59 protein-coding genes, 1 tRNA gene and 1 other annotated feature (1 of these 61 only partly in view) are annotated in these 54,792 nt (G+C 65.0%); of the genes, 22 read left to right on the forward strand and 38 right to left on the reverse strand.

Annotated elements, in window-relative coordinates; genetic code table 11:
- From GEU84_RS20980 to GEU84_RS19310, 3 genes are all read right to left on the reverse strand, one after another.
- The coding region (locus tag GEU84_RS20980) for a hypothetical protein (protein WP_217438612.1) at positions 1–215 on the reverse strand (215 nt) is incomplete at its 3' end.
- 112 nt (positions 216–327) lie between these two features.
- Positions 328–2,007: an amidohydrolase gene (locus GEU84_RS19305; RefSeq protein ID WP_241427780.1), complete on the reverse strand. Its 1,680-nt coding sequence runs from the start codon at positions 2,005–2,007 to the stop codon at positions 328–330.
- Positions 2,008–2,069: 62 nt separating this feature from the next.
- Positions 2,070–3,047, reverse strand: a complete 978-nt coding sequence (locus tag GEU84_RS19310) for an agmatinase (RefSeq protein WP_152828667.1) — start codon at positions 3,045–3,047, stop codon at positions 2,070–2,072.
- 191 nt (positions 3,048–3,238) lie between these two features.
- On the opposite strand from GEU84_RS19310, the gene GEU84_RS19315 reads away from it, so the two are divergent.
- Positions 3,239–3,604: a bactofilin family protein gene (locus GEU84_RS19315; protein ID WP_152828666.1), complete on the forward strand. Its 366-nt coding sequence runs from the start codon at positions 3,239–3,241 to the stop codon at positions 3,602–3,604.
- A gap of 135 nt (positions 3,605–3,739) precedes the next feature.
- On the opposite strand, the gene GEU84_RS19320 is transcribed toward GEU84_RS19315, so the two are convergent.
- Positions 3,740–4,030, reverse strand: a complete 291-nt coding sequence (locus tag GEU84_RS19320) for a cupin domain-containing protein (RefSeq protein WP_152828665.1) — start codon at positions 4,028–4,030, stop codon at positions 3,740–3,742.
- A 31-nt stretch (positions 4,031–4,061) separates the two neighbouring features.
- Complete coding sequence (aptA, locus tag GEU84_RS19325) at positions 4,062–5,390, reverse strand: omega-aminotransferase AptA (RefSeq protein ID WP_152828664.1); 1,329 nt, start codon at positions 5,388–5,390, stop codon at positions 4,062–4,064.
- A 210-nt stretch (positions 5,391–5,600) separates the two neighbouring features.
- Here aptA and GEU84_RS19330 point away from each other — a divergent pair, with 210 nt between their 5' ends.
- Positions 5,601–6,218: a TetR family transcriptional regulator C-terminal domain-containing protein gene (locus GEU84_RS19330; protein ID WP_152828663.1), complete on the forward strand. Its 618-nt coding sequence runs from the start codon at positions 5,601–5,603 to the stop codon at positions 6,216–6,218.
- Here the strand turns inward: GEU84_RS19330 and GEU84_RS19335 are convergent.
- The 4 genes from GEU84_RS19335 to GEU84_RS19350 all read right to left on the reverse strand — a co-directional run bounded on the left by GEU84_RS19335 (position 6,215) and on the right by GEU84_RS19350 (position 10,657).
- Positions 6,215–7,222, reverse strand: a complete 1,008-nt coding sequence (locus GEU84_RS19335) for an LLM class flavin-dependent oxidoreductase (protein ID WP_152828662.1) — start codon at positions 7,220–7,222, stop codon at positions 6,215–6,217. The genes GEU84_RS19330 and GEU84_RS19335 overlap by 4 nt on opposite strands.
- Positions 7,223–7,300: 78 nt before the next feature.
- Positions 7,301–8,599 carry an NAD-dependent dihydropyrimidine dehydrogenase subunit PreA gene (gene preA, locus GEU84_RS19340; RefSeq protein ID WP_152828661.1) on the reverse strand — a complete coding sequence of 433 codons (1,299 nt, stop codon included), beginning with the start codon at positions 8,597–8,599 and terminating at the stop codon, positions 7,301–7,303.
- Between the two features lie 81 nt (positions 8,600–8,680).
- Complete coding sequence (locus tag GEU84_RS19345; RefSeq protein WP_338144843.1) at positions 8,681–9,268, reverse strand: DedA family protein; 588 nt, start codon at positions 9,266–9,268, stop codon at positions 8,681–8,683.
- Positions 9,269–9,307: 39 nt separating this feature from the next.
- Positions 9,308–10,657 (reverse strand): NAD(P)-dependent oxidoreductase, encoded by a 1,350-nt coding sequence (locus GEU84_RS19350; RefSeq protein WP_174540007.1) that lies wholly within the window; start codon positions 10,655–10,657, stop codon positions 9,308–9,310.
- 250 nt (positions 10,658–10,907) lie between these two features.
- Between GEU84_RS19350 and accB the strand changes: the two genes are divergently transcribed.
- The 3 genes from accB (at position 10,908) to aat (ending at position 13,470) form a co-directional block, all read left to right on the forward strand.
- Entirely contained in the window at positions 10,908–11,393 is a 486-nt protein-coding gene (accB, locus tag GEU84_RS19355) for an acetyl-CoA carboxylase biotin carboxyl carrier protein (RefSeq protein ID WP_152828660.1), read from the forward strand.
- Between the two features lie 6 nt (positions 11,394–11,399).
- Entirely contained in the window at positions 11,400–12,746 is a 1,347-nt protein-coding gene (gene accC / locus GEU84_RS19360; RefSeq protein ID WP_152828659.1) for an acetyl-CoA carboxylase biotin carboxylase subunit, read from the forward strand.
- A 79-nt stretch (positions 12,747–12,825) separates the two neighbouring features.
- Positions 12,826–13,470 carry a leucyl/phenylalanyl-tRNA--protein transferase gene (gene aat / locus GEU84_RS19365; protein WP_152828658.1) on the forward strand — a complete coding sequence of 215 codons (645 nt, stop codon included), beginning with the start codon at positions 12,826–12,828 and terminating at the stop codon, positions 13,468–13,470.
- Here the strand turns inward: aat and GEU84_RS19370 are convergent.
- The 5 genes from GEU84_RS19370 to GEU84_RS19390 form a co-directional block, all read right to left on the reverse strand.
- On the reverse strand, positions 13,434–13,784 hold the full coding sequence (locus GEU84_RS19370; protein ID WP_152828673.1) for a DUF2155 domain-containing protein: 351 nt from the start codon (positions 13,782–13,784) through the stop codon (positions 13,434–13,436). The genes aat and GEU84_RS19370 overlap by 37 nt on opposite strands.
- Positions 13,784–14,254 (reverse strand): outer membrane lipid asymmetry maintenance protein MlaD, encoded by a 471-nt coding sequence (gene mlaD, locus GEU84_RS19375; RefSeq protein ID WP_152828672.1) that lies wholly within the window; start codon positions 14,252–14,254, stop codon positions 13,784–13,786. Before mlaD ends, GEU84_RS19370 begins: the two co-directional genes overlap by 1 nt.
- A complete protein-coding gene (locus GEU84_RS19380) occupies positions 14,254–14,628 on the reverse strand; it encodes an NADH:ubiquinone oxidoreductase subunit NDUFA12 (RefSeq protein WP_152828657.1) in 375 nt (124 codons plus the stop codon). The genes mlaD and GEU84_RS19380 overlap by 1 nt, the downstream gene beginning before the upstream one ends.
- A 126-nt stretch (positions 14,629–14,754) precedes the next feature.
- Entirely contained in the window at positions 14,755–16,047 is a 1,293-nt protein-coding gene (clpX, locus tag GEU84_RS19385; RefSeq protein WP_152828656.1) for an ATP-dependent Clp protease ATP-binding subunit ClpX, read from the reverse strand.
- Between the two features lie 115 nt (positions 16,048–16,162).
- Positions 16,163–16,795, reverse strand: coding sequence for an ATP-dependent Clp protease proteolytic subunit (locus GEU84_RS19390; RefSeq protein WP_152828655.1), 633 nt, complete (start codon positions 16,793–16,795; stop codon positions 16,163–16,165).
- A gap of 138 nt (positions 16,796–16,933) precedes the next feature.
- Between GEU84_RS19390 and GEU84_RS19395 the strand changes: the two genes are divergently transcribed.
- Positions 16,934–18,124, forward strand: coding sequence for an FAD-binding domain-containing protein (locus GEU84_RS19395; RefSeq protein WP_152828654.1), 1,191 nt, complete (start codon positions 16,934–16,936; stop codon positions 18,122–18,124).
- A 6-nt stretch (positions 18,125–18,130) separates the two neighbouring features.
- Here GEU84_RS19395 and GEU84_RS19400 read toward each other — a convergent pair whose 3' ends face one another.
- Positions 18,131–18,739 (reverse strand): CDP-alcohol phosphatidyltransferase family protein, encoded by a 609-nt coding sequence (locus GEU84_RS19400; protein ID WP_152828653.1) that lies wholly within the window; start codon positions 18,737–18,739, stop codon positions 18,131–18,133.
- A 204-nt stretch (positions 18,740–18,943) separates the two neighbouring features.
- On the opposite strand from GEU84_RS19400, the gene GEU84_RS19405 reads away from it, so the two are divergent.
- From GEU84_RS19405 to GEU84_RS19420, 4 genes are all read left to right on the forward strand, one after another.
- The gene (locus GEU84_RS19405; RefSeq protein ID WP_152828652.1) at positions 18,944–20,164 is read left to right on the forward strand and encodes an ABC transporter substrate-binding protein; all 1,221 of its coding nucleotides are present in this window, start codon (positions 18,944–18,946) and stop codon (positions 20,162–20,164) included.
- Between the two features lie 19 nt (positions 20,165–20,183).
- Complete coding sequence (locus tag GEU84_RS19410) at positions 20,184–21,887, forward strand: ABC transporter permease (RefSeq protein WP_152828651.1); 1,704 nt, start codon at positions 20,184–20,186, stop codon at positions 21,885–21,887.
- Entirely contained in the window at positions 21,884–22,573 is a 690-nt protein-coding gene (locus GEU84_RS19415; protein WP_152828650.1) for an ATP-binding cassette domain-containing protein, read from the forward strand. Before GEU84_RS19410 ends, GEU84_RS19415 begins: the two co-directional genes overlap by 4 nt.
- Before the next feature lie 134 nt (positions 22,574–22,707).
- A complete protein-coding gene (locus GEU84_RS19420) occupies positions 22,708–23,190 on the forward strand; it encodes a CAP domain-containing protein (RefSeq protein WP_152828649.1) in 483 nt (160 codons plus the stop codon).
- Between the two features lie 18 nt (positions 23,191–23,208).
- Here the strand turns inward: GEU84_RS19420 and GEU84_RS19425 are convergent, their stop codons facing one another.
- Together GEU84_RS19425 and ctaA are read right to left on the reverse strand one after the other, a co-directional pair.
- Complete coding sequence (locus GEU84_RS19425; protein WP_152828648.1) at positions 23,209–24,690, reverse strand: carboxypeptidase M32; 1,482 nt, start codon at positions 24,688–24,690, stop codon at positions 23,209–23,211.
- Entirely contained in the window at positions 24,687–25,853 is a 1,167-nt protein-coding gene (ctaA, locus tag GEU84_RS19430) for a heme A synthase (protein WP_152828647.1), read from the reverse strand. The genes GEU84_RS19425 and ctaA overlap by 4 nt, the downstream gene beginning before the upstream one ends.
- A gap of 197 nt (positions 25,854–26,050) precedes the next feature.
- Positions 26,051–26,106 (forward strand) — a sequence feature (sul1 is cis-regulatory element that is thought to sense ions involved in sulfur or methionine metabolism; They are found in Alphaproteobacteria).
- Between the two features lie 45 nt (positions 26,107–26,151).
- Here ctaA and GEU84_RS19435 point away from each other — a divergent pair.
- Complete coding sequence (locus GEU84_RS19435) at positions 26,152–27,630, forward strand: SulP family inorganic anion transporter (RefSeq protein ID WP_152828646.1); 1,479 nt, start codon at positions 26,152–26,154, stop codon at positions 27,628–27,630.
- Between the two features lie 155 nt (positions 27,631–27,785).
- Here the strand turns inward: GEU84_RS19435 and GEU84_RS19440 are convergent, their stop codons facing one another.
- The gene (locus GEU84_RS19440) at positions 27,786–28,544 is read right to left on the reverse strand and encodes an RNA methyltransferase (RefSeq protein ID WP_152828645.1); all 759 of its coding nucleotides are present in this window, start codon (positions 28,542–28,544) and stop codon (positions 27,786–27,788) included.
- Positions 28,545–28,670: 126 nt separating this feature from the next.
- On the opposite strand from GEU84_RS19440, the gene GEU84_RS19445 reads away from it, so the two are divergent.
- Positions 28,671–29,291 (forward strand): thiamine phosphate synthase, encoded by a 621-nt coding sequence (locus GEU84_RS19445; protein WP_152828644.1) that lies wholly within the window; start codon positions 28,671–28,673, stop codon positions 29,289–29,291.
- Between the two features lie 2 nt (positions 29,292–29,293).
- On the opposite strand, the gene olsA is transcribed toward GEU84_RS19445, so the two are convergent.
- The 3 genes from olsA to GEU84_RS19460 all read right to left on the reverse strand — a co-directional run bounded on the left by olsA (position 29,294) and on the right by GEU84_RS19460 (position 31,233).
- Positions 29,294–30,118, reverse strand: coding sequence for a lyso-ornithine lipid O-acyltransferase (gene olsA, locus GEU84_RS19450; protein ID WP_152828643.1), 825 nt, complete (start codon positions 30,116–30,118; stop codon positions 29,294–29,296).
- Positions 30,115–30,897 carry an L-ornithine N(alpha)-acyltransferase gene (gene olsB / locus GEU84_RS19455; RefSeq protein WP_152828642.1) on the reverse strand — a complete coding sequence of 261 codons (783 nt, stop codon included), beginning with the start codon at positions 30,895–30,897 and terminating at the stop codon, positions 30,115–30,117. Before olsB ends, olsA begins: the two co-directional genes overlap by 4 nt.
- 150 nt (positions 30,898–31,047) lie before the next feature.
- A complete protein-coding gene (locus tag GEU84_RS19460) occupies positions 31,048–31,233 on the reverse strand; it encodes a DUF3553 domain-containing protein (RefSeq protein ID WP_152828641.1) in 186 nt (61 codons plus the stop codon).
- Between the two features lie 36 nt (positions 31,234–31,269).
- On the opposite strand from GEU84_RS19460, the gene GEU84_RS19465 reads away from it, so the two are divergent.
- Positions 31,270–31,866 (forward strand): histidine phosphotransferase family protein, encoded by a 597-nt coding sequence (locus tag GEU84_RS19465; RefSeq protein ID WP_152828640.1) that lies wholly within the window; start codon positions 31,270–31,272, stop codon positions 31,864–31,866.
- Positions 31,867–31,915: 49 nt separating this feature from the next.
- Here the strand turns inward: GEU84_RS19465 and GEU84_RS19470 are convergent, their stop codons facing one another.
- The 11 genes from GEU84_RS19470 to gpJ form a co-directional block, all read right to left on the reverse strand.
- Positions 31,916–33,184, reverse strand: coding sequence for a glutamate-5-semialdehyde dehydrogenase (locus tag GEU84_RS19470; RefSeq protein WP_241427781.1), 1,269 nt, complete (start codon positions 33,182–33,184; stop codon positions 31,916–31,918).
- A gap of 150 nt (positions 33,185–33,334) precedes the next feature.
- Positions 33,335–34,462, reverse strand: a complete 1,128-nt coding sequence (gene proB, locus GEU84_RS19475; protein ID WP_174540008.1) for a glutamate 5-kinase — start codon at positions 34,460–34,462, stop codon at positions 33,335–33,337.
- Positions 34,450–35,475 carry a GTPase ObgE gene (obgE, locus tag GEU84_RS19480; RefSeq protein WP_152828639.1) on the reverse strand — a complete coding sequence of 342 codons (1,026 nt, stop codon included), beginning with the start codon at positions 35,473–35,475 and terminating at the stop codon, positions 34,450–34,452. The genes proB and obgE overlap by 13 nt, the downstream gene beginning before the upstream one ends.
- Before the next feature lie 84 nt (positions 35,476–35,559).
- Positions 35,560–36,084: a GNAT family N-acetyltransferase gene (locus GEU84_RS19485; RefSeq protein ID WP_174540009.1), complete on the reverse strand. Its 525-nt coding sequence runs from the start codon at positions 36,082–36,084 to the stop codon at positions 35,560–35,562.
- Positions 36,081–36,638 (reverse strand): GNAT family N-acetyltransferase, encoded by a 558-nt coding sequence (locus GEU84_RS19490; protein WP_152828668.1) that lies wholly within the window; start codon positions 36,636–36,638, stop codon positions 36,081–36,083. The genes GEU84_RS19485 and GEU84_RS19490 overlap by 4 nt, the downstream gene beginning before the upstream one ends.
- A 252-nt stretch (positions 36,639–36,890) precedes the next feature.
- The gene (gene rpmA / locus GEU84_RS19495) at positions 36,891–37,160 is read right to left on the reverse strand and encodes a 50S ribosomal protein L27 (protein WP_152828638.1); all 270 of its coding nucleotides are present in this window, start codon (positions 37,158–37,160) and stop codon (positions 36,891–36,893) included.
- 6 nt (positions 37,161–37,166) lie between these two features.
- The gene (gene rplU, locus GEU84_RS19500) at positions 37,167–37,619 is read right to left on the reverse strand and encodes a 50S ribosomal protein L21 (RefSeq protein WP_152828637.1); all 453 of its coding nucleotides are present in this window, start codon (positions 37,617–37,619) and stop codon (positions 37,167–37,169) included.
- Between the two features lie 230 nt (positions 37,620–37,849).
- On the reverse strand, positions 37,850–38,731 hold the full coding sequence (locus tag GEU84_RS19505; RefSeq protein ID WP_152828636.1) for a DUF2059 domain-containing protein: 882 nt from the start codon (positions 38,729–38,731) through the stop codon (positions 37,850–37,852).
- Positions 38,732–39,087: 356 nt separating this feature from the next.
- Entirely contained in the window at positions 39,088–39,771 is a 684-nt protein-coding gene (locus tag GEU84_RS19510; RefSeq protein ID WP_152828635.1) for a hypothetical protein, read from the reverse strand.
- Positions 39,768–40,247: a hypothetical protein gene (locus tag GEU84_RS19515; RefSeq protein ID WP_152828634.1), complete on the reverse strand. Its 480-nt coding sequence runs from the start codon at positions 40,245–40,247 to the stop codon at positions 39,768–39,770. Before GEU84_RS19515 ends, GEU84_RS19510 begins: the two co-directional genes overlap by 4 nt.
- Positions 40,232–41,143, reverse strand: a complete 912-nt coding sequence (gene gpJ, locus GEU84_RS19520; protein WP_152828633.1) for a TipJ family phage tail tip protein — start codon at positions 41,141–41,143, stop codon at positions 40,232–40,234. The genes GEU84_RS19515 and gpJ overlap by 16 nt, the downstream gene beginning before the upstream one ends.
- A 191-nt stretch (positions 41,144–41,334) precedes the next feature.
- On the opposite strand from gpJ, the gene GEU84_RS19525 reads away from it, so the two are divergent.
- Both GEU84_RS19525 and GEU84_RS19530 read left to right on the forward strand, forming a co-directional pair.
- Positions 41,335–41,424 (forward strand) — tRNA-Ser (locus tag GEU84_RS19525).
- A 355-nt stretch (positions 41,425–41,779) separates the two neighbouring features.
- Positions 41,780–41,989, forward strand: coding sequence for a hypothetical protein (locus GEU84_RS19530; RefSeq protein WP_152828632.1), 210 nt, complete (start codon positions 41,780–41,782; stop codon positions 41,987–41,989).
- Between the two features lie 49 nt (positions 41,990–42,038).
- Here GEU84_RS19530 and GEU84_RS19535 read toward each other — a convergent pair whose 3' ends face one another.
- Positions 42,039–42,932: a LysR family transcriptional regulator gene (locus GEU84_RS19535; protein ID WP_152828631.1), complete on the reverse strand. Its 894-nt coding sequence runs from the start codon at positions 42,930–42,932 to the stop codon at positions 42,039–42,041.
- A 219-nt stretch (positions 42,933–43,151) separates the two neighbouring features.
- Here GEU84_RS19535 and GEU84_RS19540 point away from each other — a divergent pair, with 219 nt between their 5' ends.
- From GEU84_RS19540 to GEU84_RS21395, 5 genes are all read left to right on the forward strand, one after another.
- Positions 43,152–43,502, forward strand: coding sequence for an MFS transporter (locus tag GEU84_RS19540; protein ID WP_152828630.1), 351 nt, complete (start codon positions 43,152–43,154; stop codon positions 43,500–43,502).
- Positions 43,503–43,585: 83 nt separating this feature from the next.
- Complete coding sequence (locus GEU84_RS19545; protein WP_152828629.1) at positions 43,586–43,936, forward strand: cyclophilin-like fold protein; 351 nt, start codon at positions 43,586–43,588, stop codon at positions 43,934–43,936.
- 10 nt (positions 43,937–43,946) lie between these two features.
- On the forward strand, positions 43,947–44,180 hold the full coding sequence (locus GEU84_RS21505) for a cupin domain-containing protein (RefSeq protein ID WP_338144844.1): 234 nt from the start codon (positions 43,947–43,949) through the stop codon (positions 44,178–44,180).
- 254 nt (positions 44,181–44,434) lie between these two features.
- Positions 44,435–45,535: an alpha/beta hydrolase gene (locus GEU84_RS19555; RefSeq protein ID WP_152828628.1), complete on the forward strand. Its 1,101-nt coding sequence runs from the start codon at positions 44,435–44,437 to the stop codon at positions 45,533–45,535.
- Between the two features lie 100 nt (positions 45,536–45,635).
- Positions 45,636–46,244: an alcohol dehydrogenase catalytic domain-containing protein gene (locus GEU84_RS21395; RefSeq protein ID WP_152828627.1), complete on the forward strand. Its 609-nt coding sequence runs from the start codon at positions 45,636–45,638 to the stop codon at positions 46,242–46,244.
- Between the two features lie 268 nt (positions 46,245–46,512).
- On the opposite strand, the gene GEU84_RS19565 is transcribed toward GEU84_RS21395, so the two are convergent.
- From GEU84_RS19565 to GEU84_RS19580, 4 genes are all read right to left on the reverse strand, one after another.
- On the reverse strand, positions 46,513–48,285 hold the full coding sequence (locus tag GEU84_RS19565) for a patatin-like phospholipase domain-containing protein (RefSeq protein ID WP_174540010.1): 1,773 nt from the start codon (positions 48,283–48,285) through the stop codon (positions 46,513–46,515).
- Between the two features lie 29 nt (positions 48,286–48,314).
- Complete coding sequence (locus tag GEU84_RS19570; RefSeq protein ID WP_152828625.1) at positions 48,315–49,340, reverse strand: HNH endonuclease family protein; 1,026 nt, start codon at positions 49,338–49,340, stop codon at positions 48,315–48,317.
- Positions 49,327–51,507 carry an AAA family ATPase gene (locus GEU84_RS19575; RefSeq protein ID WP_174540011.1) on the reverse strand — a complete coding sequence of 727 codons (2,181 nt, stop codon included), beginning with the start codon at positions 51,505–51,507 and terminating at the stop codon, positions 49,327–49,329. The genes GEU84_RS19570 and GEU84_RS19575 overlap by 14 nt, the downstream gene beginning before the upstream one ends.
- Before the next feature lie 563 nt (positions 51,508–52,070).
- Positions 52,071–52,958 (reverse strand): LysR family transcriptional regulator, encoded by an 888-nt coding sequence (locus GEU84_RS19580; protein ID WP_152828623.1) that lies wholly within the window; start codon positions 52,956–52,958, stop codon positions 52,071–52,073.
- 88 nt (positions 52,959–53,046) lie between these two features.
- Here GEU84_RS19580 and GEU84_RS19585 point away from each other — a divergent pair, with 88 nt between their 5' ends.
- Positions 53,047–53,613 carry an NAD(P)H-dependent oxidoreductase gene (locus GEU84_RS19585; protein WP_152828622.1) on the forward strand — a complete coding sequence of 189 codons (567 nt, stop codon included), beginning with the start codon at positions 53,047–53,049 and terminating at the stop codon, positions 53,611–53,613.
- A 3-nt stretch (positions 53,614–53,616) separates the two neighbouring features.
- Positions 53,617–54,033 carry a DUF6220 domain-containing protein gene (locus tag GEU84_RS19590; RefSeq protein WP_152828621.1) on the forward strand — a complete coding sequence of 139 codons (417 nt, stop codon included), beginning with the start codon at positions 53,617–53,619 and terminating at the stop codon, positions 54,031–54,033.
- A gap of 153 nt (positions 54,034–54,186) precedes the next feature.
- Here GEU84_RS19590 and GEU84_RS19595 read toward each other — a convergent pair whose 3' ends face one another.
- On the reverse strand, positions 54,187–54,792 hold the 3' portion of the coding sequence (locus GEU84_RS19595) for an acyltransferase (protein WP_152828620.1). 138 nt of this gene lie beyond the right edge of the window; only the last 606 of its 744 coding nucleotides appear in the window; its start codon lies beyond the right edge, outside the window; the stop codon is at positions 54,187–54,189.

Genomic DNA, 54,792 nt, shown 5'->3' on the forward strand with positions numbered 1-54,792 from the left:
CAATACCTCAGCGCAACCAACCGCCTCATCTCCAGATTTCCAAACTTCCCGACTTCCGCAGCACTTCCGCGCCGCCCCGCCGTTCCGTCCACCGTCACTTCCGCTTCGGTGAGGCGGTGTTTAGGCCTGCTCGCCGAAAGCCGCAAGCAGAAAAATCGGTCTTCATGACGTTTTTTTGTCAGCGCCAACATTTGTTGGGTTTTTTCGCAGCCCATGCCGCGCAAACAGGCGGAGGTTCGCGCAGTTTTCGCTCCCGATCGAGCGAAACCGTGCGAAATCGACCCGTGATTCCCCGCGCTTGGGTGAATCGCCGACTCGATTCCGTCCCTATGGGGCGAATCCCGGTCCTGCATGGGTGATCCGTCCACCGCAAATCGTCAGCGCGATGCCAAGTTCGGGCAGGCCGGCCAGCGCTGCAACCTCGATATCACCGCCCAGCAGCACCAGATCCGCCGCAAGCCCTGGCACCAGCCGCCCGGTCAGCCCGTCACGATGCGCGGCCCAGGCCCCGCCAGCCGTATAGCCATGCAGGCTGGCCATCAGGTCCAGCCGCTCATCGCCGCATCCGGGGTAAGGCACGCGCGCCAGCGCCGCATGCAGGCCGCGCAGCACCGACACATCCGTCACCGGCCAGTCAGAAGCAAAGGCAATGGGCGCCCCCGCCTCGGCCAGCGTGCGCCACAGATAGGCATCGCGCCAGCGCCCCTGCCCGATCAGCGTCAGTGTCGGCTCCAGCGGAAAATCCATGGCACCCGGCGGATGTGGCGGCTGCACGCTGGCCACGATGCCCAAGGTGCCCAGCCGGGCAATGTCCGCCCGGTCTATCAGCTCGATATGTTCAATCCGGTGACGGCTGTCGCGCCAGCCATTGGCGAGCCGCGCCGCCTCATAGCCGTCGATGGTGTTGCGCACCGCCCCGTCGCCAATGGCATGCACCGCCATCTGCATGCCGCGCCGGTCCACCTCTGTCGCGATCTCGGCAAAGCGCGGAGCTGAAAACAGCGGCTCTGCCCGGTGCCCCGGCACACCGGGATAATCTTGCAACATGAAGGCGGTGCGGCTGTCCATCACCCCATCCATGAACATCTTCACGAAATTGCAGGTCAGCCAGTCATCGTTGAAATCACGGGTCATCTGGGCCGCGCGGTCCAGCGCCGCCAGATCCATATGCGGCTTGAAATGGAACGGCACCTTGACCCGCGCGGTCAGCGTGCCCGCATCCCGCATGCCTGCCAACAGTTCCAGCGTGTAGCGGTTGCCATCCATGTTCACCATCGAGGTGATGCCATGCGCCGCGCAATGTGCCAGCCCGCGCGCGATCTTGGCCCGGTCGATGGCCATGTCTGCATCCGATGGCCAGGGTGAAGGCTCCTCGCCCGTGGCGATGCCCAGGTTCAGCCGTGCTTCGCCGCCCAGGGCCACCACCGGGGCAAAGGCCTCGAATTCGCGCAATTCTCCGCTGGCGGTGCCGTCTGGTGCCATCACCACCTCATGCCCATGCGGCATCGCCGCCCCTTGCAACAGCCCCGCCGCACGCAGCGCCGCCGTATTGGCCCAGACGGTGTGATGGTCGGGCGCGGTCATGGCGATGGGCCGGTCGGCGATGATCGCGTCCAGATCATGCCGGGTCACGGGCTTGTCCAGTATCGTGTAGTCTGCCCCCTGTGCCATCAGCAAAGGCTTGTCGGGGTTGGCCGCCGCATAGGCGCGGAACGCCGCCGTCAATGGCCCCGCGCCATGCACACCGCCCAGTTGCAGATGCGCCAGCTCTGCCCCGCCCAGCACCAGATGCAGGTGGCTTTCCACGAAACCCGGCAGCAGCGTGCGCCCGCCTGCGTCGATCACGCGCGTCTGCGGCCCGGCCAGCGCCTCTAAATCGCGCCCGCCCACGGCGATGATCCGGCCCCCGGCGCAGGCCACCGCCTCCGCCCTCGGATGCGCCGCATCCATCGTCAGCACGCGCGCATTGGTGATGATCAGTTCCGCCTGCATCTCATCCGCTTTCATCTTGGTTGAAATATCATGGGGGTAGGGCCTTGATGGCCGAGGGGGCAAAGCCCCCCCGTCCTCTAATCCTGCGCGGCCAGCCGCTCGGCCATCACGCACAGCAGTTCGAACATTACCGTCACGCCCAGAAAGGCCGTGCCACCAGTCGGGTCAAAGGGTGGCGACACCTCTACCATATCCGCCCCCACGATGTTGACGCCGCGCAGCAGCCGCACCACCTGCAAGGCCTGCCACGCATTCGGCCCGCCGATTTCGGGCGTGCCGGTGCCCGGGGCAAAGGCCGGGTCGATAAAGTCGATGTCGTAACTCACATAGGTCTCGCCATCCCCGGCAATGGCGCGCGCCTCGGCCATCACGTCCACCGGGCCACGGTCATGAAACTCCTCGATAGGGATCACGCGGATGCCCACGGCATCGGCAAAATCCCGATCCTCGAAATCATAGGCCGGGCCCCGGATGCCGATCATGCAGACACGTTTCGGGTCCAGCAGCCCTTCCTCCACCGCGCGCCGGAAAGGCGTGCCATGGGTATACATGGTGCCACCGAAGTAGCTGTGGAACAGGTCTGTATGGCTGTCGAAATGGATCATCCCCAGGGGGCGGTCCTTGGCCAGCGCGCGCAGGATCGGCAGCGAACACAGATGGTCGCCCCCCGCCGTCAACGGCACGATGCCCGCCGCGCGCACCCGCGCATAAAACGCTTCCATCCGGGCCAGACTGTCCATCAGGTCGGCGGGGTTCGGCCCGACATCGCCCAGATCGGCGCAGTTCACTAGATCGAAGGGCCGCACCCGGGTGACGCCGTTCGCCGCGCGGATCATGGTCGAAAGGTCGCGCAACTGGCGTGGCGCGTGGCGCGGGCCGGGGCGGTTGGTGGTGCCGCCGTCCCAGGGCGCGCCGATCAGACCCACCTGCACCTCGGCAAAGCGGGGATGATCGAACGGCACCAGCGGCAGCCGCATGAAGGTGGGAACACCGGCATAGCGTGGCAAGTCGAACCCCGACACCGGTCGAAAGAACCCGTCATCCGTCTTGTCCATAGGTGTCTCCCTTGGCCGATTCCCGCCTGCATCAGACCATCCGGCCCCTGACTTGTCACCCTCTGCCGCAAAAGCCACCCGGGGCCTCTTGACCGCCGCGCGCCGTTCAGCCTCTATCGGGGGAAGCATGCGGGGCCAACCCGCCCCCCTCCGACATTGGCGGCGGGGACAGCGCCACAAGGGAAGAGACCATGCAGACCAAAGCCGATACCGCCCCCCCGCCCGCCGCGCGCAGCGGGGCCGCTCCGGGCAAATCCACCCTTGCCGCCGATCTGCGCGTCACCGGCGACATCAGCTGCGATGGCAGCATCGAGGTGATGGGGTCGGTTGACGGCACGCTGACAGCGCGCGGTCTGCTGGTGGGCAACGAGGGCCGGGTGAACGGCACCGTCAGCGCCGAGATCATCGAGGTGCGGGGTCGGATGGATGGCCGCATCTCCTGCTCCAGCCTCACGCTGCGCGGCTCGGCGCAGGTGACGGCCGATGTCACCTACCGCACGCTGATCATCGAAAGCGGCGCGCAGATCGACGGGCGGTTCAAACACACCAAGGACTGATCGCGAAGCCCGGCACACAGCGGCGGTCACACCCGTGGCCGCCGCTGTGTGCTGTCTGGCCGCGATGTTTCATCCATTGCAGCGGGAAACAGTGCCTCGCGCGGGCCTGCGCCCGGCAAGACCTGCAATTGCCCCTCACGCACGCTGCTTCAACTCCACCTCGACGAAACTCATCCCCGGGCCGTCGCAGATGACATTGTGCTCCACCCCCTCGGCCCGGCGATAGGCGCTGCCTGCGGGCACCAGCACCCGCCGCGTGCCGCCGCCCGGCTCCTCCAGCAGCATCGGGCAATCGGTGATCGCGGTGATCACATAATCATGCCCGTGCCGATGCCATCCGGTTTCCGCGCCAGAGGTGAAATCAAACCGCGTCACGCGCACCCGGTCATCATCCACAAGCACAGTGGCGGTGCATTGCTGCCGCATCACTGGCATTTCCGCACCGCCATGCGCATCGTCAGTCCAGCGCGCTCAACACATCGCGAAGCGTATCCAACAACTGATCGACCTGCGGCTTTTCGATGATCAGCGGTGGCGACATGGCGATGATGTCGCCCGTGGTGCGGATCAGGATGCCCTTTTCATAGGCTTTCAGGAACGCCGCAAAGGCCCGCTTGGTCGGCTGGCCCGGAATGCCCTCCAACTCGATCCCCGCGATCAGGCCCATGTTGCGCACGTCGATCACATGGCGCGCATCGCGCAAGCTATGCACCGCCGCCTCCCAATAGGGCGCAATCGCGGCACAACGTTCAAACAGTGCCTCCTCGCGGTAGACCTCCAGCGTGGCGATCCCCGCGGCCGAGGCTATCGGGTTGCCGGAATAGGTATAGCCATGGAACAGCTCGATCATCCCCTCGGGTCCGTCCATGAAGGCGTCATGCACCGCGGCGGTCGTCAGCACCGCGCCCATCGGGATCACGCCGTTGGTCAGGCCCTTGGCCGTGGTCATCATGTCGGGCAGAACATCGAAATGCTGCGCGGCAAAGGCCGAGCCCAGACGGCCAAACCCCGTAATCACCTCGTCAAAGATCAGCAGGATACCGTGTTTTTTCGTGATCGCCCGCAGCTTTTCCAGATAGCCCACGGGCGGGATCAGCACGCCGGTCGATCCGGCCACAGGCTCCACAATCACCGCCGCGATGGTTTCAGCCCCGTGCAGCGCCACGATGCGTTCCAGATCATCGGCCAGATTGGCCCCATGCTCTGGCTGCCCCTTGGCAAAGGCGTTCTGCCCCGGCAAATGCGTGTGCGGCAGATGATCCACCCCACCCAGCAACGTGCCAAACATCTTGCGGTTATTCACGATGCCGCCCACCGAAATGCCGCCAAAGTTCACGCCGTGATAGCCGCGTTCCCGCCCGATCAGCCGGGTGCGCGCGCCTTCACCCCGCGCGCGGTGATAGGCGATAGCCAGCTTCAGCGCCGTTTCCACCGATTCAGACCCGGAATTGGTGTAGAACACATGCTCGATGCCCTTGGGCGCCATGTCGATGATGCGGTTCGCCAATTCAAACGCAATAGGGTGGCCCATCTGGAACGCCGGGGCATAGTCCAGCTCTGCCGCCTGGCGGGCAATCGCCTCGGTGATCTTGGGGCGGCAATGGCCCGCGTTGCAGCACCACAGCCCCGCCGTGCCATCCAGCACCTGCCGTCCCTCGGCGGTGGTGTAATGCATGTCCTTCGCACCGACCAGCATGCGCGGGTTGCTTTTGAACTGCCGGTTCGCGGTGAAGGGCATCCAGAAGGCGTTCAGGTCGTTCGGGGTTGGCTTGCGGTCAAGCGCCATGGCGGGCTCCGGTTCGGGCGGGCCATGCTGCGGCACCGCTGGCTTAGGGTTTGACCACTTGGTCAATATCACGCTAGCATCGGGTCAGGCACCGTCAAGGGGCCACGATCCGCGATGATGAGGTGCCCGCAGCATGACCGCTTTCCCGCCTGCCGTCACGACAATCTGCGCCACGCGCCGGTGGCCCTGCGACATCGGCGGGGCCATGGCATGACAAAAGCGCGCCCACGCACGCGAATTCAGCAGAAAAATTCGGAAACCATCCTTGAGGCCGCGCTGGAGGTGTTTTCGCAGCACGGCTTTCGCGGTGCCACGCTGGATCAGATCGCCGATGTGGCGGGCCTGTCGAAACCCAACCTGCTGTATTACTTCCCCTCGAAAGAGGCGATCCACCAGACATTGCTGACCGAACTCTTGGCCACCTGGCTGGACCCGTTGCGCGCCATGAAACCCGACGGCGACCCGGTGACGGAAATCATGGGCTATGTGCGCCGCAAACTGGATCTGGCGCGCGACTATCCGCGCGAAAGCCGGCTGTTTGCCAATGAGATCCTGCAAGGCGCACCCCGGATGATGGAGGCGATCACCGGCGATCTGAAATCGCTGGTCGATGAAAAGACCATCATCCTGCGCCGCTGGATGGACGAGGGCCGCATCGCCCGCGTCCATCCGGTGCATCTGATCTTTTCGATCTGGGCGCTGACCCAGCATTACGCGGATTTCGACGTGCAGGTGCATGCCGTGCTGGGGCCGGGCGAACCCGATCCCTACCCCGAGGCAGCGCGCTATCTGGAGGTGCTGTTCACCAAACTGCTGGCCCCGGCCTAGGCGGCTTGCCGTTCCGCCACGATGCCCGCCAGCACTTCGGCAGCAATTCGGAAGGAATTCTTGCGCGCCACCGGGTCATGGATCATTGCCGTCACCAGCAGTTCATCGGGCTGATACTCGGCAATCAATGCACGCAACTCCCGCTCTACCGTCGCCCGCGACCCCGTGGCCGAACAGGACAGCGCCTGTTCCGCCGCCGCCAGATAAGGCGCGGGCACCACTGCTGTTATGTCATCAACCGGGCGGGGCAGCTTGCCCGGCGTGCCCAGCCGCAGCCGGGCAAAGGCCTGCTGCTGCGAGGTTTTCAGATACCGCGCCTCGGCATCCGTTTCAGCGGCAAACACCCCCGCCGCCATCATGAAATAGGGCCGCGCCAGATAGGCCGAAGGCCGAAACGTCTGCCGGTAGGTCGCCGCCGCATCAGACAGCATCGCTGGCGCGAAATGCGAGGCAAAGGCATAGGGCAGCCCCAGATAGGCCGCCAGTTGCGCGCCATATAGGCTGGAACCCAATATCCACACCGGCACATGGGTGCCCGCGCCGGGAATGGCGCGGATCGGTGCATTCTCGGGCATGTCGCCGAAATACTCCATCAGTTCCACCACATCCTGCGGAAAGCTGTCATTCGCCTCCATATGCCGGCGCAGCGCGCGGGCCGTGCCCTGATCGGTGCCGGGCGCGCGGCCAAGGCCAAGGTCAATACGGCCCGGAAACAGCGTGGCCAGTGTGCCGAACTGTTCCGCAATCACCAAGGGCGCGTGGTTGGGCAGCATGATGCCCCCTGCCCCCACGCGGATGCTGCGGGTGCCCGCCGCCACATGGCCGATGACGATGCTGGTCGCCGCCGAGGCGATGCCCAGCATGTTGTGGTGCTCGGCCAGCCAGAAGCGGTGATAGCCCAGCCCTTCGGCATGCCGCGCCAGATCCAGCGTGTTGGCCAGCGCATCGGCGGCGGTCGACCCTTCGGGGATCGGTGACAGGTCGAGAACGGAATAGTGCTGCATCGCGGTATCTCCTTGTCCCCCGATATGGCCCCGCCACACGGGCAGGCCAAGGGGGCGGGTGGGAAAACCTGCTGCCCGCTATTCTGCGGCCACGGATGGATTGTTCGGATGCTGCGTCCAGTTCGCATAATCCGTCACCTTGGCCCCGGTGCGCGGGTCAACCGCACCCTTTGGCAATTCCACCATGGTGATGCAGTTTTCCACCGGGCAGACATTGACGCACAGGTTGCAGGCCACGCATTCGTCATCCATCACCTCGAAGACCCGGCCCGGCTTCATGGCGATGGCCTGATGGCTGGTATCCTCGCAGGCCGCAAAGCAGCGCCCGCATTTGATGCAGGCGTCGGGGTCGATGCGGGCCTTGGTGACATAGTTCAGGTTCAGGAACTGCCAGTCGGTCACATTCGGCACAGCGCGGCCCACCAGTTCGACGGTGCTGGTCATGCCTTTTCGGTCCATGTAATCGCTTAGGCCGGATATCATCTCCTGCACGATCTTGAACCCATAGGTCATGGCGGCGGTGCAGACCTGCACATTGCCCGCGCCCAGCGTCATGAATTCGGCGGCGTCGCGCCATGTGGTCACACCGCCGATACCCGAGATCGGCAGGCCGTAGGTTTCAGGGCTGCGGGCAATCTCGGCCACCATGTTCAGCGCAATCGGCTTCACCGCCGGGCCGCAATAGCCGCCATGCGTGCCCTTGCCGTCGATCATCGGCTCGGGGCTGAAGTCATCAAGGTTGACCGAGGTGATGGAATTGATCGTGTTGATCAGGCTCACCGCATCGGCCCCGCCCCGCTTTGCCGCCTCGGCGGGCTTGCGGATGTCGCTGATGTTGGGGGTCAGCTTCACGATGCAGGGCATCCGGCTGTGTTTCTTCACCCAGCGCGTGACCATCTCGATATATTCCGGCACCTGCCCCACGGCGCTGCCCATGCCGCGTTCGGCCATGCCGTGCGGGCAGCCAAAGTTCAATTCCACCCCGTCGGCCTCTGTATCCTCGATGCGCGCGAGGATGTCTTTCCACGAATCCTCGTCGCAGGGCACCATCAGGCTGATGATCAGCGCGCGGTCCTTCCAGTCGCGCTTTACCGCCTTGATCTCGCGCAGGTTCACCTCCAGCGGGCGGTCGGTGATCAGTTCGATGTTGTTCAGCCCCAGCAGCCGCCGGTCCGCCCCCCAGATCGCGCCATAGCGGGGGCCGTTGACGTTCACCACCGGCGGCCCTTCGGAGCCAAGCGTTTTCCACACCACCCCGCCCCATCCGGCCTCGAACGCGCGGCGCACGTTGTATTCCTTGTCGGTGGGCGGGGCCGAGGCCAGCCAGAACGGATTGGGGGATGTGATGCCGATGAATGTTGTGGTCAGGTCAGCCATGATATTCCTCCTGCAACGGGCGGGCTGGCAGCACAAGGCTGCCGCTGGCGCGGGGGATGGACGGGGAAAGAAGGGGAATGGTCAGCCGGTGATCAGCCGCCACAGCCAGCCGAACACCTGACCGGCGACCTCGCCGAATTTCGGCGTGACATAGGCCCAGGCCAGGCAACCGACGATGTTCACCGGCACAAAGAGCAGTGGCGAGATGCGCGATATGCCGGCCATCACGAACACCACCGCGCGCAGCGGGCCAAAGAAATGCCCGATCAGCACGGCCACCACGCCCCATTTCTGGAACGCCGCATTGCCGCGCGCCACAAGGTCGGGGTGATCGCGCAGCGGCCACAACCGCAAGATCGCGTCGCCATAGCGCCAGCCGATCCAGTAGGAAAACAGCGACCCGATCACCGCCCCCACCGACGCCCCGGCCCAGATCGGCAACAAGGACAACTCGCCCGTCGCCACCAGCGCCCCCACCCCCAGCAGAACGGCGGTGGACGGGATTATGATTGACAGGAAGGCGGTCGTCTCGCCCATGGCGAAGACCAGCGCGATCCAGAACGCCCAATCGCGGTTGTCGCGCACAAAGGCCAGCGTCGCCTCGATCACTGTGTCGATGAATGCGAACATCGCCGCCCCTGTCTGCCCCGCCCCATGGTCCGGGGCCACGCCGACCTAGTGCTTTGGCAATGGATGCGCAACCCCGGGTCATCCCTGCAGGCTTTCGTGCATGTCCATCGCGGCATCGCGGCCTTCGGCCACCGCCGTCACCGTCAGGTCTGCCCCGCCCGCCGCGCAGTCGCCCCCGGCCCAGACGCCGGGCAGGCTGGTGCGCCCCGTCGCATCGACGGCGATCTTGCCGCCGGTCAGCGCCAGCCCATCGGGTGCGCCCGCAAGGGTCTGGCCGATGGCCTTGAACACCTGATCCGCCTTCAGGCGAAAGGTTTCGCCGGTCTGCACCAGCCCCTGCGGCGTCTCTTCGGTATAGGCAAACTCCACCTCGCGCACCGTGCCGTTGCCATGCACTGCCAGCGGGGCCGCGTGGCAGATGATGCGCACACCGACAGAGGTGGCGTGTTCCTGCTCATGGCCGCTGGCGCTCATCCGGTCCTGGCTGCGGCGGTAGACGATGGTCACGTTTTCCGCGCCCAACAGTTTTGACTGAACGGCGGCATCCACCGCCGTCATGCCGCCACCGATCACCACCACGTCACGGCCCACCGGCAGCGCCGATTTGTCCCCCGCCTGCCGCAGTTCCGCGATGAAATCCACCGCGTCGCGCACATGGCCCATATCCTCGCCCACCGCGCGCAGGGCGTTCACCCCGGCCAGACCGATGGCCAGAAACACCGCGTCATGCGTGGCGCGCAGGTCATCCAGCGTCATGTCGCGGCCAAGGGCCATGCCGTTCCTTATGGCGATACCGCCGATTTTCAGCAGCCAGTCCACCTCGCGCTGGGCAAAATCATCGGGGGCCTTGTAGGTGGCGATGCCGAATTCGTTCAGCCCGCCGGGTTTCGGGCGCGCGTCATAGATCGTCACCTCATGCCCCAGCATGGCCAGCCGGTGCGCCGCCGAAAGCCCCGCAGGCCCGGCCCCCACCACCGCCACATGCTTGCCCGTGCCATCGGCCCGCACAAAGGGATGCAGCCCCTTGGCCATCACCACATCGGTGGCAAAGCGTTGCAGCCGCCCGATTTCCACCGGCTTGCCCTCGGCGGCCTCACGCACGCAGGCCTCTTCGCACAATTGCTCGGTCGGGCAGACGCGGGCGCACATGCCGCCAAGGATGTTCTGTGACAGGATGGTTTTCGCCGCCGCATCCGGCGTGCCCGTGGCGATCTGGCGGATGAACAGCGGGATGTCGATGCTTGTGGGGCAGGCGGTGATGCAGGGCGCGTCATGACAGAAATAGCAACGGTCAGCGGCCACATGCGCCTCGTGCCGGTCCAGCGGGGCCGCGACATCGGTGAAATTGTCATGATAGGCGGCGGCGGGCAGACGGTGCGGCACGACACCGGGCGTCAGCTGGCTGTTGGACAAGGCGGAACCCCCCATTGGCTTATTTCTTTGATAAAAAGCTGCCACGGGTCTGATTTTTTATCAAACGGTAAATTTTGCTTTTCTGCCAAAATCCACCGCGGCGCACCGCTCCTGCCCGAAAAACCGGCAACAGCATCCGGCTGCCGGGCCATGCAACTGACGCTTTTCACCCAAAGCGGGCTGGCGTATAAGGCTGGCGCAGCCCGCGCGCCCTGAGGCGTGCCCGACAGCCACAAATCAGGCCAAGACGCCAATCGAGGACCGTATGAGCAAACATTCCACCGAATCCGATGTCGCTTTCATCCAGGCCCTTGCGGAGCTGTTGAACACAAATGCGCTGACCGAACTTTCCGTCAAACGTGAATACGGCGAGGATGACAGCCTTGAGGTGCGCGTGGTCAAGCAGGCCAACATCGTGACCACCTCGGTCGCAGCCTCTGCCCCGGTCACGGTCGCCGCCCCGGCTGCCGCGCATGCCGCCGCCGCACCTGTGGCGATGGAAGACCCCGCGCAGCACCCCGGTGCAGTGACCTCGCCCATGGTCGGCACGGCCTATCTTTCCGCCGAACCCGGCGCTGCGGCCTTTGTCACCGTGGGGGCCACGGTGTCGGAAGGCCAGACGCTGATGATCATCGAGGCGATGAAGACGATGAACCACATTCCCGCGCCGCGCGCCGGCGTGGTCAAACGCATTCTGGTGGCCGATGGCAATCCGGTCGAATACGGCGCCCCCCTGATGATCGTGGAGTGATCCGCGATGTTCACCAAAATCCTTATCGCCAACCGGGGCGAGATTGCCCTGCGCGTGATCCGCGCCTGCCAGGAAATGGGCATCACCTCGGTCGCGGTGCATTCCACCGCTGATTCCGACGCGATGCATGTGCGGATGGCCGACGAATCCGTCTGCATCGGCCCGGCATCCTCGACCGAAAGCTACCTCAGCAAGGCCGCGATCATTTCTGCCTGTGAAATCACCGGGGCCGAGGCTGTGCATCCGGGCTATGGCTTCCTGTCCGAAAACGCCGCTTTTGCGCAGGCGTTGCAGGATCACGACATCACCTTCATCGGCCCTACCGCGGAACATATCCGCATCATGGGCGACAAGATCACCGCAAAGGAAACCGCCAAGGCGCTGGGGATTCCCGTGGTGCCGGGGTCTGACGGCGGCGTGGCCGATTACGAATCCGCCATCGGCGTGGCGGCGGCCATCGGCTTTCCGGTGATCATCAAGGCCACGGCAGGCGGCGGCGGGCGCGGCATGAAAGTGGCCCGCAACCCCGAAGAGCTGGAGATCGCCTTCCGCACCGCACGGTCGGAATCCAAAGCCGCCTTTGGCAATGACGAAGTCTATATCGAGAAATACCTGCAAACCCCGCGCCATATCGAGATTCAGGTGTTTGGCGACGGCAAGGGCAATGCCGTGCATCTTGGCGAGCGTGATTGCAGCCTGCAACGCCGCCACCAGAAAGTATTCGAAGAGGCACCGGGCCCCGTCATCACCCCCGCCCTGCGCGCGAAAATCGGCAAGATCTGCGCCGATGCCGTGGCCAAGATCAACTATATCGGCGCGGGCACCATCGAGTTCCTGTATGAAAACGGCGAGTTCTTCTTCATCGAGATGAACACCCGGTTGCAGGTAGAGCATCCGGTGACGGAAACCATCTTTGGCGTCGATCTGGTGCGCGAACAGATCCGTGTGGCGGCGGGCATGGGCCTGTCCTTCACCCAGGACGAGCTGGAGATCAACGGCCACGCCATCGAAGTGCGGATCAACGCGGAAAAGCTGCCGAATTTCAGCCCCTGCCCCGGCAAGGTGCGGATGTTCCACGCGCCCGGCGGTCTGGGTGTGCGGATGGATTCGGCGCTGTATTCCGGCTACTCGATCCCGCCCTATTACGATTCACTCATCGGCAAGCTCATCGTGCATGGCCGCGACCGGCCCGAGGCGCTGGCACGCCTGCGCCGGGCCTTGGGCGAATTGATCGTGGACGGGGTGGATACCACGGTGCCGCTGTTCCATGCCCTGCTGGCCGAACCCGACATCCAGCATGGCGAATACAACATTCACTGGCTGGAAAAATGGCTGGCCGCACAGTTCGGCTGACCCTTGAGGCGCGCGGCCCCGGGTCGCGCGCACATGAAATTCCTGCAAGGGAATTTGCAAAATTCTTCGAAGAATTTTGATGGCAGACGCCCCCTTGACCCCCGACCTGCTGCTGCGCGCCTATGCCCTGGGCGTCTTTCCCATGGCCGAAAGCCGAGATGCGCCCGATGTGCATTGGGTTGACCCGCGCAGGCGTGGTGTCTTTCCTTTGCACAGCTTCCACATTTCAAGCAGTCTTTCTGCGGCTATCTTGCGCAAGGATTATCAAATTCGAACAGACACGGCATTTTCCGCAGTCGTCGCCGCCTGCGCCGACCGGCCCGAGACCTGGATCAACGCCCCCCTGTTCGCCCTTTATGACGCGCTGCACCAACGCGGCCACGCCCATGCGCTTGAAGTCTGGGATGGGCCTGCCCTGATCGGCGGCGTTTACGGCGTGACGCTGGGGGCTGCGTTTTTCGGCGAAAGCATGTTCTCGCGCCGCAGCAATGCGTCAAAGATCGCGCTGGCCTGGCTGGTTCACCGGCTGCGCGCCGGCGGGTTTACCCTGTTCGACACACAATTCCTGACGCCGCATCTGGCCAGCCTTGGCGCGGTGGAAATCACCCGGGCGGATTATCATGCAAAGCTGGGGCACGCTTTGCAGGGCGCTGCCAGTTTTGCGCCATCAAACTACCAGCCCGACGCCTATTCCGTGGCGCAGCGCAGCACCCACACATCGTAACGTGCATGGTCCAGCGCCGACAGCGCTGGGCTTGAGGCGATCATCCAGCCGGAAAACACAGGTTCGGCCGCCCGGCTGTCACGGATCGTCAGATGCGCATAGGCATCCGCCGCCGGATCGGCGCTGGGATAGCGGCATTCATCCAGTTGCATCGTCAGAAATCCGCTGGTCGCGGCCTGCCCGCGCGCGAGTTCGATATCCGCCGTCTCGCCCGACACCTTGTCAAGCCAACGCAGGATACCGCCCGGCGCACTGGTCACATCCTGCGCCAGCGCAGGCGGTGCCAGCATCACCAGCAGGGCCAGCGCGCGCATCATCCGCCGCTCCCCGTCTCGGCATCATCACCCCCGCCGCCTACGAATTTCATCAGCAGCGAGATCAGGCTGACCGAGCCCTGGGTATCCTCGATCTCGGCGCCCGGGGCCAGATTGTCCAGCGACCCGCCCGGCACCAGTTCCACGAAATTCCCGCCCAGCAGCCCTTCGGACGAGATCAGCAGCGCCGAATCGTCGGGCAGGGCTATCCCCTCAAGCACCGAAATCGTGGCATCGGCAAAGAAGGTTTCGGGGTTCAGCGTCAGCGATGTCACGCTGCCCACCCTTACCCCCGCCAGCCGCACATCGGTGCCGACCGAAATCCCCTCGACCGAGCGGAAACTGGCGGTCAGCGGGTAGCTGCCCCCGCCGCCGGAAAAGCCCGCCGTCTGACCCGCATAGACCAGAAAGCCGATGGCCGCCGCCAGAACGGCCGCCCCTGCGATCACTTCTGAGGTATTTTCCGCCATTATTCGGGCTGCCATGCCTCGTAATCCTGACGTGCGGCCGGTTCCGAGCGGCGGATCGACCCGGGCGGCGCATAGGCCGCCGCCGTGCCCGACAGGTTTTCCTGATGCGGCTTTTCCCAGGCCTTGTGCACCAGCGGCACCTTGTTCGGCGGCTGATCCCAGGTGTGGTGCAGCCAGCCGTGCCAGTCAGGTTCCACCCGGCTGGCCTCGGCCTCGCCGTTGAAAATCACCCAGCGGCGCTTGCCGTCGGCGGTCTGGTAAAACAGATTGCCCTGCGCATCTTCGCCAACCTTCTGGCCCTTGCGCCAGGTATAGATCTGGGTGCCAACCGTCTGGCTGTTCCACCAGGTAAGCAGGCGCAGCAGGAAATTCATGCGGAAACCTCCGAAAGGGTGTTGGCTTTGGTATGCCGCAACCGCGAAGCAAGGTCCAGCGCGAAGCGGCGGCAAAGCAAAAGGCGGGCCGAAGCCCGCCTGTCTTTCACCATCGCCGCAGGGGCCTTAGCCCGCCGTCGCCGATTCCTTTTTCTTCTCGGTATAGATCAGCAGCGGTTTTGCGGCATTGGCAGCCATGTTGCTGTTGGTGGCACCGTTGTTCACGGCCTCTTCGTTCACCACCACCTCTTCGACGCCTGAAAGCCCCGGCAGTTCGAACATCGTGTCCAACAGGATGTCTTCCATGATCGACCGAAGGCCGCGCGCGCCGGTCTTGCGCTTGATGGCGCGTTTGGCGATGGCCACCAGCGCATCCGCCGTGAAGGTCAGCTTGACGCCCTCGATGTCGAACAGGCGCTGATACTGTTTCACCAGCGCATTCTTCGGCTCGGTCAGGATCGTGACAAGTGCCGCCTCATCCAGATCGGTCAGCGTGGCCAGCACCGGCAAACGGCCGACAAATTCGGGGATCAGCCCGAATTTCAGCAGATCCTCGGGCTCCAGTTCACTGAACAGCTCACCCACGCCGCGCGAATCCGGGTCTTTCACCTCGGCACCAAACCCGATGCCCGATCCCTTGCCACGCTGCGCGATGATCTTTTCCAGCCCCGCAAAGGCCCCGCCACAGATGAACAGGATGTTCGTCGTGTCCACCTGCAGGAATTCCTGCTGCGGATGCTTGCGCCCGCCCTGCGGCGGCACCGAGGCCACGGTGCCCTCCATGATCTTCAGAAGCGCCTGCTGCACGCCCTCGCCCGACACATCGCGGGTGATCGACGGGTTGTCCGACTTGCGGGTGATCTTGTCGACCTCGTCGATATAGACGATGCCGCGCTGCGCCCGTTCCACATTGTATTCCGAAGCTTGCAGCAGTTTCAGGATGATGTTTTCCACATCCTCGCCCACGTAACCGGCCTCGGTCAGCGTGGTTGCATCGGCCATGGTGAAGGGCACGTCCAGAATCCGCGCCAGCGTCTGCGCCAGCAGCGTCTTGCCACAACCGGTCGGGCCGATCAGCAGGATGTTCGACTTCGACAGTTCGATATCGGTTTTCGACGAATGGTTCAGCCGCTTGTAATGGTTGTGAACCGCCACCGACAGCACGCGCTTGGCATGAATCTGCCCGATGACATAATCATCCAGCACCTTGCAGATCTCGCGCGGCGTCGGCACGCCGTCGCTGCTTTTCAGCCCGGTGGTCTTGGTTTCCTCGCGGATGATGTCCATGCACAGCTCGACGCATTCGTCGCAGATGAACACGGTCGGCCCCGCAATCAGCTTGCGCACCTCATGCTGGCTCTTGCCGCAGAACGAGCAATAGAGGGTGTTCTTGCTGTCGCTGCCAGAATTGTTCGCCATCGTCGTCCTCTGCCCGTTTGCCGTTTATGGCATTCGCATGAAAGTCTAGGCCAAGGCCCGCGCCTTCACAATGTCAAATCGCCCCCCGGCGGTCTGCCGCCGGGGGGCGCATGTTTCACTTCGACGTGTCGTCCATCTTGCCCCGGTCGGCCACGATCTCGTCGATCAGGCCCCAGGCCTTGGCATCTTCGGCGGACATGAAGTTGTCACGCTCCAGCGCCGCCTCGACCGTTTCATAGGCATTTCCGGTGTGTTTGACATAAATCTCGTTCAACCGGCGCTTCAGCTTTTCCGTCTCGCGCGCGTGGATCATGATGTCGGTGGCCTGACCCTGATACCCGCCAGACGGCTGGTGGACCATGACGCGGCTGTTGGGCAGGCTGAACCGCATGCCCTTGTGCCCCGCCGTCAGCAGAAGGCTGCCCATCGAGGCCGCCTGCCCGATGACCAGCGTGCTGACCTTCGGCTTGATGTATTGCATCGTGTCATAGATCGACAGGCCCGATGTCACCACGCCGCCCGGGCTGTTGATATACATCGAGATTTCCTTTGACGGGTTCTCCGCCTCAAGGAACAGCAACTGCGCGCAGATCAGGCTGGACATGCCGTCATGCACGGGGCCGGACAGGAAGATGATCCGCTCCTTCAGCATGCGGCTGAAGATGTCATAGGCGCGTTCGCCACGGCTGGTCTGTTCGACCACCATCGGCACGAGGGTGTTCATGTAGTGATCAATCGGGTCTTTCATCTGCGCCTGCCTCTGTCTTGGAAGAAATACCGCTTGGGGATTACCCGAGTCTTAGTTGCGCGCACCGGGGGCTGCAAGGGCAGGCGGCGAAAACAGCCCCGGCTTGAAGCGGCGCAAGCCTGCCCTAGCTGCCCCACCATGACGCAGTCAGACGATTTTCCCCCACACCGAAGCGCCGCCCTAGCGCGTCTTGCGGCCTTTGTGCCGCAGGCCGGGCGCGACTATGCTGCCCTGCGCAACCACGATCTGCCGGGGCACCCGCATGTTTCGGGCCTTTCGCCCTACATCCGCCACCGCCTGCTGCTGGAGGACGAGGTGATCGCCGCTGTCGGCGCAGCGCACGCCCGCCCTTCGGCCGACAAGTTTCTGGCCGAGGTCTATTGGCGCAGCTACTGGAAGGGCTGGCTGGAGCTGCGCCCCGGCATCTGGCGCGGCTACCGCGCGGGGCTGGCGGCCGCGCTGAACCGGGTGCAGACCGAATCCGGCCTGCGCGCGGCGGTGCATGCGGCCTGCCGGGGCGACACCGGGATAGACGGCTTTGACCATTGGGCGCGTGAACTGTTGGCCACAGGCTATCTGCACAACCATGCGCGGATGTGGTTCGCCTCGATCTGGATATTCACCCTGCGGCTGCCGTGGGAACTGGGGGCCGATTTCTTCCTGCGGCATCTGCTGGATGGCGATGCGGCGTCGAACACCCTGTCATGGCGCTGGGTGGGCGGGCTGCACACGCCGGGCAAGACCTATCTGGCCACGCCCGACAACATCGCGCGCAACACAGGCGGGCGGTTCAACCCGACCGGGCTGGCGACACATGCCGATCCGCTGCCTATGGCCCCGCTGCCCAGCCCCCGCCCCGCGCCGCAGCCGGTGGTTTGGAACCCGAACCTGCCCACCGCGCTGATCCTGCATGACGATGACCTGCACCCCGACCATCTGGCGCAGGCGGGGCTGGCACCGCTGGCGACGGCCCTGCTCGACAGCGCCGCGGTGCGGTCGCCCTTGGCCGTGGGGCCGCTGCCACAGGCGTTTGTCGCAGGCGCGCTTGCCGATGTGGCAGCGCGCCATGCCGGTTGGCTGGGTCCGGTGCAGAGCTTCGGCCCTGAAGCCTCCGCCGACACGCTGGCGGCTTGGGCCCTTGCGACTGGCGCGCAGCAGGTTGTCACCCCCCATGCGCCCATCGGGCCGGTGGCCGACCGGCTGACTTCACTGGCCCCCGCCCTCACAGCCCTTGGTCTGCCGCTGGTGCAGGTGCTGCGCCCGTTTGATGCCGCGCTTTGGCCCCATGCCACCCATGGCTTTTTCCGGTTCCGCGAGGCGGTGCTGTAGCGCCCGTCAGCGGGCAAATTCCCGCCGCGCCAGCAGCACACGGGCCAGCGCCGTGACAAAGCACAAGGCGCCAAACCCCCATGCCAGCGGCACAAAACCCGCAGGCCAAACGCACAGCAGCACGAAAAACGCAATCGTCTCGCTGCCCTCCAGCAGCCCCGCCGTGAAATACAGTGATTTTTCGCCCCGGTTGCTGGTCGTCATGCCGCGCTTTTCGGCCAGCACCGCATAGCCCAGAAAGCTGGTGCCATTGACGTAGAATGAGGTCAGCAGGAAGGACGCAGCGGGTGCATTGGCCGGGTCGCGCAGCGCAAAGGCCAAGGGCACCGCACCGTAAAACAGGAAATCGCAGACAATATCCAGATAGCCGCCGAAATCGGTCTTTTGCGTGGCCCGCGCCACCGCCCCGTCCAGCCCGTCGGCAATGCGGCTGGCCAACAGCGGCACCAGCGCCACAAATCCCGACAGCCCAAGTGCCAGACACCCCGCCGCCAGCAACCCCAATGCCAGACCCGCCAGTGTCACCCCATCCGCGGTCACCCCACGCGCCGCAAGCCAGCGCCCCACCCGGTTCAACGGCGGGTCGATCAAGCGGCGCATCTGCCCGTCCAGCATTCTGTCCTCCCGGTTTTCGCTGTGGTGCCGCAGCAGGGGGTGCAACGCAACCGCGTGACAGATGTTTCACGCAAGCGTGGGGCCATGGCGCCGCCCGATTTCTCACATTCCGGTGGGAGGCGACATTTTCTTTTGCCGCCGCCCCTGCCGGGGCCGTAAGTCTGATGCGACCACGGCCCGCCGGGCCGCAACAGGGGATGAAGCATGACCAAACGCATTCTGGCGGCGCTGGCCGCCACCGGCCTTTTGCTGGGGGCGGTGCCCGCCACCGCCCAGACCGCACCCGCACCCGATTGGCAGGCGGTTCTGGATCAGGCCGAAGGCCAGACAGTCTATTGGCATGCCTGGGGTGGCGACCCCAAGATCAATGATTTCATCGCCTTTGTCGGGGCCGAGGCGATGGCCCGCCATGGCGTGACGCTGGAGCATGTGAAACTCGCCTCCACCGCCGATGCGGTGGCCCGCGTGCAGGGCGAACAGCAGGCTGGGCGCAACACAGGTGGCGCGGTGGATCTGATCTGGATCAACGGCGAGAATTTTGCCGCGATGAAGGCAAACGGCCTGCTGGGCGCACCCTTTGCGGAAAGCCTGCCCAATTGGGCGCTTGTCGATGTGGCGGGCAAACCCGCCGTGGCAAACGACTTCACCGAACCGACGGAAGGGCTGGAAAGCCCATGGGCCATGGCGCAACTGGTCTTTGAACATGATAGCGCCATCTTGCCGGAACCGCCCCGCAGCACCCAGGGCCTGCTGGACTGGATCATCGCCAACCCCGGGCGGTTCACCTATCCGCAGCCGCCGGATTATCTGGGCACCACCTTTCTGAAGCAGGTGCTTTACGGCGTTATGGACAACCCTGCGATCCTGCAACAGCCGCTGGATCCCGCCACCTATGACGCGGCGACGGCACCCCTTTGGGCCTGGCTGGATGCCGCAACCCCGCATCTGTGGCGCGAAGGGCGGGCCTATCCGCAGAATGAACCGGCGCTGGGGCAGTTGCTGGCCGATGGCGAGGTGCAGATCGCCTTTGCCTTCAACCCCGGCCGCGCCTCGGCGGTCATCGCGGCGGGTGAATTGCCCGATACCGTGCGCACCTTCGTGCTGGAGGAAGGCACGATCGGCAACGCCAGCTTTGTCGCCATACCGTTCAACGCGGCCAACCGGGCGGGGGCCATGGTGGTGGCCAACCTGCTGCTGGACCCCGCCGTGCAGGCCCGCGCCCAGGATCCCGCCGTGCTGGGCTTTCAGACGGTGCTGAATGTGGCGGCCCTGCCCGACACTGACCGCGCACGGTTTGATGCGCTGGAACTGGGCGTGGCCACCCTGTCACCCGACCAGCTGGGCAAGGCCCTGCTGGAACCCCATGCCAGCTGGATGGTGAAGATCGCCGAGGACTGGGCACGGCGCTACGGGGTCGCTCAATGATCCGCACATGCGGGCGGCGATGAAACTGTTTCCGCGGGGCAGGCTGCGGCTTGCCCCCAGGATCACGCTGGCCCTGATGCTGGGGCCGGTGCTGGCCGGGCTGGCGGGCACGCTGGCCCCGGCCTTTGGCCTTGTGCCTATGCCCGACGCCCCGCCCGGGCTTGCGGCGTTCCGGCAACTGGCCGACTGGCCCGGCCTGCGCCCGGCGGCGGTTCTCTCGCTTACCACCGGGCTGGCCTCGACCGCCCTGGCATTGGCCATCACGCTGGCGGTGCTGGCGCTGTTGCAGGGCACGCGGGCGTTTGCGCTTCTGTTGCGGCTGCTGTCACCCTTGCTGGCGGTGCCGCATGCGGCGGTGGCGCTGGGGCTGGCGTTCTTGCTGGCCCCTTCGGGCTGGATCGCGCGGGCACTGTCACCCTGGGCAACGGGGTGGCATGCCCCGCCCGATCTGCTGACGCTGAATGACCCGGCAGGCCTTGCGCTTGTCGCGGGGCTGGTGGCGAAAGAGGTGCCCTTTCTGTTGCTGATGGCCTTGGCAGCGTTGCCGCAGACCGATGCGCCGCGACGCCGGATGGTGGCCGCGACGCTGGGCTATGGCACGGCGGCAGGCTGGGCCTACACGGTGCTGCCGGCGCTTTACCGCCAAATGCGTCTGCCGGTCTATGCCGTGCTGGCCTATGCCATGACGGTGGTGGACATGGCGATGATCCTGGGCCCCACCCGTCCGCCCACGCTGGCGGTGCAGATTACCTTGTGGATGACCGATCCGTCACTGGCGCAGCGCGGCATGGCAGCGGCGGCGGCCCTGCTGCAACTGGCGCTTGTCGTCGGGGCGCTGCTGGCATGGAGGGCTGCGGAACTGCTGGCCAAGAGGCTGTTGATCTGCCGCGCCATGGCCGGGCGGCGCGGGTTGGCGCTGGATGGCTGGCTTGGCCCCCTTGCGGGCTTGCTGGCGGCGCTTGCAGTCGCGGCGGTTGCGCTGGGTCTGGCGGGGCTGGCCGTGTGGTCGGTGGCAGGGCTGTGGCAGTTTCCCGATGCCTTGCCCGAAACCCTGACTCTGAATACCTGGTCCCGCGCCGCCCCCGACCTGCAAGCGGCAACGACCCTGACACTTGGGTTGGCGGCGCTGGCCACCGCCACCGCCATCGCCCTGGTGCTGGCCTGTCTGGAGGCCGAGGCCCGGCATGGCCTGCGCCCGACCACCCGCGCGCTCTGGCTGCTGTATCTGCCGCTGATCGTGCCGCAGATCGCCTTTTTGCCGGGCTTGCAGTTTCTGGCGCTGGTGACAGGCGCCGAAGGCACGGCCCTTGCCGTGGCCGCGGCGCATCTGGTCTTTGTGCTGCCCTATGTGTTCCTGTCACTGGCCCCGCCCTGGCGCGCCTGGGATGGCCGCACCGCCACAGCGGCGGCGACGCTTGGGGCCTCGCCATTCCGCATCTTCTGGCACCTGCGCCTGCCGATGCTGCTGCGCCCTGTGCTGACGGCTGCGGCGGTGGGCGTGGCGGTATCGGTCGGGCAGTATCTGCCCACGCTGCTGATCGGCGGCGGCCGCGTCGTCACCCTGACGACCGAGGCCGTGGCCCTGTCATCGGGCGGCAACCGCCGCATCATCGGCACCTATGCGCTGCTGCAAATGGCGTTGCCCGCGCTGGCCTTTGCCATGGCCATCGCGCTGCCCGCACTGGTGTTCCGCAACCGGCGTGGCATGGCGGTGGCGGCATGACGGGTCTTGTTCTGGACAATCTGCTTGTCACCAGCGGCGACACGACCTGGGTCGCGCTGCACACGACCGTCGCGCGCGGTGAGGTGCTGACGATCATGGGACCGTCCGGCACCGGCAAATCCACCCTGCTGGCGGCGATCATCGGCACGCTGGCCCCCGCCTTCCGCATGACCGGCAAGGTGCTGCTGGACGGGGTGGATGTGACGGACCGCCCCACCCGCGCCCGCCGCATCGGGTTGTTGTTTCAGGATGACGTGCTGTTTCCGCACCTGTCGGTGGGCGGCAATCTGGCCTTTGCGCTGCCCGCATCCATCCGGGGCCGCCGCGCACGGCGCGACCGCATCGCCACCGCGCTGGTGCAGGCCGGTCTGGCAGGCTTTGCCGACCGCGACCCCGCCACCCTGTCGGGCGGGCAGCGCGCCCGTGTGGCCCTTATGCGCACCCTCTTGGCCGAGCCGCGCGCCCTGCTGCTGGATGAGCCCTTCAGCCGGCTTGACGCCGACCTGCGCGCCCAGATCCGCAGCTTCGTGCTAACGCGCGCCCGGGATGAGGGGCTGCCGGTGATCCTTGTCACCCATGATGCCGAAGATGCCCGGGCCGCTGCGGGCCGCATTCTCAGCCCGCTGGGCAAGGAATTGCCGAAAAAACCGCAAGGCGTGGAAGGAAACGCGACACTGGCCCGTTGACCTTCTGTCAGCCTTGCATCACAGCGCCGCAAAATCGCCGTGAGAGGATGGCAATAGTCACACAGGCATCAGCCCGGTCCGTCTGGCATCACCCCAGCATGACACCGCAGATGCCACAAGAGAAAGGACCAGACATGCCATTTTTCCGACTGATCCCGCTGGCCGTGACGGCCTTTCTGGCGCTGCCCCTGGTGGCACAGGCCTGCATCATGCCCGCGGGCGCATCCGCCGCCCGCGCCGCGATGATCCAGGCGGTGAATGCCGAACGCCGCGCACAGGGACTGCCTGCGCTGAGTTCGTCGCCCAAGCTGGACAGGGCCGCCCAGCAGCAGGCCTGCGACAATGCGGCCCGCCGGTCCATTTCGCACACCGGGGCAGATGGGTCGGAACTGGCCACGCGGCTGAAACGCGCAGGCTACCGCTACCGCATTGCAACCGAAAACACCGGGCGCGGCTTTGCCCAGCCGCAGAATGCGGTGGATTGGTGGATGAATTCCGGCAAGCACCGCACCAACATCCTGCTGCGCAAAACGCGCGAGATCGGCGTGGGTCTGGCGCTCAGCGACGCCCCGGAAAGCCGAAACCACTGGATCATCGTGATGGGCGCCTCGAAATAGGCGCCCATCAGCGGGGCATCACAACCGGTAGATGCCCCGGAACTTCGCCTCCAGATAGTCCAGCAACGGCCCTTCGCCGGGTTCGGCCCCGCAGGCGCGCGTGATCACCTCGCGCGGGGTATAAAGCCCGCCGTGGCGCTGCACGTTCTCGCGCAGCCAGCCGGTTGCGGCTGACGTGTCGCCAGCAGCCAGCGCCGCATCCAGATCGGGCACCGCCGCGCGCAGCGCGCGGTGCAGACAGCCCGCATAGACATTGCCCAGCGAATAGGTGGGGAAATAGCCGAACAGCCCCACCGACCAATGCACATCCTGCAACATCCCCAGCGCCGGGCGCGGCACGGCAATGCCGAAATCGGCCTTGAAGCGGTCGTTCCACGCGGCCTCCAGATCCTCCACCACCAGATCGCCCCGGATCAGCGCACGTTCCAGATCAAAGCGCATCATCACATGCAGGTTGTAATGCACCTCGTCGGCTTCCGTGCGGATGAAGCCTGACTGCACCCGGTTCACCGTGCCATAGAAGGCCTCGGCCCCGGCAATGCCGAAATCGCCAAAACGTTCGCGCATCTGGCCATACATCCAGCCGGTGAAGGCGCGGCTGCGCCCCAATTGGTTTTCATAAATCCGGCTCTGGCTTTCATGCACACCCATCGAGACGCCCTGCCCCAGCGGCGTCAGCGCGTAATCGGGGTCGATGCCCAGTTCATAGCAGGCATGCCCGACCTCATGGATCGTCGAATAAAAGCAGTTGAACGGATCGGTTTCCACCACCCGCGTGGTGATCCGCGCATCCGACCCCGACCCCGACGAGAACGGATGCACCGCCAGATCCAGCCGCCCGCGCTGCCAGTCATAGCCAAAGGCGGTGGCCAGATCGCGCGCCATGCGCATCTGCGCATCCTGGCCGAAATGCCCCTCCAGCGGTTTTGGCTGATACTCCGCCCCCAGCACCGCGCTGCGCAGCGCCACCAGACGCGGGCGCATCCGGTCGAACATCGCGCCAAGGCTTTCCGCCGTGGCACCCGGTTCGTAATCGTCGATCAGCGCATCATAAAGATCGCCGCCTTCGGCCAGACACTCCGCCTCTTGCCGCCTGAGTGCTATCACCTGCGCCAGCGTGGGCAGAAACGCCGCCACATCGTCATTCGCCCGCGCCTCGGCCCAGATGCCCTGCGCGATCGAGGTCACGCGCGCCAGTTCCTGCGCCAAGGCGCCGGGAATTTTCGTCGTGCGGGCATGGTTGCGCCGGATGTGGCGCAGCTGCGCCGCCGCCTTGTCATCCGCCGGTTCCGCCGCCGCCAGCCAGTCGGCCAGCCGAGGGTCGGTGCGTCGGGCATGCAGCACGCCCTCCAGCGCGCCCATTTCCTCGGACCGTTGCTGCGCCGCGCCGCGCGGCATCACGGTTTCCTGATCCCAGCCCAGACGGCCCGCGACCTGCGCCAAAGCCTCGGTCTGGCGCTGAAACTCCATCAGTTCGGCATAGGCGGTGTTGTTGGTCATTGGGTTCCCTTTCGGATCGAGCCCACCATGGGGTATTGCGCCAGATGCCGCGCCCGCAGGATCAACACCCACAGGATCACCGCACCGATCTGGTGCGTCAGCGCCGTGTGCAGATGCGCCGCCGTCAGCACGGTGGCCACGCCCAGCGCCATCTGGGCCAGCATCATTGCCATCACGGCATTGTAGGCCGCGCGCGTCGTGCCATGTGCCGACCTGCGGCCGCGCAGCCAGACCACCACGCCAAAGGCGAACAGCAGATAGCCCGACATGCGGTGCATGAACTGCACCAGCCCCGCATTTTCAAAGAAGGCATGCCACAGCGGCAGACTGCCGCCCTGCCCGTCCGGCACATAGAACGCATCGGCGGGAAAGAACTGGCCGTTCATCAAGGGCCATGTGGGAAAACCCCGGCCCGCGTCGATGCCCGCCACCAGCGCCCCCAGCAGGATTTGCAGGAAGGTGAAATGCAACAGGCCGGTGGTCATGCCGAACAGCTTGGCCTCGCGCACCCGCCGGGCCTGCAAAAGCGCGGTTTCCGTGCGCCCCAGCAGGAATACATACCACGCGATGAACCCAAGGATCACAAAGGCCAGCCCCAGATGCGTGGCCAGACGGTAGGACGCCACATCCACCCGGTCGCCGCCCAGCCCCGATGACACCATCCACCAGCCGATCGCGCCCTGCGCGCCGCCAAGGGCACCCAGCAGCAACAGCCGCGGCGTCCAGCCCGCAGGAATTTTCCGCGCCGCCAGAAAGCCGAAAAACCCCACGGCCCAGACCAGCCCCACCACCCGGCCCAATTGCCGGTGGCCCCATTCCCACCAGTAGATCACTTTGAACTCGGCCAGTGACATGCCCTTGTTCTGCAACTGGTATTCCGGGATGGCGCGGTATTTTTCAAACTCGGCGGCCCAGGTGGCCTCATCCAGCGGCGGCAGCGCCCCCGTCACGGGCCGCCATTCGGTGATCGACAGGCCGGAATCCGTCAGCCGCGTCAACCCGCCTACAGCGATCATCGCCGCCACCAGCAAGAAGAGCACCACCAGCCACAGCCGTAACGCCCCGCGCGCGCCGCCGGTTCCCCGGTCGATGACGCCCGCCTGCGGCACCGGGGCCTTGCCCCCCGCACCGACCTCTTCGAAAATGCTGCGCTTGCCTGCCATGAAAGCCTCCGGGTTGCGGAGCGAGACTAGGCCGCGGCTAAGGGGGGTTCAAGGGGCGGCCACCGTGTCGCAAAGCCGCAAGCCAGTGCGGTTGCCCCGCGCCTTGCCGCTTTCTGCAGCAAAGACGCGAAAACCGCGCAAAAGGGCCAGAAACCGCTTTTCACCCGGCCACCCTGCCCGTAAAACCGCGCCAGCAGACTGGACCCGGTGCAATTCCGGGTGGCCCTTCCGGCCGCCGATCCGCCGGACCACCGACCCGCCCCCAAGCCAAGGCACCGGGCGGCACACCGAAACCCGCATGATCCTTCTGAACACCTATGCCCGTCAATGGACGGGCAACATCCGTGGCGACCTTTTGTCGGGCCTTGTCGTGGCGCTGGCGCTGATCCCCGAGGCCATCGCCTTTTCCATCATCGCGGGTGTTGACCCCAAGGTGGGGCTTTACGCCTCGTTCTCCATCGCGGTGCTGACGGCGATCACTGGCGGGCGGCCCGCAATGATTTCGGCGGCAACGGCCGCCACCGCTGTGCTGATGGTCACGCTGGTGCGCGACCACGGCCTGCAATACCTGCTTGCGGCCACGGTGCTGGCCGGGCTGATCCAGATTGCGGCGGGCCTGCTGCAACTGGGGCAGGTTATGCGCTTTGTCTCGCGGTCGGTCATGACCGGCTTTGTCAACGCGCTGGCGATCCTGATCTTTCTGGCGCAACTGCCCGAACTGGTCGGCGTGCCCGCGCTGGCCTATGTGATGGTGGCAGGCGGGCTGGCCATCATCTATCTGTTTCCACGGCTTACCACCGCCATCCCCTCGCCACTGGTCTGCATCATCGTGCTGACCACGATCACACTGGCGCTGGGGCTGGATCTGCGGACCGTGGGCGACATGGGCCAACTGCCCGATACGCTGCCGGTGTTCCTGCTGCCCGATGTGCCGCTGACGCTGGAAACGTTGCAGATCATCCTGCCCTACTCCTTTGCCGTGGCGGCCGTGGGGCTGCTGGAATCGCTGATGACGCAGAATATCATCGACGACATGACCGAAACCACATCCGACAAGAACCGCGAATGCGTGGGGCAAGGCATCGCCAACACCGTCACCGGATTTATCGGCGGCATGGCGGGCTGTGCCATGATCGGGCAATCCATCATCAACGTGAAATCGGGCGGGCGCACGCGGCTGTCTTGCGCCTTTGCCGGGGTGATGCTGCTGATCTTCTGCGTGTTTCTGGGCGACTGGGTGGCGATGATCCCGATGGCGGCGCTGGTGGCCATCATGATCATGGTGTCGGTCGGCACCTTCAGCTGGGCCTCGGTCGGCAATCTGCGCAGCCACCCTGCCAGCTCGTCGGTGGTGATGCTGGCCACGGTGGTGATCGTGGTCTGGACGCACAACCTTGCCCTTGGCGTGCTGGCGGGAGTGCTGCTGTCTGGCCTCTTCTTTGCCTGGAAAATCGCGCATCTGTTCCGCGTCACCTCGCTGCTGTCCGAGGACGGCCAGACCCGCACCTACCGGCTGGAGGGGCAGATGTTCTTTGCCTCGGCCGAAACCTTCATGCGGGCCTTTGACTTTCACGAGCGCCCGACCCGGGTCGAGATCGACCTGACCGATGCCCATATCTGGGACATTTCCTCGGTTGCGGCGCTGGACCAGACCGTTCTGCGCCTGCGCCGCAGCGGCATCGTGGTGAATGTCACCGGCATGAACGCGGCCACACAGACGCTGGTGGACAAGCTGAGCGTGCAGGACAGGCCGGGGGCAAACGTCTCGGCCCACTGATCGCGCCGCTGTTGCGTCACAGCCTTTCGGCTGGCAGTATCACAAGGCCCTTAGCGCAGTCGGCGGAACAGACTGCGCAAGGGGAAAAGCTGAAACCCTAGCATCGGGTAAAGGGCTTCCGCCGTCCTTTCAGCACCAGAACGGCTGCGGCTGCCTTACTCCCCCTGCTTCAGCTTCCATGCGATCTGGCGCAGCATGCCGTGGAAGGTCTGCACCTCGGCCCGGGTCAGGTTCAGGCGGCCCCACATGTTGCGCAGGCTGGCCTTCATGCCGGGCACCTTGGCCTCGGGGTAGAAAAACCCCGCCGCCTCCAGCCGTTCCTCGTAATGGTCGCCCAGACGCTCCACTTCCACCCGGGTGGCAAATTCGGTGCGGGCCAGTTCCATTACCTCGGGCGGCACTGCCACCGTCTGCCGTCGCCACTCATAGCCCAGCAGAAGCACGCATTGCGCAAGGTTCAGCGAGGGGAAATCGGGGTTCACCGGCACGGTGACGATGGCATTGGCCAGCACCACATCTTCATTCTCCAGCCCCGCGCGTTCGGGGCCGAAAAGCACCGCCACCCGCTTGCCCTCGGCGGTCAGCGCGCGCGCCATATCCATCGCGCGTTCCGGGGTGACGATGGGTTTCGTCAGCTCGCGCCCCCGCGCGGTGGTGGCAAAGACATAGTCGCAATCGGCAATCGCCGCGCGCACATCCAGGAACAGCCCCGCGTGATCCAGCACCCGCCCCGCGCCCGAGGCCATGGCCACGGCGCGCGAATTGGGCCAGCCGTCGCGCGGAGCCACGACACGCATGCGCTCCAGCCCGAAGTTCAGCATGGCCCGGGCGGCACCGCCGATGTTCTCGCCCATCTGCGGGCGCACCAGAATGAATGCGGGGGCTACGGGGGTATCGGTGGGGCTGGGGGGCATGCGGCAGGCTCCGGTGCGGGGGTGGTGCCTGATACGCCTGCCCCGTGCCCCGCGCAACCCGTGCAGCCCCATGGCCTTGCCCCGCATTCTGCGCTAACAGGGGCAAAACCGCGACAGGACACCCAAATGGCCGATGCCGAGCGCCCGCAGATTTACCTGATCACCCCGCCGGATGTTGCGCTGGATGTGTTTCCCGCACGGCTGGCCCGCGTGCTGGACGGGGCCGAGATTGCCTGCATCCGTCTGGCACTGGCCACCCGCGACGAAGACCTGCTGTCGCGCGCCGCCGATGCCATCCGCGAGGTGGCGCATGCCCGTGATGTGGCGCTGGTGATCGAGAACCATGTGCTCTTGGCCGAACGGCTGGGGCTGGACGGCGTGCATCTGACCGACGGCGCGCGCCAGATCCGCAAGCTGCGCAAGGATATGGGCAATGACGCCATCATCGGGGCCTTCTGCGGTGTCACGCGCCACGATGGCATCAACGCGGCCGAGGCCGGGGCCGATTACGTGGCCTTTGGCCCGGTGGGCACCACGCCGCTGGGCGACGGCGCGCAGGCCGGGGAAGACCTGTTCGAATGGTGGTCGGAAATGATCGAGGTGCCGGTGGTGGCCGAAGGCGCGCTGACGGCGGAACTGGTGGCGAAGCTTGGTCCGATGACCGATTTCTTTGGCATAGGCGACGAGATCTGGCGCGAGGATGATGCGCTGGCGGCCTTGCGCGGCCTGCTGGCCCCGCTGGGCTGATCTCAGCCCGCCGAACCCGCCGGATGCCCGCTGCGCACAGCCGCCTCGCAGGCCGCGGCCAGCGCCTTGCGGTCGGCAAAATCGGCCACCGGTAGGGGGGTGTGAAAGATCACCTCCACCCGCCCTTGCTGCCGCGCCGCCAGCACCTGTTTCAGATGCGGGCCAAAATCCATGTCGCCCCACCAGCCGTAGAACCGCGCATCCTGCCCGGGCGGGGCATGATAGACCACGCTGACCGGCTGCACATGCAGCGCGTCCCTTAGCCCGGCACTGAAGAAGGCCGCGAACAGCGTTGATTTGAAAGGCAGAATGCGGATGCTGTCGGTGCTTGTGCCCTCGGGGAAGAACAACAGCCGGTGGTTGGCGCGCAGCCGCTGTTCAAACAGCGCCTGCTGCACCTTGGCCTCGGCCCCCGAGCGGCGGATGAACACCGTGCCGGTGGCCCGCGCCAGCCAACCGATGCCGGGCCAGCCCGCCACTTCGGATTTCGACACGAAATAGACGCGCTGGCAGGCGTTCAGCGCAAAAATATCCAGCCATGACGCATGGTTGGCCACCACGGCCCCCGGCTGGCGCATGGGCGCACCGCGCCGGACCAAAGGAATGCCCAGGATACGAAACGCAGACCGGCAGACAAACTGGGTGATGAAAGGCGACACTGGCCGTTCCAGGCCGCACAGCGGGCGCTCCACCAGACGCACCAACAGCAGCAGCAGCAGCCCGCCATAGGTCAGCCCGCCCAGCACACCGCCCCGCCACACCAGCCGCAACCAGCCGCTTGGGCTCAGCGGCGGATAAGGGGCAGGCCGTTGCAGCCACTCGCTCATGCACGGTCCTGTTTGCGGGTATAGAAATCGCGGTGCTTTTCCGACATGCGGCCCGTATCCATCAGCAGGCAGACATCGGTTGTGTTGAAGGCGCGGTCCACCCAGGCGCCCTCGCCCACGAAACCGCCCAGCCGCAGATAGGCCTTGATCAGCGCGGGCGTGCCCAGCATCGCCGCCTTGCGGTCCAGCTGATCCTCGGGGATCAGATCCATCGCCTGATAGGCCCCGGGCCGCGCCCTGACCCGCAGCGCCGCAGGTGCCAGATGCTTGTGATGCAGATAGGCCAAGGGCTGTGCCAGAGCCGCCGTATCGGTGCCGTGAAAACTGGCCACCCCGAACAGCACCTCGATCTCACGCTCCAGCACATATTCCGCCAGCCCGTTCCACAGCAGATACATTGCCGTGCCGCCCCGGTAATCGGCATGCACGCAGGACCGCCCCAGTTCCAGCAGGCGCCGCCCCGATGCCACCAGCGGCGCCAGATCATATTCGCCGTCGGAATAGAACCGCCCCGCCTGCGCCAGCCTGTCGCCCGGCAGCAGACGGTAAACACCCACCACATCATCCAGCGCGGCTGCGTCGCGCCGCCGGTCAACCAGCAGAAGATGGTCGAAATGCGGGTCGAAAGCGTCACGCTCCAGCCTCCGGTCGTGATCAACCAGTTCGCCGTCGCCACCCAGCTCTGTGACAAAAACCTGATAGCGCAGCCGCTGTGCCGCCATCAGGTCGCGGTCGTCTCGCGCAAGGCGCAGTTCGAAATGCGGATCATCCGGCTGCATCAGCACTCCCCCGCCCCGCTGCGGAGCGTGGCCGTGTCTTAGGATGCGCCCTGCGCGAATGCAACCTGTTCGGCTGATAGCCGCCACGCCACGGGCCGATATGTCATCCGACATATGGGCAATCTCGGGTTGAACTATTGTTGCGCCAGGTCATATCCTGCCTGAGCTGTCGAACACCTGCACCAGTCCGATCCACCGCCCGTCGATCACAACCTTTCCCCTGTGTTCGAAATTCACGGTGATCCGCCCGCCGATGTTCGATTGCACTTGTCCAAGCCCCCAGTCCGGTTGGTCGGGGTGGCGGACGACCATGCCCGGTTCCAGTAATGCGTTCATTCAGTTCACCTTTTCCCTGCCCTGTGGAGCGCCTTCATGACCAATACCCCCGATCTGCCGGCCCTGATTGGCTCGCGCATCTGCCATGATCTTATCAGCCCGATCGGAGCCATCGGCAACGGTGTAGAGCTGATGATGATGGACGGTGCGATGAAAGGCCCCGAGATCACGCTCATTTCCGAAAGCGTCCTGCACGCGAATGCCCGCATCCGGTTTTTCCGCGTGGCCTTTGGATCTGCCACGGGCGAGCAGCGGCTGGGTCGACCAGAGGTGCAGGCCATCCTGTCAGACCTGACGCGCGGCACGCGGCTGGTGATCGACTGGCAAGGCCCTGCCGACCTGCCCCGGCCCGAGGTGAAACTGGCGTTTCTGGCCATCCAATGCCTTGAATCCGCGCTGGCCTATGGCGGGCGGATCACAGTCGAACGGGCCGAGCCACGCTGGGTGCTGACAGCGCATGCCACAAGGCTCAAGGCCCTGCCCGGCCTGTGGGCCGTGCTGACCGACGCCGCAGAGGCCCCTGACCTGACGGCGGCCCAAGTGCATTTCGCACTTCTGGCGGCCGAACTCGGCCAGCAAAACCGCAGCATGGCAGCCGAACTGCGCGACACCGAAGTCCGCCTCAGCTTTTGACCCTCATGCGCCGCCTGACCAGCCGCCGCAGCGTCTGGCCGCGGCCGGTTCAGCCGCGGATGGTGCCGTCGCCCGTCACCAGATATTTGAAACTGGTCAACTGTTCCGCCCCCACGGGCCCACGGGCATGCATCTTGCCCGTGGCGATGCCGATCTCGGCCCCCATGCCGAACTCGCCGCCATCGGCAAACTGGGTCGAGGCATTGTGCAACAGTATCGCCGAGTCTAGCCGCTGGAAGAACCGGTCAGCCACCGCCTGATCCTCGGTCAACACAGCCTCGGTGTGCTGGCTGCCATGGCGGCGGATATGGGCAATCGCCTCGTCCACGCCATCCACCAGCTTTGCTGCGATGATCATGTCCAGAAACTCGCGCCCGAAGTCATCGGGCGCGGCCTGCACAGTGCCCGGCACTTTCAGCAGTTCGCCTTCCGTGCGCACCTCGACACCGGCCGCCAGCAGATCCTCGATCAACACCGCGCCGTGCTTGGTATAGAATTTCCAGTCGATCAGCAGGCATTCTGCCGACCCGCAGATGCCGGTGCGCCGGGTCTTGGCGTTCAGCACCACGCGCCGCGCCTTTTCCAGATCGGCCGCCCCATCGGCATAGACGTGGCAGATGCCCTCCAGATGCGCAAAGACCGGCACCCGCGCTTCGCGCTGCACCAGGCCCACCAGCCCCTTGCCGCCGCGCGGCACGATCACGTCAATGTATTCCACCATGCCCAGCATCGCCGACACCGCCTCTCGGTCGCGCGTCGGCACCAACTGGATCGCATCCTCGGGCAAACCCGCCTGCCGCAACCCCTGCACCAGACAGGCATGGATGGCCTGCGACGAATGGAAACTTTCCGATCCGCCGCGCAGGATCACCGCATTGCCGGACTTCAGGCACAGGGCCCCGGCATCGGCGGTCACATTGGGGCGCGATTCATAGATCACCCCCACCACACCCAAAGGCGTGCGCACCCGGCGGATATGCAGGCCCGTGGGCATGTCCCATTCGGCCATCACCTCGCCCACCGGGTCGCGCTGCTCGGCCACCGCGCGCAAACCATCCACCATGGCCCGCACCCGGCCTTCGTCCAGCCGCAGACGGTCCATCATCGCGGGCGAAAGGCCCTTGGCCTCGGCATAAACCTGATCTTCGCAATTGGCATCGATGATCGCCTGCCGCTGCGCCCAGACCGCCTCGGCCGCCCCGATCAGCGCCGCATGCTTGCGCTCGGCCGATGCAAAGGCCAGTTCCGCCGCCGCCGCCCGCGCCCGCCGCCCGATGTCCTGCATCTGGACCGCTACCGAAACCATGCCGTCATCCATCGCCTGTTCCTTCCCGCTGACCCGTTTCTTACTGGCCCAAATATCCCCGCCGGAGGCCCCCGACCGTTCCACCCGCACACCCTTGGCCTACCGCGCCAAAAGTTTTCCTGAAAACTTTTTCGCAAAATCCTTTCAAGGATTTTGGCCGCCTCACAACACCATGTCGTCGCGGTGCACCAGCGCCGCGCGGCCCGCATAGCCCAGGATCCGCTCGATATCGCCTGACCGGTGCCCGGCAATCGCCCGCGCCTCGGCCAGCGTATAACGCACCAGCCCCTTGCCCAGCGCCTCTCCCTCAGGCCCCAGTATTGCCACCGGATCGCCGCGCCCAAAACTGCCGCTGACCGCCACCACCCCCGCCGGCAGCAAGGATTTGCCCGCCCGCAGCGCCGCCACCGCCCCCGCATCCAGACGCAATTCGCCGCGCGGCTTCATCGCGTTGATCCAGCGCTTGCGCGCCGCCTGCGGGTCGCCCTGTGCGACGAACCATGTGCGCGCCGCACCTTCGGCCAATGCTTGCAAGGGCCGCAGCACAGACCCTTCCATGATCGCCATGGCACAGCCGCCCGCCACGGCGGTCTTGGCCGCCATCAGCTTCGTCTTCATCCCGCCTTTCGACAGGCCGGAAATCGGGTCGCCCGCCATCGCCTCGATCGCGGGTGTGATCTGTTGCACCAGATCAAAGCGTTGCGCCGAAGGGTCTTCCTTGGGGTTGGCGGAATAGAACCCGTCCACATCCGACAAAAGGATCAGCTGATCCGCCCCCACCGTCACCGCAATCTGCGCCGCCAGCCGGTCATTGTCGCCAAAACGGATCTCATCCGTGGCCACTGTGTCGTTTTCGTTGACAATCGGCACCACGCCAAAGCCCAGCAGGGTTTCCAGTGTCGCGCGGGAGTTCAGGTAACGCCGCCGGTCCTCGGTATCCTCCAGCGTCACAAGAACCTGCCCGGTGGTGATGCCATGCGGGGCCAGCACCTCTTCATAGGCCTGCGCCAGCCGGATCTGGCCCACCGCCGCCGCCGCCTGGCTCTGCTCCAGCGGCAGCGCGGCAAACGGCAGGCCCAAAACCAGCCGCCCCAAAGCGATGGAGCCTGACGACACAAGGATCACATCGGTGCCGCGCGCCTTGGCCTCGGCAACGTCGCAGGCCAAAGCCTCCAGCCAGCCGCGCTTCAGCCCCGAGGCGCGGTCCACCAGCAGGGCCGAGCCGATCTTGACCACCAGCCGCTTGGCCTGCCGGATGTCGGGCGCGGTCAGCGCCGTCAGGGTTGCCACGGGGCATCCTCCGTCACCACGGGCTTTGCCCCCGTGATCTCGGCATAGACCGCGCGCAGCACATCCTGCAACCCGGTGCCCGCCACGCCGGAAATCAGATAGACCGGCCCGCCGGTGGCCTTTTCCAGCGCGCGTTTGCGGGTGGACAGGGTCTTGCTGTCCAGCGCGTCGATCTTGTTCAGCGCGGTGATGCGGGGCTTGGTTGACAGATCCTCGGCATAGGCCTCCAGTTCGGTGATGATGGTGCGGTAATCCTTGGTGATGGTGCTGGACGTGCCATCCACCAGATGAAGCAGCACCGAGCAGCGTTCCACATGCGCCAGAAACTGCACGCCCAGACCCCGGCCCTCATGCGCGCCCTCGATCAGGCCCGGAATGTCGGCCATCACGATTTCCTTGCCGTCGATGCCCACAACCCCAAGGTTGGGCACCAGAGTGGTAAAGGGGTAATCGGCGATCTTGGGCCGCGCGTTCGACGTGGCGGCCAGAAAGGTGGATTTCCCGGCATTGGGCAGGCCCAAAAGGCCAGCATCCGCAATCAGCTTCAGCCGCAGCCAGATCGTGCGCTCCACCCCCTCCTGCCCCGGGTTGGCGCGCGCCGGGGCGCGGTTGGTGGCGGATTTGAACGCAAGGTTGCCCCAGCCGCCATTGCCGCCGCGCGCCAGCAGCACACGCTGGCCCACGGTGGTCAGGTCGGCGATGATGGTTTCCTCGTCCTCGTCCAACACCTCGGTGCCCACCGGCACTTTCAAGATCACGTCATCGGCGGTCTTGCCGGTGCGCTGGCTGCCCATGCCCTGTTGGCCGGATTTGGCAAAGAAATGCTGCTGATAGCGAAAGTCGATCAGCGTGTTCAGCCCGTCCACCGCCTCGGCATAGACGTTGCCGCCATTGCCGCCGTCGCCGCCATCGGGCCCGCCGAATTCCACGAATTTTTCGCGCCGGAACGACACGCAGCCCGCCCCCCCACCGCCCGAGCGGATGTAGACTTTGCAGAGGTCGAGGAATTTCATGGTGTCAGGCTTTCCGGGTTCATGTGATCAGTGGCGATAGACCCGGACGCGCCCGGGTTCAAGCATTGCTTGGGGTTTTCGGCGTCATGGCATGCGACCGGGGTGCGGCCGGTCGTCGAGTTGCAGCGTCAGAAAGGCCAGATCCAGCCAGCGGCCAAACTTCTGCCCCACCTGCCGCAGCACGCCGGTTTCCACAAAGCCCAGCGAGCGGTGCAGCGCGATCGAGGGCGCATTGCCCGCCTCGATGGCCGCCACCATCACATGCTTGCCGCAGCCGCGCGCCCGATCAGTCAGTGCAGCCAGCAGCACCCGCCCGATCCCCCCGCCGCGCGCGCCATCCGCCACATAGACCGAATGTTCCACCGTGCCGCGAAATCCGTCAAAGGCCCGCCAGTCGCCGAAACTGGCATAGCCCACAACCGCGCCGCCGCGTTCTGCCACAATCACCGGATAACCCTGCGCGGCCCGTGCCGCCATCCATGCGATGCGGTTGGCCTCATCCACGGTCACATCATTCCAGATCGCGGTGCCATGCAGCACCGCGTCATTGTAGATGGCCGCGATGGCTGCCGCATCGTCGGGCGTGGCGTCGCGCAGGGTCAGGGTCATGCGGCCAGCTTTCGCATGTAGGTCCAGGTCGGCACGCGGGAGTTGCGCGCGACCGAGAAGGTTTCCGCATCGCCCAGATATTCAAAACCGCAATTGGTCAGCACGCGGGCGGAACCGGGGTTGTCCTGAAACACCTCGGCAAAGATTGCACTGGCACCCTGCGGATTGGCCTCGATCAGAGCGCGCACCGCCTCGGACGCAAATCCGGCGTTCCAGAAGGCGGGCGCCACCCAATAGCCGATTTCCGACTGCGCCCTGTCCATCTTTTTCAGTGATATGACGCCCAGCACCTCGCCCAGACCCGTGGCCGAACCATCCATCACCCAGACATCCTCGGCCCCGCCCTGGACCATCGTGCGGGTCACGAACGCCTCGGCCGCGCCGGGCGGCAACGGATGGGGGATCGACCGCGTGCCCGTGGCCACCCGGCGGTCGCCCGCATACATGGCGAAAAGCCCCGCATCAGACTTGCGCACCGGGCGCAGGATGAAACGGCCGGCGGCAATCTGGTTGCCGGTGGCGGCCTGTGTGGGGGGATGGCCCCGGTATTGCATCATGTCGCGCTCACTCCGTCCTCCTCTCGGGCAACGGGGCGGGAACCGCCCGCATCGCCACCCTTTTCGCCCGCCCGGCCCTGCCCGCAGGGCCGCCCCTCTCTCTCAGACGGACGACGCTGAAATGGGGTGCCGCCCCCTGCGCCACAAGCCGGTGGCTTTGCCGCGCCACCAGAACAAGGCCCCGCCGAAAACCAAAAAGGACCGGCCTTGCAGCCGGTCCCCTTTACATCTGAACTGTAAAGGTTCGGCTTATTCTGCCGCTTCGGCCACTGGGAGCACGGAAATGAAGGTGCGGCCCTTCAGGCCTTTCTTGAAGGCCACCTTGCCCTCGACCACGGCAAAGATCGTGTGGTCGGTGCCCATGCCCACGCCCTGCCCCGGGAACCAGGTGGTGCCACGCTGGCGCACGATGATGTTGCCCGGAATGGCAACCTGGCCACCATAGAGTTTCACGCCAAGGCGACGACCGGCCGAGTCGCGGCCGTTGCGGGAAGAACCGCCTGCTTTCTTGTGTGCCATGGGGTGTTACTCCTGTGCAGCAGCGGCTTTGGCAGCGCGCTTCGGTTTCGCGGGGGCTTCAACCGCCGGAGCGGCCTCGGCATTGTGGGCGGCGCGGCGCGCATCGGCGGTGCCGGTGGCTGCTGCCACGCCCGAGGCTTCGGCGCCCGAGGCCAGAACGTCGGTCACGCGCAGCAGCGTCAGGTGCTGGCGGTGGCCCTTGGTGCGCTGCGACGAATGTTTCCGGCGGCGTTTCACATAGTGAATCACCTTCTCGCCCTTGATCTGGGCGATGACTTCGGCCTGCACCGCAGCACCGGCCACAAAGGGAACGCCAACGGTCACGGCATCGCCGCCAACCATCAGGATATCGTTGAACTGGATCTTGTCGCCAGCTTCACAGGCCAGTTTCTCGACACGCAGAATGTCGCCTGCCTGCACCTTGTATTGCTTGCCGCCTGTTTTCAGGACCGCGAACATGGGTCTTTCCTTCTTTCGGTTCCGCGTCCCTCGGCCCCGGGGTTTAACCGGCGTTCGGGCTTTGCCTTCGGACTGCGCGCCCCTTGGGGCGTCATCAATGAAAAACACGGCCAACCCTGCGATTGACCGAGATGGGGGCTTATCGGGTATCGATTGGCCAGAGTCAAGCACCGGCGCAGGCGTTGTGAGGCATGTTTTTGCCTGAACGCCCCGCGTTTGGCGGCCTGTGGTCAGATATCCTCACCCTGCATCTGCCGGGCCGCCGCACGCCCCAGATCATAGGAAATCGCGGTGAACACCTTGTCAAAGGCGGCAAAGACCGCAGCGTTCAGCCTCTGGCCCGCAGGGGTTTCGGAAAAGGCCAGATAGGCCTGCATATCCTCGTCCGGCAGCGGGCCATAGGCCAGCGCCAGATAGGGGAACAACCAGTCTGTCGTCTCGGTCCTGATCTCGGGCTCTTGCCCCCAGACATCGGCCAGCATCTGCTCTTCGGTCATCGCATCGCCAAAGGCCCCGCCCTCGGACATGCCCTTGAAAAACGCGAGGTTGGAATTCAGCGCCCCTGCCACGTTGGATTCGATCAGGTCATTGGCCTCGGCAAAGCGGCGCAGCACCTCCATGCGCGGATCGGCGTCAGCGATCATATCCTCGACCGCCACCTTCGCCGCCTCTTCCGCCGCCTCGTCCATCAGCGCGCGCCGCGCCTCCAGCTCCAGCGTCAGGATGCGCTGGCCCTGCGCGCTGCCGAAGAAACTCAGCATCGCCTCCAGTTCCGGGTCCGTGGCCAGTTCGGCGGCGAAAACGGCATCGAAGCGCTCGCGCATGGTGGCGGTGTCATAGATCATGCCCACAACGGCCTGCCAGCGCGCACCGCCGCTTCCGCCAAACAGCTCGCCCTCCAGCGAACTGCCGTAGTCAAGCCCTTCGGCGCGCATCACGTCTATCACCGGACCGATCATCAGCGCCTCGGTCAGGGCCAAGATCTGCGTGGCCGGATCGGCCAGCACATTTGCCCCGGTGTCAGGAGCCGCGGTGTTGGGCGGCGTCTGTGCAGCCAGCGGAAATGCGGGAAGGCAAAGGGCAAGCGCAAGGGCAAGCGGACGCAGGATCATGACGCGGTCTTTCGCAGGGGGCCAATGTTGCCGGTGAGCCTACAGCTAACCTCTCGCCCCCCGCTTGCCAACCCGCCAGCCGACCACAGAGCTGTGAAGACGGCACAAACCTGTTGCGGCGCGTTAGCTTCTGGACGATGCCGTTTACCTTCTGGACGAAAATTTTTCGTCTGCGTCAGGAATGACCAGCGACGACGCGGGGCCCGGAGTTCCTGACGGGCGGCATTGAACCGAAGCGATCAGAGATCCATCCCCAGCATGTCGCGGCAATAGCTGTAGACCCGGTCCATGGCGGCCTCGTTGGCGGGGGCGGTCAGGTCTGCGGTGCCATAGGCAAGGTCAGACATGTCGAAATTTTAGGTGGAACCGCCACCGCCGATCATCATCGTGGCCACGTCGACCACGGCGGCCGGGTTGCTGGCCGAGACGAAATCGCCGCCATTCAAGGACAGGCTGACGGATTTGGTGGCCGGGTTCCAGACCATGAGGGCCAGGAACCACTCGCCCAGCGGGCAGGGCATTGCCACCAGCGCCTCGCTGCCGCTGGCCCCGGCGCGGGCGATCAGATGGTTCGGCTGCCCGCCCTGCGAGCCCAGCTGCAGGATGAAGCGGTTGCCCGTGGTGCCGGAGGAGGCGAAATACATACTGCCCGAGGCCTGCCCGTCCGTGCGCAGGGCGGCGGCGATGGCGATGTTGCCGCTGACCACGGGGGTCACATCCGCGACGAGGCTGTCGGTCCCCGCGTTCAGGAAGCGCAGGCAGCCCCGCCCCAGCGGCCCGCCCGCCGCCAGATAGGACGGGCGCGCGGTCGAGACGGCCTGGGTCAGCGCCAGCGCCGATCCCGTCTTGCGGCTGGCCCAGGCCGAGGCGAGGCCGCTGTAATCGCCGCCCGCAGCCACCGTCAGCCGGTCTGGATGGGCGGTGAAGAACCCCGTCCAGACCGGATCGTCGCCGATCAGGGTCTGATACGGGGCCGATGACAGCGCGTTGCCGCTGCGGAGATAATGCGAGAGGGTCAGGCCCTCGACGTCGATGGTCATGCGATCACCTTTCGGAAGCTGTGCAAGTAGTTGATGTGCTGCCGCCCCGGCATGATCTGGGACGGTAGGGTGCAGTTGTCGGCGATGTTGCCCCAGGCACTGCTGTAGTCGGTGGCCTCCAGCTCGCCGGTATAGGCATATTCCAGTACCGCCCCGGCTGCCGGGGCTTGCGACAGGGTTGCCACGCGCACCGGGCCGTCCTGCATCACCTCGTGCAGGTCGGGGCGGTAGATCGCCTCATACATGCGCCGCCGCGCCTCGCGCCAGATCTCGTCCGGGCGGGTCTTGCCGGGCAGTTCCAGCGCCTCGGTGATGGTGATCTCGCCGGTATGGCCCGGCCAGCGGATCAGCCGCTCGGCGTCCTTCCACTCGTTGGTCGCATCCTTGAACTTCACGCGGAACGCATGCGGCGGGTCGATGCAATTGCGGCGCGACTGGAAATCCCGGCTGTTGCGCGGTGTCAGGTGATCGACCACCAGATCCTGCGGGCGGTCGATGGTGACGCCCCAGCGCAGCCCGTCATGGCGGGGCGAGGCCCGCCCGGCGGCGGCGATCTCGGCCAGCGCGTGCGTAGGGTGCTGTCGCTGCTGTCCAGCACCCGGTCATAGGCCAGATCCTGCACCCGGCAAAAATCATGCCAGTCAGCCAGTTGGTCGAGGTCAATGCCGCTGTCCTCAACCGGGCGGACATTCGCAGCAGACTGCAGCACGAAGCGGTAGAGCGAGGCCGGGTTCGACGTGGCACGGGTAATCCAGGTCTCGGTCAGATGATCCCAGTCCGGGCAGACCCGGCTGGCAATGGCGTTGAAACTGTCGAGCTGCCCGTTGATCTGGTGCGTGGCCTTGATCCTGAGCGCGACCAGCGCCAGCGGTCGGGCGATGTTCAGCGGGTATTCGGGGCGCAGGGTCTGGATCGCGGCCCAGTTGCAGCGCTGCTGGATCTGGGAATTCTCGGTCTCATCCGTCAGCATCGTCAGGCGCACCTGACAGCGCCCCCGGGTCGGAAACTCCCATGTGTGCTGCCGGTACAACCCCTCGGCCTTCTTTGCGGTGATCTCGAGTGTCTCGACCGCCGTCCAGAGCACGGCGTCGATGCGGCGGTGCTCGATGAGCACGGAAACCGTACGCGCTCGCTTCTTGCCCTTGCCGGTGAATTTGATCAGCCCGCCCGGGAAGGCCAGCAGCACCGATGCGCCCGCCGCATCCGCGCCGGTCGACCGCACCACGGGCGTCTCGATGGACGGATCGCCCTCGATGACCTCGCCCAGGTCATCACGCGGCAGCGGGCGGGTCAGCTCGACGCCGATGTTCTCTTCGGCCACCTGACGCGGATAAAGGCTGACGGGCAGATCGCCCGCCACCCCGCTCCTCACCTCGATCTCCACCTCGTCATAGTCGCCGATGGACGTTTCGCCGATGCGGAAATCCGACAGGTCGACCCCGCCGTCATCGCGTTCTGAATGTTGCGCCAGGAAGCCATTCCAAGATCAAGGGAAAGCAGCAAATCGGGGTTGCAAGCCACAACGTCGCAGGATAGATGAGCCGCCACGACGATCCCTGACGCGGAGAGGTGGCAGAGTGGTCGAATGCGGCGGTCTCGAAAACCGTTGTCGGTGTGAGCCGACCCAGGGTTCGAATCCCTGTCTCTCCGCCATACACTATTGAAATAATTGATGAAATTTTGATTTTAGTGGCGCTACCCGCCTACCAACCCGCCAACTTGTTTGCGCTTGAATGCGCTTTTATACGACTGGATGCTTCATTCGCTTGACTGGAGTAAGATAGTCAAAAGCCAATCGACTGTGCTGTGGTGTCGGGCGTTTAGCAAAGGCAGGCACGACCGACGTGAAGGGCGGCAAGCCGCCTGACGGCGACGAAGCTTGGCGCCCGCAGCGAACTTGGGATAGCGGTCATTCATGCACCACGCAGCGCAAGTCGCTCCCTTCTGCCCATCACGGGCGGGAAATCACCCACTCTTTTAAGCAAAGCCAGATAGACGGTCTGCTCCCGTGGAATTACACCATCACGGCGTGATCGGGACACCGCTGGCGCTCAGGGTGTCGACCTGGGCGAAGTCTGCTAACGGTCAGGGTCATTTTATGCCCCTTCAGGGTGACGTCAACGGCTCCATCGAGGTCATCCAGTGGCAGGATCTCGTCAACGATGCCTGGGCACGGAACGAGGCGACCTTTTACGCGGCGAGGCTTCGCAAAGGTTAGAACCGACGGCTCAATTGTTGGCTGGTATCGCCCCAAGCAGCGCAAGATCTCACCCCCGATGACGCAAGGCGTCGACGATCACCCGGAATGCGGGCAGGTTCTGGCGTCGGCTTGGGTAGTAGATGAAGTAGCCCGCAAAGGGCTGTGACCAGTTGTCCAGCACCACCACAAGCGCGCCTGACGCGACCTGCGCCGCTACGATATCTTCGGGCACATAGGCGATGCCATAACCGCGCATCGCGGCATCGATCATCTCGTAGGATCCGTTGAAGGTCAGCTGACCCTCGACACGCACCCGCAGCACTTCGTCACCCTTCTCGAACTCCCAGGCATAGAGGCCGCCCGCCGCGATCTGCCGGATGTTGATGCAGGTGTGCGTGGTCAGGTCTTTCGGGTGCAGCGGCGTGCCGCGCGCTGCCAGATACGCAGGCGACGCCACCGCCACCAGTCGCCAGTCCGGGCCTATGCGCACGGCGATCATGTCATGCTCGACGCTTTCGCCCAGCCGGATGCCTGCGTCAAATCCGCTGTCGACGATATTGCGAAAGGCACTGTCCACGCTGAATTCGACCCGGATCTCGGGATAGCCGCTCAGGACCTCGCGCAGCTTCGGCCAGACGATGGTCCGCAGCGCATGGTCCGAGAGCGTGATACGCACCCGCCCTGCAGGCCGGTCGCGATAGGACATGATCGCTGCCATTTCGGATTCGATCTCGGCGATGCGCGGCGACAGCGACGCGTGCAGCCGCTCGCCTGCCTCGGTCGGCGCGACGTTGCGGGTGGTGCGGTTCAGGAGCAGCACGCCCATCCGCGTCTCCAGCCGTTTGATCGTATGGCTGAGGGTGGATTGCGAGATGCCAAGGCGGGCGGCCGCGCGGGTAAAGCTGCGTTCCTCGGCCACGGCGAGGAACCACAACAGGTCGTTGAACTGTTCGCGTGCCATCTGGCCCCTCCGTCTGGGTCAGACTTATGGTGATGGTCGATGAATGCAAGCGGATTGCGATGGGTAATCTTGGCCATCCATCCCTGTTATCTACAGCGCATCACAGAGAGGGCGACTGCGCCCCCGCACGGAAAACAGGACCGACGATGGATCTGACATTACCCTCAATAGCGATACCGTCGCGTTCCGCGCAGGCTGCTGCGACGCCATCTGTTCCGAATGCTGATCGGCATTCCACTAGTGATGGCAGGGATCGGGGGGCTTCTACTGATGCTTTCGCACGTGCCGGTCAAGGTGGCGGTGTTGCTGGTCCTGTGGGGGGTCTTCGCCACGGCGGCGCCGGTCGGCTGGGGCACCTGGCTGGCCCACACCATGGGTAGTGATGCCGAGGCCGGGGGCGGTCTGCAGGTCGCGGTGATCCAGCTGGCTATCATGACCGGAGCCGCGGTGGGCGGGTTGGTCTTCGATGCCTTCGGCTGGCAGGTGAGTTTCGGCATAGCGTCGCTGCTTTTGCTCGGGGCATCCTTGACCGCACATTTGACTTGGAAAGACCACGGGGAAGCAAATTGATCCAATTGACCCGCCGCCTGCTGATTGCCAGCGCCGCCGCAAACCTGCTGCCCGGGCCGGCCCAGACACAGACAGGAGCCGCCATGCGCCTTCGCTGCCGCTTTGCCGATCAGGATTTCAGCTATGCCTTGCAGGACAATGCGACCGCGCGCGATCTGATCTCGCTGCTGCCGCTGGACCTGACCATCGAGGATTTCTCGACAAACGAGAAACTCGCCCATCTGCCACGCCGACTGGATGAGACCGGGCGGCAACCGATCACCGACGAGGCACCGGGGGATCTGTGCTACTTTCGGGGCTGGGGAAATCTGGCCTTCTTTCACACCGGCTATACCTATCGCGACGATCTGATCCTTCTGGGCAAGATCGCGGGCGGGGTAGCGCCGCTTCTGGTCAAAGGCACGCATCCTTTGCGCCTCGACCTCATGTCCTAAGGAGAAACCCATGGAAATCTTCCGCGCCGGCCATGTCCCTTCGCGCAAAGGCCCTGCTGACTGGTTCACCGGGCAAGTCCGGATTGATATGCTGTTCGACCCCGCCGCCCCTGATCGGGTGCAGGGCGCCAGCGTGACCTTCGAGCCGGGCGCCCGCACCGCATGGCATACGCACCCGCTGGGGCAAACGCTGATCGTCACGGTTGGTCTGGGCAGGGCGCAGCGTGATGGCGGCCCGGTCTAGGAGATCCGCACCGACGATGTCGTTTGCTTCGCCCCAGGCGAACGCCACTGGCACGACGCCAGCCCCGGCACCGCCATGACCCATATCGCCATCCAAGAGGTGCTGGATGGCAAGATGGTCGACTGGCTGGACCATGTGACCGACGCCGACTACGGCGCCTGAACCTTAACTAACTGATTTTGTTACCGACAAGGTCGCCTCCATGGCGGCCACCACCCCCGGCTTGCACGGGCCCCATCCAGATGGAGATGACCATGACTGACCAAAACCCCGAAAGCCCGCCGCGCCCCGACACCCTGACAAATGCCGGACGGCGCGGCTTCCTGTCGCTGACCGGTGCCGGGATTGCCGCCCTTGGCGCGGCATCGCTTCTCCCCTCCTCCAATGCAAAGGCGCAAACCATGTCAGAGACCTGGGACAAAACCTTCCCGAAAAGCGATGCCGTCACGCATCGCAAGATCACTTTTGCCAATCGATATGGCATCACGCTCAGCGGTGATCTTTATGAGCCGGCGAACCGGGGCGATGCGGTTCTGCCCGCCATCGCCATTTCCGGCCCCTTCGGCGCGGTGAAAGAGCAATCCTCCGGGCTGTATGCCCAGACCCTGGCCGAACTCGGTTTCGTCACCCTGGCCTTTGATCCGTCCTGGACCGGGGAAAGCGGCGGCACACCGCGCAACATGGCCTCGCCCGAGATCAACACCGAAGATTTCAGCGCCGCCGTCGATGCGCTTGGCCTGCAATCCGGCGTGGACCGTGAGCGGATTGGCATCATCGGCATCTGCGGCTGGGGTGGCATGGCGCTGAATGCTGCGGCGATCGACAAGCGCATCAAGGCGGTTGCGGCCAGCACGATGTATGACATGACCCGCGTGATGTCCAAAGGCTACAATGACAGCGTGGCCCTGGAACAGCGCACCGCAAATCTGGAGCAACTGGCCAATCAGCGTTGGCTGGATGCCGAAGCGGGCAGCCCGGCTTATGGCCCGGTTTCGCTGGATTTGAAGGGCGGCGAGCCGCAATTCGTGGTGGAATATGCCGATTACTACAAGACGGATCGCGGCTTCCACCCGCGTGCCGTAAACTCGAACGGTTCGTTCACACTGACCACGCCGCTGTCCTTCATGAACATGCCGCTGCTCAGCTATATCGCGGAAATCTCGCCCCGTCCGATGCTGTTGGTGCATGGTGCAGAGGCGCATTCGCGCTACTTCAGTGAAACGGCTTTTGCGGCGGCGGCCGAGCCGAAGGAGCTGCTGCTGATCGAAGGCGCCAACCACACTGATCTTTATGACAAGGTCGATCTGATCCCCTTCGACCGGCTGCAGGCCTTCTTCGAACAGCATCTAGCCTGACTTTGAAAGGCGGTTCCAGTTTCCCGGACTCGCATGCCGACAATCCGTCCCCGCAGCCCATCGGCCTGCGGGGACGGCGCGATTTCAGAGGGAGACCGATATGGTCGTGAAAGCCTATGGCACCCCGGCAGGCGATGCACCGCTGGCCCCGTTGAACATCACTCGCCGCATGCCGGGGCCGCAGGATGTGCAAATCGAGTTCCTGTTCTGCGGCATCTGCCATTCCGACCTGCATCAGGCGCGGGGCGAATGGGCGGGCACGCCCTATCCCTGCGTACCCGGGCATGAGATTGTGGGCCGCGTCGCTGCGGTCGGCGGCCGTGTCACCAGCCACAAGCGCGGCGATCTGGTCGGCGTCGGCTGCATCGTCGACAGCTGCCAGAGTTGCGCCGACTGCAAGGACGGGCTAGAGAATTACTGCGACGGCATGATCGGCACCTATAATGTGCCGACGCAGGACGTGCCCGGCCACACCCTTGCCATTTCGGAAATCATCCCGGTGTGGCAGGGTCGAAATAGTCAAGTCCCGCGCAACGACCGGTGCCGCGCCTGCCCGATCCTTTGGGCCGCCCCCACCCGGATGGCGGAACTGCTTAGGGTATGGCCGCATGCCAAAGGGCCAGCTGCGCCAAGCATGAGGTCGGCATGGCTGGACAGGCGATCAAGAACATTCGTTTTCGCGATCCGGCCTTTGCTTCCGGCGGGCTGAAGGAACACAAGACCCGGCACATCCGGTTGAACGGCATGCGCCCACCCGATGTGGCTGCGAAACGCGCGCAAATCCTGGCCGCCCTTCGCGCCGGACCGCTACTGGCAGAGCGCGTGACTGCCGTGGCGCAGCCCTTGGGGCAAATCAGGGTGCGTCACGCGGAAACGGCCGGTCCTTCATGCAAGGGCCAAGATGCCGTTTGCGGGAACAAGACCTGCGCTGGTCATCGCATCGGCCCTTGTCACGTCACCAGGGTCGCTGCCTGTGGTCAGGGTTGCGCGCTGTTGTTGTTGGCGGTTGCGGGTCTTGATGCTTCGTCATCCATATTGGCCACGACACGCAACCGCGCACGGCGCAATGGCAACGCCTGGGCAAGACTGGCGGTCATCGGATCGGCGGACAACGCGCGGCCGAGGGCAGCCAGCCGCTCGGCACGAAGCAGCAGCGCCTTTCTGTGGGTGGCCGTTCTCAACGCATAGGCCTTGCGATTGGCGGCGTCGTCCAGAAGCGCGGGATAGCTGAGGTCTCCCGGCCCCGGTTCCGGGGAATCCCAATGGCGCGCATATTCGATCAGCAGGTCTTCGATCAGCGGAAGTTCGGTCAGGAAGCGTCGCCAGCGGTGTTCCTTCAGGTCGAATTCCTCCACGAAGGTGCGGCCCGCCTGCTCTCCGAACTCGGTCAACCGGCAAATCGTCTCTGGCGGCATTTGCAGGTTCAACCCGCCCTCGTCAGCTTTCAGCGCCACGGTCGCGATACGTTCGCGGTAGCCCGTCAGAACGGCCTGAAGCGAATCCTGCCAGTCCTTGGCGCTGTCAAACATCGCCATCACGAAACCGGCCAGCCCGCCAAAAGGCCGGGTCGGCAGCAGTCGGCCCGCGCTGTCTGGCGTGGTGGGCAGGGTGATGCGTTGATCCTCCTCACCGGGTTTGGCGCGGGCGATGTCATATTCCGACAGGGCAATTCCGAAGGTCGGGGTCTGCGGCAGGAAACGGTCAAAGAAATGGACCGGAAAGTTCGAAGAGATCCCGCCATCGGAAAACAGGCAGCGCCGGATCTTGCGGGCACCATCCAGCCGCACCAGCGTATAGTCGATGCGATGCAGCGGCACCGCCGAGATAAGGCCGGGGAAGGACAGGCTCATGCGCGCCAGAACCACCACCGGCAGATCATCCGACTGGAAGTAGTGCAGCTTGCCCGACGCATCGCCCCATTCGTCGGCCACCTTGCTGGAACAGGCGATCATGTGATCGACGACATGGCCGGGAAACAGGCGGCGGAACTCGTCTTCGTGAAAGGCGTGCAGGTTGTTGCCCATCGGCAGGGCATAGGGCCGGTGCGTGGTGATGTCGGTGGTGACTGTCTGGACGTTGATCCCTTCGGCCCGCAGCTGGCCGATTGTCAGCGGTCCCTTTCCTCGCCCAAGTCCCGCAACGTCGTCGATCGTGGCTGACAGCCAGTCGGTCAGCGCGGGGCCGGAATACCCCGGCTGGGTCAACCCGGTGCAAAGCCCGTAATCCTGTTCGGGCAGATCCCGCGTGGCTTGTTTTCTTGCCGCCAGCAGCGGGCCGATCAGCAGGCCTGCCAGCACCAAAAGCCCGCCCAGCACCAGAAAGCCCCAGTCTGCCGGTTTGTGCGGCGCGGCCGCCAGCACCATGATGACGGCCCCGGGCAGCGCCGCGCCGGCGGCCGCAACCGGATAGCCCGTCAGCAGCGCGCGCAGGATCGCAGTGGGCTTGCCAGATAACCCCGCCAGCGCCAGTCTGAAAAGCGGGGCCAGTTGCGGCGTCGGCTGGAATTTTTCTAGCAAAGTCTTCGACAGATCCTGAGGCAGGGCCGCAACCCTGGTGAACCCGCCACTGGCGCGGCCATACTCTGCCGCAGCCGTCACGGCCGCAGCAATCGCGCCAGCCGAGGTGCCGCCGATATTCTCGAACCTGTATTTCCGGGACAGGCCGACCACGGCGCGCGGATAAACCACGCCCGAGGTGATGCCGCCCTTCATAACGAGGTCGCAGCGGTGGGTCGGGGGGCTGTCTTTCATGAGTGCCTCCATCTTGCGGGGGGATGCGGTCAGGTGCGGTCTTCAATCAGATGGTCGACCCAGCGGTCGGTCCATTGCAGGACCATGGCCGAATAGGGCTGGTCGGGTTCGCCCATCTGGCGGATCTCGGCAATCAGGCGGTCGATGAAACCTTCGATCACCGGCAGGGCCTCTTTCGCGGCGGCAGAGCGGCTTTGCGCCAGTTTGGTTGCCAATGCATCCGCATCGGCGATCATCAGGCGCAACGCCTCCAGTTGCCGCAGCACGCGGGTGCGGGCCTGGACAAGACCCAGACGGTTCAGGCCATAGACCTGGATCGACACCGCCCCGCGGACCGAAACATGCGCAGGAACGGCCCCCGGGTCGATGTCGGCGCCGACGGCGATCAACGGCAGGGCGTCGGGGGCGCCCGGTTGCAGACGGCGCGGCAGGACGAGCCCGAAGGGCACCGGGCTGTCGACCAGATACTCCAGATGCGCATCCGGGTCGTCGCGACACGGATCAAGAAGATAGGGCCGTTCGGTCAGAATCTCCTGGTCGGGATCTTCGCCAAGGCCAAGCGCGCGGGTGCCGGGCATGACCGGAAAGGCGCTTTCCTTGCCCGTCTGCCATATGGGTTTTCCCGAGTTGCGAAGGTCTGCAAGGCTGGCGGTGCCGGGGGTCGGCAGCACCTGATACCGGCGGCGGTTGCAATCGATGCAGGACGGCAGAAGGTTCATCCAGTCAGCGGCAAGCCACCAGTAACCCCAGTGATCCGGGTCATCCTCGACACCGCCCTTTGGCCGGTAATGCTCGATGTCCACCGGCGCCTGCGAGGCGTAATGGGTTTCGCAATAGGCGCATTTCCCCTGAAACAGCGCCTCCAGCGCCAACCGGCCCGCCTCATCCTTGTAGGTCATGAACTTGTAGGCCTTGGGGCGCGCGCCGCCCTGCGCCACGGTGTCCATGGCTTTGCGAACATAGGCCCACGCCTTGGCCCGCTCTTTGGCGGCAGAGCTGTCGGGGCCGTTGAAGGCACCGGGAACGGGATGGGATCCGCGGTCAACCCGGCGCATGCGGCACCCCCCTGTCCCGGCCTTCGGTCAGGATTCGCACGATCCTGTCGCGGGTGGCGTCGCGCAGCCGCGCGCGGTCGGGACCGGCGCTGCGGCCGCGTTGCAGCAGGTAATCCGCCACCGCCCCCTGCACCAGCATCGCCACTTCGCTGCGCCCTACCGGCAGGGACTGGGTCACGTCATCGGCGATGGTGGCGATGAGTGCGGCCCGCCGGGCCTGACCGTCTTCGCTGTCGGGCGCAACGCTGCCCAGCCCGTCTGCAAGTTCGGCCAGCATGTTGCCGCGCGCGGGGTCGTCGGGATCGGCGACGCTGAAGAAATCCGAGGTCAGAAGCTGCTCGATGTTCAGGTTGGTGACATCGGGCAGCCGGGTCAGCTGTTCGACCTTGACCGGCAACCCCTCGGCTCCCCGGGCGCGGGGCACGCGCTGCAACACCATCACCTCGCCGTTCTTCATGCCGCGCAGGCACAGCGGTTCATGCGACGTGGCGATGAAGGTGACATGCGGCAGCGCGGTGCGCAGACCCCGCATGATCTGCACCTTCCAGCGCGGATGCAGATGCGCCTCCACCTCGTCGATCAGCACGATCGCCCGTGCCTGTCTCAGCGTCGGAAACGACCAGCCGCGCGCCGGGTCCATCAGCCAGCGCATCACGTCGCAGGTCAGCGCAAGAATGCTGCGAAAGCCCGACGAGACCGAGGACAGCGGCGTCATCGCCTCGGCCCCGCCCGGCCCGTCGGGCAGGGTCACAACCATGCAGCGATTGCCGATCACCTCGATCCGCTCGAACCCGCCACCGGGACCAAAGATCGACCGCAGCGCGGCAATGACATCATTGAAGGGATCAGGTTCCAGCGACAACAGCCATCTTTCGGGGTTGGACAGCAGATTGTCGCTGTGAAACAGGCTGACGATGCCGCGGTCAGGCGTCCAGTCGCGGTAGTCCTTGAGGAAGTGACGATAGGCCCCGTAGGCAAAGACCGGCAGGTCTTTCAGGGCGTTGGGTGGCCCAGACAGGCCCCGCAAGTGAAGCCGCAGCGTGCGTGTGCGGGTCTTGCCATCGCGGTGGCGCAGGGTCAGCTTCACGGTGCCTTCGCTGTGGCGGGCCTCTTTGCCACCCATGAACACAGGGTCAAGCAGCAGGCTGCCAGGTTGCGGGATCAGCGCGTCCCGGGCCGTGCCTGACGCAAACGTCAGCGCGATGGCTTCCAGGATCGATGACTTCCCGGCGGCATTTTCGCCCAGGATCAGCAGCGCGGTCGCAGGATCGTCGGGTGTCAGCGGGGCCGGCAGGGTGATGGTGAGATCCTCGATGCCCTTGAAACCACGGATGGCCACTTTCACGAGTGTCGGGGGATCGGAATACACCGGGGTGGCGGGCGTGACGGCAGCCGAGATGCGGGTTTGTCGCCGAGAGCGATGATGGGCCGACGCCTGATCAAAGGCGAGACCACGGGCAAGGCTTTCAAGAAACCCGGAAAACTCCAGGCCTGCGGGAAATATGCCCGCGAGATCAGCCTCGGGGTCGCGGGAAAGGATATCTGCCGCGTCCGCGCCACGCGTGGCTTCGCGTGCCAGAGCCTCGCGGCGCAGCGCCACCAGCCCGTCACGGTTCAGCTGGAAATGACGGATGGTCTCTGCCCCGCGGGGGCTTTTCGGCTCCCACAGACCGTCTGACAGGGCCTGCATGTGCCCCGACAGGTGGGTGTCGGTGCATGGGTCCAGCAGCAGCGGCTGTTCGGTCAAGCCTGCGGCCCAGGGCGCAGTGTTCACCGGATAAGGCCAGAGACCCTTCTTGGTCGCCTCGAACCCTGCGTATACTTCGGGCGGCGGAATGGGCACCCGGGGGCCTGCGACCGGAAAATGGTTGGCGGGCGAGGGGCGGCAATCCGCGCAGATCGGATACAGGTTCTGCCACACATCGGCGAGCCAGCCATAAGCCAGCGCGCCTTCGCCGCCAAGGATCGGCAGAGCCTCGGATGTCGGTCGAAACCGATAGGGCATGCTGGTGGTCTTGCGCTCGCAGAAGGCGCATTTGTCATCGAACTGAATCCGCAAGGCGAGATCGAGTGTCGTTGCGGCGCTGGGAAGGTGGCGATCGGGCGGCCGGGTCTGCGCGCGGCGGCGCGGATCAAGCAACAGGAACTCCAGATAATCCTGCCGCATTCTTTGAAATTCAGGAATGGACAGTGCTTCTGGCGCGGGACTTGAACGCTCGACAAAACGCATGACACGAGGCCTGAAAAGCGGTTTCGGTGGAAACAAGTTGTCACGTAGAATACAGCAATTGCATCAACTGTAGCACGTTTTTTTCTGTATGGCGTCATCCTATGCGATAAAATCGGGGGGCCAAAGTGGGGCTGGCAAGGCCAGACGCTTCCCAAGCGCGACACAAAGATGAAGGTCGCCCCGGCTCAATTGATGGGCGCTTGGGGAATGGGGCTGCACAGGCGAACAGGTTTTTCCAGTGCAAGGGCTTTTTTCGACCGCAGGGATTATCGACGCGGGTTTCCCCCGGCCGGTGTCCGCTCTGTTAATTGATGTGGAACGCATTTTCGGGCACCCGAGGATGACCTTGGCTGCATGCCCGACGCGGTGGATGCAGATGGAAGGGCTGTCTGGGAAGGGCGCAGGGCAGCGCCGGGCCGATTGGTTGTCCAAAGGGGAAATGGCGTTCGCAACAATGTGGCCGCCAGATTGCCTCACTCAAGCAGCACGGGACGGCAAAGCTACGTCAGAAGCTGCGCCAGCAATAACGCCACATGACGCAGACCCAGATCCCTGGCCCTGCGGCGGTGCCAGCCCAGGTGCAGCGGGAAACCGGCGACGGGAATTGGCACAGGCAGACTGATCAGGTCTGGCCGGATGGCGACAAGGCGCGACGGCAGCAGCGCGATCATGTCGGTTTCGTGCAGCAGGGCGGGCACCATGGCAAAACTAGGCACCACCAGCCCGATCCGTCGGGTGCGGCCAATCCGGGCCAGTTCGGTGTCAAACGGGCTGCGCGCCTCGCCCTTCCCCGACACCAGGACATGCGGGAACGCAAGCCAGCGGTCGAGATCGAAGCCCGCGATGGCCGGGTGGCCCTGCCGCAAGGCAACGACAAAATGCTCGGTCAACAGGTTCTGTTGGTGAATATCGTCCTGCGCGCCGGAAAACACCGAAATGGCGATGTCGGTGGTTCCCGCGATCAACGCGGATGCCGCAGCTTCGGCCCCATGCCAGGGCTGAAGGATCAGGTCGATTCCGGGGGCCGTGCTTTGCAGGGCCTGCAACAGCGGCCCTGTGACCAGCATCGCCGGAAGGTCGGCCATCGAAAGGCGCAGCGTCTGACGCAAATCTTCAAGAATTGGCTCTGCCGGGTCTACCAGATCGCCAATCCCCGCCAGCAGCGATTTCAGCGGCGCGCGCAAGGCTTCTGCCTTGGCTGTCAGGCGCATCGTGCCGCGCCCGCGTTCCAAGAGGTCATCGCGGAACAGGTGGCGGCAGCGCTGCAAGGCAGCGGAAGCGGCAGGTTGTGACAGGTTCAGCCGGTCGGCTGCCCGGCTGACATGCGCCTCGTCCAACAGCGCGTCGAGGATCACCAGAAGATTGAGGTCAAGGCTGCGTAAATTCATGGGATTGATAATAGATCAGATCATCAATCGATTGGAGTGATTTGTTTCGATCGCACATCCTGCCTTTATCGCAACACAGGATATGTCCATGACCCACACTCTGATCCTTGTCTTCCATCCCGATCTTGCCCGGTCGCGGGCCAATGCGGCCCTGGCAAAAGCCGCCCAAACGCTGCCCGGCGTCGAGGTGGTCGACATGCAGGCGGCCTTTCCCGACGGGATCGACATGGCCCGCGATGGCGCGGCCGAGGCGGCGCGGCTGCTGGCCGCCGACCGGATCGTGTTGCAATTCCCGGTGCAGTGGTATTCCGCGCCGCCGTTGTTGGGCGCGTGGCAGAACGCCGTCCTGACGCGGATGTTCTACATCAACTTCGACGATGAGGGGCGGCGGCTTGCCGGCATCCCGCTGAAGATAGCAGCCACGGCGGGCAATGTGCCCGAGGCTTACGGGCCGACGGGCAGCAACGGCTTTGCGATGATCGACTTGTTCACACCGCTGCGGGCCATGGCGCACCGCTGCGCTTTCGGTTGGGCCGAGCCGTTTGTGCTTTACCGCGCCATGGCGCTGTCGGACGCCGAATTGCAGGCCGCCGGGGATGATTATGCGGCAACGCTTGCCTGCTGGATCGCCACGCCAGACCGCAGGGCGGCCTGAGCCATGGAAAGATCGCATGACACTTTCACCGACCTGCCGCGCGGAACGCCGGTCTGGTTCACCTTGTCTGCCCGCGTGCTGCCGTTTGGCCTGCTCAGCCAGTTCCTCAGCGCCGGCAGCGCGCTGTTCCGGGATGACACGCTGTGGAACCTGCACGGGGGCATCGGCGGCGCGCTGTCTGTTCCCGTCCTTGCGCTGCTGGCAGGTGCCGTCTTCATCCGCCGACTGCGCGGCTTTGGCTGGTGGGCCGGGCTGACCTGCCTGCTGTATCTGACACAGGTCGCCTTGGCTGCGGGGGCGGGCCCGCTGCCCTTGTCGCTGCATCCGCTGAACGGCGCGCTGTTGCTGACCGCCAGCCTGATCCTGCTGGCCAAGGTCGAACGCCGCCGCGCCCGCCCCCTGCCCGCGCGAAGCCTGTGACCGCCGAAATGCTGCGCTGACGGCCTGCCGTCACCATCAGGTTGGAACCAATGGCGCTACGCTGCTTGGGCGTGGCGCCTGCGTGACGAACCTGTCGCAGTTGCTTGCGTCCATCCCTGCAAAGCGCCCGCGCTCAACTCAAGGGACGAAGCTTCAGCCGGGCTTTTCATCCTCGTTCAGCAAGACAGGTGGAACATCCTCATAACTGCCCGTGCGTGACCACACGATGTTTTCGCGCTTCTTGCGCGCGGGAATGCCGGCATACACACAATGAGCGTCAAGCGTGCCGCTGGCGATTGACGCCCCACCCAGCACCGTGCCTTCGTGGATGCGCACGCCCTTGTTGCAGCGCGAACCGTTCCCGAGCCAGACATAGCGGTCGATCACGACCGAAGCGGGAGTGTTCAGGCGCTCACGGGACTTGCGGTCAAAAATTCCATGGCCATCGTCGGTGCGCAGCATCACACTGTTCGAGAACATGCAGCCGTTGCCTATCAAGATCGCCTGATCACCTGGGCCGCAAATGGCAGAGCCGCTCTCCCATGTGACGCGGCCCCCCAATGCAATCGTGTTGCCCAGCCCGTGGGTTGTGAAAAGCACTGATTTCACTCGTGCATTCGGGCCGATGAAGACAACGTTGTTTTCACCGCGAATTTCAAACTTTGTTCGATAAAGATTTACGCCCTCGGCAATGAAGATGGCTGAGCCCTTGCCTGAAAGGGTCACTTCTAGATTGCGGGCAACGAACCGACCGGATGC

This window comes from Fertoeibacter niger (assembly GCF_009380135.2).
Taxonomy (GTDB): Bacteria; Pseudomonadota; Alphaproteobacteria; order Rhodobacterales; family Rhodobacteraceae; genus Fertoeibacter; species Fertoeibacter niger.

Bases quoted from the DNA above. Each gene is read 5' to 3' on its own strand.
- accB (WP_152828660.1), top strand. From the start codon at position 10,908: ATGAGCAAACATTCCACCGAATCCGATGTCGCTTTCATCCAGGCCCTT.
- GEU84_RS19460 (WP_152828641.1), bottom strand. From the start codon at position 31,233: ATGAACGCATTACTGGAACCGGGCATGGTCGTCCGCCACCCCGACCAA.
- GEU84_RS19590 (WP_152828621.1), top strand. From the start codon at position 53,617: ATGGAAAGATCGCATGACACTTTCACCGACCTGCCGCGCGGAACGCCG.
- GEU84_RS19400 (WP_152828653.1), bottom strand. From the start codon at position 18,739: ATGCTGGACGGGCAGATGCGCCGCTTGATCGACCCGCCGTTGAACCGG.
- GEU84_RS19320 (WP_152828665.1), bottom strand. From the start codon at position 4,030: ATGCGGCAGCAATGCACCGCCACTGTGCTTGTGGATGATGACCGGGTG.
- GEU84_RS19315 (WP_152828666.1), top strand. From the start codon at position 3,239: ATGCAGACCAAAGCCGATACCGCCCCCCCGCCCGCCGCGCGCAGCGGG.
- GEU84_RS19330 (WP_152828663.1), top strand. From the start codon at position 5,601: ATGACAAAAGCGCGCCCACGCACGCGAATTCAGCAGAAAAATTCGGAA.
- preA (WP_152828661.1), bottom strand. From the start codon at position 8,599: ATGGCTGACCTGACCACAACATTCATCGGCATCACATCCCCCAATCCG.
- GEU84_RS19585 (WP_152828622.1), top strand. From the start codon at position 53,047: ATGACCCACACTCTGATCCTTGTCTTCCATCCCGATCTTGCCCGGTCG.
- GEU84_RS19440 (WP_152828645.1), bottom strand. From the start codon at position 28,544: ATGCCCCCCAGCCCCACCGATACCCCCGTAGCCCCCGCATTCATTCTG.
- GEU84_RS19425 (WP_152828648.1), bottom strand. From the start codon at position 24,690: ATGACCAACAACACCGCCTATGCCGAACTGATGGAGTTTCAGCGCCAG.
- GEU84_RS19555 (WP_152828628.1), top strand. From the start codon at position 44,435: ATGACTGACCAAAACCCCGAAAGCCCGCCGCGCCCCGACACCCTGACA.
- GEU84_RS21505 (WP_338144844.1), top strand. From the start codon at position 43,947: ATGGAAATCTTCCGCGCCGGCCATGTCCCTTCGCGCAAAGGCCCTGCT.
- aat (WP_152828658.1), top strand. From the start codon at position 12,826: ATGGCAGACGCCCCCTTGACCCCCGACCTGCTGCTGCGCGCCTATGCC.
- GEU84_RS19470 (WP_241427781.1), bottom strand. From the start codon at position 33,184: ATGGATGACGGCATGGTTTCGGTAGCGGTCCAGATGCAGGACATCGGG.
- GEU84_RS19335 (WP_152828662.1), bottom strand. From the start codon at position 7,222: ATGCAGCACTATTCCGTTCTCGACCTGTCACCGATCCCCGAAGGGTCG.
- GEU84_RS19485 (WP_174540009.1), bottom strand. From the start codon at position 36,084: ATGACCCTGACCCTGCGCGACGCCACGCCCGACGATGCGGCAGCCATC.
- GEU84_RS19415 (WP_152828650.1), top strand. From the start codon at position 21,884: ATGACGGGTCTTGTTCTGGACAATCTGCTTGTCACCAGCGGCGACACG.
- GEU84_RS19395 (WP_152828654.1), top strand. From the start codon at position 16,934: ATGACGCAGTCAGACGATTTTCCCCCACACCGAAGCGCCGCCCTAGCG.
- GEU84_RS19310 (WP_152828667.1), bottom strand. From the start codon at position 3,047: ATGGACAAGACGGATGACGGGTTCTTTCGACCGGTGTCGGGGTTCGAC.
- GEU84_RS19445 (WP_152828644.1), top strand. From the start codon at position 28,671: ATGGCCGATGCCGAGCGCCCGCAGATTTACCTGATCACCCCGCCGGAT.
- GEU84_RS19420 (WP_152828649.1), top strand. From the start codon at position 22,708: ATGCCATTTTTCCGACTGATCCCGCTGGCCGTGACGGCCTTTCTGGCG.
- GEU84_RS19410 (WP_152828651.1), top strand. From the start codon at position 20,184: ATGAAACTGTTTCCGCGGGGCAGGCTGCGGCTTGCCCCCAGGATCACG.
- GEU84_RS19370 (WP_152828673.1), bottom strand. From the start codon at position 13,784: ATGCGCGCGCTGGCCCTGCTGGTGATGCTGGCACCGCCTGCGCTGGCG.
- clpX (WP_152828656.1), bottom strand. From the start codon at position 16,047: ATGGCGAACAATTCTGGCAGCGACAGCAAGAACACCCTCTATTGCTCG.
- GEU84_RS19350 (WP_174540007.1), bottom strand. From the start codon at position 10,657: ATGGGGGGTTCCGCCTTGTCCAACAGCCAGCTGACGCCCGGTGTCGTG.
- GEU84_RS19380 (WP_152828657.1), bottom strand. From the start codon at position 14,628: ATGAATTTCCTGCTGCGCCTGCTTACCTGGTGGAACAGCCAGACGGTT.
- GEU84_RS19540 (WP_152828630.1), top strand. From the start codon at position 43,152: ATGCTGATCGGCATTCCACTAGTGATGGCAGGGATCGGGGGGCTTCTA.
- rplU (WP_152828637.1), bottom strand. From the start codon at position 37,619: ATGTTCGCGGTCCTGAAAACAGGCGGCAAGCAATACAAGGTGCAGGCA.
- GEU84_RS19570 (WP_152828625.1), bottom strand. From the start codon at position 49,340: ATGCGCCGGGTTGACCGCGGATCCCATCCCGTTCCCGGTGCCTTCAAC.
- GEU84_RS19490 (WP_152828668.1), bottom strand. From the start codon at position 36,638: ATGCAATACCGGGGCCATCCCCCCACACAGGCCGCCACCGGCAACCAG.
- GEU84_RS19505 (WP_152828636.1), bottom strand. From the start codon at position 38,731: ATGATCCTGCGTCCGCTTGCCCTTGCGCTTGCCCTTTGCCTTCCCGCA.
- GEU84_RS19465 (WP_152828640.1), top strand. From the start codon at position 31,270: ATGACCAATACCCCCGATCTGCCGGCCCTGATTGGCTCGCGCATCTGC.
- GEU84_RS19535 (WP_152828631.1), bottom strand. From the start codon at position 42,932: ATGGCACGCGAACAGTTCAACGACCTGTTGTGGTTCCTCGCCGTGGCC.
- accC (WP_152828659.1), top strand. From the start codon at position 11,400: ATGTTCACCAAAATCCTTATCGCCAACCGGGGCGAGATTGCCCTGCGC.
- ctaA (WP_152828647.1), bottom strand. From the start codon at position 25,853: ATGGCAGGCAAGCGCAGCATTTTCGAAGAGGTCGGTGCGGGGGGCAAG.
- GEU84_RS19510 (WP_152828635.1), bottom strand. From the start codon at position 39,771: ATGACCATCGACGTCGAGGGCCTGACCCTCTCGCATTATCTCCGCAGC.
- GEU84_RS19545 (WP_152828629.1), top strand. From the start codon at position 43,586: ATGCGCCTTCGCTGCCGCTTTGCCGATCAGGATTTCAGCTATGCCTTG.
- GEU84_RS19390 (WP_152828655.1), bottom strand. From the start codon at position 16,795: ATGAAAGACCCGATTGATCACTACATGAACACCCTCGTGCCGATGGTG.
- GEU84_RS19565 (WP_174540010.1), bottom strand. From the start codon at position 48,285: ATGAAAGACAGCCCCCCGACCCACCGCTGCGACCTCGTTATGAAGGGC.
- GEU84_RS19305 (WP_241427780.1), bottom strand. From the start codon at position 2,007: ATGAAAGCGGATGAGATGCAGGCGGAACTGATCATCACCAATGCGCGC.
- GEU84_RS19435 (WP_152828646.1), top strand. From the start codon at position 26,152: ATGATCCTTCTGAACACCTATGCCCGTCAATGGACGGGCAACATCCGT.
- GEU84_RS21395 (WP_152828627.1), top strand. From the start codon at position 45,636: ATGGTCGTGAAAGCCTATGGCACCCCGGCAGGCGATGCACCGCTGGCC.
- aptA (WP_152828664.1), bottom strand. From the start codon at position 5,390: ATGGCGCTTGACCGCAAGCCAACCCCGAACGACCTGAACGCCTTCTGG.
- GEU84_RS19580 (WP_152828623.1), bottom strand. From the start codon at position 52,958: ATGAATTTACGCAGCCTTGACCTCAATCTTCTGGTGATCCTCGACGCG.
- GEU84_RS19405 (WP_152828652.1), top strand. From the start codon at position 18,944: ATGACCAAACGCATTCTGGCGGCGCTGGCCGCCACCGGCCTTTTGCTG.
- rpmA (WP_152828638.1), bottom strand. From the start codon at position 37,160: ATGGCACACAAGAAAGCAGGCGGTTCTTCCCGCAACGGCCGCGACTCG.
- mlaD (WP_152828672.1), bottom strand. From the start codon at position 14,254: ATGGCGGAAAATACCTCAGAAGTGATCGCAGGGGCGGCCGTTCTGGCG.
- GEU84_RS19575 (WP_174540011.1), bottom strand. From the start codon at position 51,507: ATGCGGCAGGATTATCTGGAGTTCCTGTTGCTTGATCCGCGCCGCCGC.
- olsA (WP_152828643.1), bottom strand. From the start codon at position 30,118: ATGAGCGAGTGGCTGCAACGGCCTGCCCCTTATCCGCCGCTGAGCCCA.
- obgE (WP_152828639.1), bottom strand. From the start codon at position 35,475: ATGAAATTCCTCGACCTCTGCAAAGTCTACATCCGCTCGGGCGGTGGG.
- olsB (WP_152828642.1), bottom strand. From the start codon at position 30,897: ATGCAGCCGGATGATCCGCATTTCGAACTGCGCCTTGCGCGAGACGAC.